The sequence below is a fragment of the Dyella sp. OK004 genome, assembly GCF_900114495.1.
Lineage (GTDB): Bacteria > Pseudomonadota > Gammaproteobacteria > Xanthomonadales > Rhodanobacteraceae > Dyella_D.
Genome location: NZ_FOZI01000002.1, coordinates 1,082,711 through 1,140,381, shown reverse-complemented (window position 1 = coordinate 1,140,381; position 57,671 = coordinate 1,082,711). Strand labels below are relative to the sequence as shown.

At 59.6% G+C, this 57,671-nt stretch carries 46 protein-coding genes (2 of these 46 running past the window's edge); 19 read left to right on the top strand and 27 right to left on the bottom strand.

Going from position 1 to position 57,671, the window contains the following annotated elements:
• Window positions 1-1,283: the 3' portion of a YjbH domain-containing protein gene (locus tag BM338_RS11695; RefSeq protein WP_343124157.1), read on the top strand. The gene continues 886 nt to the left of window position 1, outside the view; 1,283 of the gene's 2,169 nt are visible here — the last part of the coding sequence; its start codon lies off the left edge, out of view; it ends in the stop codon at window positions 1,281-1,283.
• A 62-nt stretch (window positions 1,284-1,345) separates the two neighbouring features.
• Window positions 1,346-1,846: a thiol peroxidase gene (gene tpx, locus BM338_RS11690; RefSeq protein ID WP_090451269.1), complete on the top strand. Its 501-nt coding sequence runs from the start codon at window positions 1,346-1,348 to the stop codon at window positions 1,844-1,846.
• Window positions 1,847-1,945: 99 nt separating this feature from the next.
• Here the strand turns inward: tpx and gap are convergent, their stop codons facing one another.
• Complete coding sequence (gene gap / locus BM338_RS11685) at window positions 1,946-2,959, bottom strand: type I glyceraldehyde-3-phosphate dehydrogenase (protein ID WP_090451036.1); 1,014 nt, start codon at window positions 2,957-2,959, stop codon at window positions 1,946-1,948.
• 172 nt (window positions 2,960-3,131) lie between these two features.
• Here gap and BM338_RS11680 point away from each other — a divergent pair, with 172 nt between their 5' ends.
• Window positions 3,132-3,602 carry an OsmC family protein gene (locus BM338_RS11680; protein ID WP_090451035.1) on the top strand — a complete coding sequence of 157 codons (471 nt, stop codon included), beginning with the start codon at window positions 3,132-3,134 and terminating at the stop codon, window positions 3,600-3,602.
• 53 nt (window positions 3,603-3,655) lie between these two features.
• Window positions 3,656-4,477, top strand: a complete 822-nt coding sequence (locus BM338_RS11675) for a S1/P1 nuclease (protein WP_255367278.1) — start codon at window positions 3,656-3,658, stop codon at window positions 4,475-4,477.
• A 39-nt stretch (window positions 4,478-4,516) separates the two neighbouring features.
• Here the strand turns inward: BM338_RS11675 and BM338_RS11670 are convergent, their stop codons facing one another.
• Window positions 4,517-6,523, bottom strand: coding sequence for an alpha/beta hydrolase family protein (locus BM338_RS11670; protein WP_090451033.1), 2,007 nt, complete (start codon window positions 6,521-6,523; stop codon window positions 4,517-4,519).
• Between the two features lie 461 nt (window positions 6,524-6,984).
• Here BM338_RS11670 and pyk point away from each other — a divergent pair, with 461 nt between their 5' ends.
• The 3 genes from pyk (at window position 6,985) to BM338_RS11655 (ending at window position 10,185) form a co-directional block, all read left to right on the top strand.
• Window positions 6,985-8,460 carry a pyruvate kinase gene (gene pyk / locus BM338_RS11665; RefSeq protein WP_090451268.1) on the top strand — a complete coding sequence of 492 codons (1,476 nt, stop codon included), beginning with the start codon at window positions 6,985-6,987 and terminating at the stop codon, window positions 8,458-8,460.
• Between the two features lie 119 nt (window positions 8,461-8,579).
• Window positions 8,580-9,029 (top strand): energy transducer TonB, encoded by a 450-nt coding sequence (locus BM338_RS11660; RefSeq protein ID WP_090451032.1) that lies wholly within the window; start codon window positions 8,580-8,582, stop codon window positions 9,027-9,029.
• A 151-nt stretch (window positions 9,030-9,180) separates the two neighbouring features.
• Window positions 9,181-10,185 (top strand): class I fructose-bisphosphate aldolase, encoded by a 1,005-nt coding sequence (locus BM338_RS11655; protein ID WP_090451031.1) that lies wholly within the window; start codon window positions 9,181-9,183, stop codon window positions 10,183-10,185.
• Between the two features lie 150 nt (window positions 10,186-10,335).
• Here BM338_RS11655 and BM338_RS11650 read toward each other — a convergent pair whose 3' ends face one another.
• Together BM338_RS11650 and BM338_RS11645 are read right to left on the bottom strand one after the other, a co-directional pair.
• Complete coding sequence (locus BM338_RS11650) at window positions 10,336-10,929, bottom strand: porin family protein (RefSeq protein ID WP_090451030.1); 594 nt, start codon at window positions 10,927-10,929, stop codon at window positions 10,336-10,338.
• A 240-nt stretch (window positions 10,930-11,169) separates the two neighbouring features.
• Entirely contained in the window at window positions 11,170-11,901 is a 732-nt protein-coding gene (locus tag BM338_RS11645) for an outer membrane protein (protein WP_090451029.1), read from the bottom strand.
• 238 nt (window positions 11,902-12,139) lie between these two features.
• On the opposite strand from BM338_RS11645, the gene tkt reads away from it, so the two are divergent.
• Window positions 12,140-14,149: a transketolase gene (gene tkt, locus BM338_RS11640; protein ID WP_090451028.1), complete on the top strand. Its 2,010-nt coding sequence runs from the start codon at window positions 12,140-12,142 to the stop codon at window positions 14,147-14,149.
• A gap of 96 nt (window positions 14,150-14,245) precedes the next feature.
• On the opposite strand, the gene BM338_RS11635 is transcribed toward tkt, so the two are convergent.
• Both BM338_RS11635 and BM338_RS11630 read right to left on the bottom strand, forming a co-directional pair.
• Entirely contained in the window at window positions 14,246-14,878 is a 633-nt protein-coding gene (locus tag BM338_RS11635) for an HAD hydrolase-like protein (protein ID WP_090451027.1), read from the bottom strand.
• 11 nt (window positions 14,879-14,889) lie between these two features.
• Window positions 14,890-16,068, bottom strand: coding sequence for a phosphoglycerate kinase (locus BM338_RS11630; protein ID WP_090451026.1), 1,179 nt, complete (start codon window positions 16,066-16,068; stop codon window positions 14,890-14,892).
• A 140-nt stretch (window positions 16,069-16,208) separates the two neighbouring features.
• Between BM338_RS11630 and maiA the strand changes: the two genes are divergently transcribed.
• Window positions 16,209-16,877 carry a maleylacetoacetate isomerase gene (maiA, locus tag BM338_RS11625; protein ID WP_090451025.1) on the top strand — a complete coding sequence of 223 codons (669 nt, stop codon included), beginning with the start codon at window positions 16,209-16,211 and terminating at the stop codon, window positions 16,875-16,877.
• 45 nt (window positions 16,878-16,922) lie between these two features.
• Here maiA and BM338_RS11620 read toward each other — a convergent pair whose 3' ends face one another.
• Complete coding sequence (locus BM338_RS11620; protein WP_177229304.1) at window positions 16,923-18,038, bottom strand: PilT/PilU family type 4a pilus ATPase; 1,116 nt, start codon at window positions 18,036-18,038, stop codon at window positions 16,923-16,925.
• A gap of 85 nt (window positions 18,039-18,123) precedes the next feature.
• Here BM338_RS11620 and BM338_RS11615 point away from each other — a divergent pair, with 85 nt between their 5' ends.
• The 5 genes from BM338_RS11615 (at window position 18,124) to glmS (ending at window position 23,538) form a co-directional block, all read left to right on the top strand.
• Complete coding sequence (locus BM338_RS11615) at window positions 18,124-18,702, top strand: DUF4398 domain-containing protein (protein WP_090451023.1); 579 nt, start codon at window positions 18,124-18,126, stop codon at window positions 18,700-18,702.
• Window positions 18,702-19,349: a hypothetical protein gene (locus tag BM338_RS11610; RefSeq protein WP_090451022.1), complete on the top strand. Its 648-nt coding sequence runs from the start codon at window positions 18,702-18,704 to the stop codon at window positions 19,347-19,349. Before BM338_RS11615 ends, BM338_RS11610 begins: the two co-directional genes overlap by 1 nt.
• A gap of 379 nt (window positions 19,350-19,728) precedes the next feature.
• Window positions 19,729-19,956 (top strand): HP1242/YdcH family protein, encoded by a 228-nt coding sequence (locus tag BM338_RS11605; protein WP_090451021.1) that lies wholly within the window; start codon window positions 19,729-19,731, stop codon window positions 19,954-19,956.
• Between the two features lie 174 nt (window positions 19,957-20,130).
• On the top strand, window positions 20,131-21,501 hold the full coding sequence (locus BM338_RS11600; protein ID WP_090451020.1) for a pyridoxal-phosphate dependent enzyme: 1,371 nt from the start codon (window positions 20,131-20,133) through the stop codon (window positions 21,499-21,501).
• A 207-nt stretch (window positions 21,502-21,708) separates the two neighbouring features.
• Entirely contained in the window at window positions 21,709-23,538 is a 1,830-nt protein-coding gene (glmS, locus tag BM338_RS11595; RefSeq protein ID WP_090451019.1) for a glutamine--fructose-6-phosphate transaminase (isomerizing), read from the top strand.
• Between the two features lie 64 nt (window positions 23,539-23,602).
• On the opposite strand, the gene BM338_RS11590 is transcribed toward glmS, so the two are convergent.
• The 5 genes from BM338_RS11590 to rfbB are packed head-to-tail and all read right to left on the bottom strand — an operon-like array spanning window position 23,603 to window position 28,448.
• On the bottom strand, window positions 23,603-25,015 hold the full coding sequence (locus tag BM338_RS11590) for a mannose-1-phosphate guanylyltransferase/mannose-6-phosphate isomerase (protein WP_090451018.1): 1,413 nt from the start codon (window positions 25,013-25,015) through the stop codon (window positions 23,603-23,605).
• A gap of 7 nt (window positions 25,016-25,022) precedes the next feature.
• On the bottom strand, window positions 25,023-25,958 hold the full coding sequence (gene rfbD / locus BM338_RS11585) for a dTDP-4-dehydrorhamnose reductase (protein ID WP_090451017.1): 936 nt from the start codon (window positions 25,956-25,958) through the stop codon (window positions 25,023-25,025).
• Window positions 25,955-26,512: a dTDP-4-dehydrorhamnose 3,5-epimerase gene (rfbC, locus tag BM338_RS11580; protein ID WP_090451016.1), complete on the bottom strand. Its 558-nt coding sequence runs from the start codon at window positions 26,510-26,512 to the stop codon at window positions 25,955-25,957. Before rfbC ends, rfbD begins: the two co-directional genes overlap by 4 nt.
• Window positions 26,509-27,402 carry a glucose-1-phosphate thymidylyltransferase RfbA gene (gene rfbA / locus BM338_RS11575; protein WP_090451015.1) on the bottom strand — a complete coding sequence of 298 codons (894 nt, stop codon included), beginning with the start codon at window positions 27,400-27,402 and terminating at the stop codon, window positions 26,509-26,511. The genes rfbC and rfbA overlap by 4 nt, the downstream gene beginning before the upstream one ends.
• Window positions 27,399-28,448, bottom strand: coding sequence for a dTDP-glucose 4,6-dehydratase (rfbB, locus tag BM338_RS11570; protein ID WP_090451014.1), 1,050 nt, complete (start codon window positions 28,446-28,448; stop codon window positions 27,399-27,401). The genes rfbA and rfbB overlap by 4 nt, the downstream gene beginning before the upstream one ends.
• A gap of 238 nt (window positions 28,449-28,686) precedes the next feature.
• Here rfbB and BM338_RS11565 point away from each other — a divergent pair, with 238 nt between their 5' ends.
• The 5 genes from BM338_RS11565 to BM338_RS11545 all read left to right on the top strand — a co-directional run bounded on the left by BM338_RS11565 (window position 28,687) and on the right by BM338_RS11545 (window position 35,238).
• Window positions 28,687-29,856 (top strand): trans-sulfuration enzyme family protein, encoded by a 1,170-nt coding sequence (locus BM338_RS11565; RefSeq protein ID WP_090451013.1) that lies wholly within the window; start codon window positions 28,687-28,689, stop codon window positions 29,854-29,856.
• A 120-nt stretch (window positions 29,857-29,976) separates the two neighbouring features.
• A complete protein-coding gene (locus tag BM338_RS11560) occupies window positions 29,977-30,729 on the top strand; it encodes an ABC transporter permease (protein ID WP_343124156.1) in 753 nt (250 codons plus the stop codon).
• Window positions 30,719-32,140 (top strand): ABC transporter ATP-binding protein, encoded by a 1,422-nt coding sequence (locus tag BM338_RS11555; protein ID WP_090451011.1) that lies wholly within the window; start codon window positions 30,719-30,721, stop codon window positions 32,138-32,140. Before BM338_RS11560 ends, BM338_RS11555 begins: the two co-directional genes overlap by 11 nt.
• Window positions 32,127-33,533 (top strand): sulfotransferase family protein, encoded by a 1,407-nt coding sequence (locus BM338_RS11550; protein WP_143109288.1) that lies wholly within the window; start codon window positions 32,127-32,129, stop codon window positions 33,531-33,533. Before BM338_RS11555 ends, BM338_RS11550 begins: the two co-directional genes overlap by 14 nt.
• A gap of 142 nt (window positions 33,534-33,675) precedes the next feature.
• Entirely contained in the window at window positions 33,676-35,238 is a 1,563-nt protein-coding gene (locus BM338_RS11545) for an acyltransferase family protein (protein ID WP_090451009.1), read from the top strand.
• A gap of 61 nt (window positions 35,239-35,299) precedes the next feature.
• On the opposite strand, the gene BM338_RS11540 is transcribed toward BM338_RS11545, so the two are convergent.
• From BM338_RS11540 to BM338_RS11470, 15 genes are all read right to left on the bottom strand, one after another.
• Window positions 35,300-36,352, bottom strand: coding sequence for an NAD-dependent epimerase/dehydratase family protein (locus tag BM338_RS11540; RefSeq protein WP_255367277.1), 1,053 nt, complete (start codon window positions 36,350-36,352; stop codon window positions 35,300-35,302).
• A 24-nt stretch (window positions 36,353-36,376) separates the two neighbouring features.
• Window positions 36,377-38,332, bottom strand: coding sequence for a rhamnan synthesis F family protein (locus BM338_RS11535; protein WP_255367276.1), 1,956 nt, complete (start codon window positions 38,330-38,332; stop codon window positions 36,377-36,379).
• 50 nt (window positions 38,333-38,382) lie between these two features.
• Window positions 38,383-40,335 (bottom strand): rhamnan synthesis F family protein, encoded by a 1,953-nt coding sequence (locus tag BM338_RS11530; protein ID WP_255367275.1) that lies wholly within the window; start codon window positions 40,333-40,335, stop codon window positions 38,383-38,385.
• Window positions 40,336-40,764: 429 nt separating this feature from the next.
• A complete protein-coding gene (locus tag BM338_RS11525) occupies window positions 40,765-41,157 on the bottom strand; it encodes a GtrA family protein (protein WP_090451007.1) in 393 nt (130 codons plus the stop codon).
• Between the two features lies 1 nt (window position 41,158).
• Window positions 41,159-42,460: an NAD(P)/FAD-dependent oxidoreductase gene (locus BM338_RS11520; protein WP_090451006.1), complete on the bottom strand. Its 1,302-nt coding sequence runs from the start codon at window positions 42,458-42,460 to the stop codon at window positions 41,159-41,161.
• A gap of 354 nt (window positions 42,461-42,814) precedes the next feature.
• The gene (locus BM338_RS11515) at window positions 42,815-45,193 is read right to left on the bottom strand and encodes a hypothetical protein (RefSeq protein ID WP_090451005.1); all 2,379 of its coding nucleotides are present in this window, start codon (window positions 45,191-45,193) and stop codon (window positions 42,815-42,817) included.
• A 434-nt stretch (window positions 45,194-45,627) separates the two neighbouring features.
• Window positions 45,628-46,578: an NAD-dependent epimerase/dehydratase family protein gene (locus BM338_RS11510; protein WP_090451004.1), complete on the bottom strand. Its 951-nt coding sequence runs from the start codon at window positions 46,576-46,578 to the stop codon at window positions 45,628-45,630.
• Between the two features lie 5 nt (window positions 46,579-46,583).
• Window positions 46,584-47,321 carry an SDR family oxidoreductase gene (locus BM338_RS11505; RefSeq protein ID WP_090451003.1) on the bottom strand — a complete coding sequence of 246 codons (738 nt, stop codon included), beginning with the start codon at window positions 47,319-47,321 and terminating at the stop codon, window positions 46,584-46,586.
• A 2-nt stretch (window positions 47,322-47,323) separates the two neighbouring features.
• Entirely contained in the window at window positions 47,324-48,628 is a 1,305-nt protein-coding gene (locus tag BM338_RS11500; protein ID WP_090451002.1) for an FAD-binding oxidoreductase, read from the bottom strand.
• Window positions 48,625-50,085: a UbiA family prenyltransferase gene (locus tag BM338_RS11495; protein ID WP_090451001.1), complete on the bottom strand. Its 1,461-nt coding sequence runs from the start codon at window positions 50,083-50,085 to the stop codon at window positions 48,625-48,627. Before BM338_RS11495 ends, BM338_RS11500 begins: the two co-directional genes overlap by 4 nt.
• A gap of 210 nt (window positions 50,086-50,295) precedes the next feature.
• Window positions 50,296-51,240: an electron transfer flavoprotein subunit alpha/FixB family protein gene (locus tag BM338_RS11490; protein WP_090451000.1), complete on the bottom strand. Its 945-nt coding sequence runs from the start codon at window positions 51,238-51,240 to the stop codon at window positions 50,296-50,298.
• A gap of 21 nt (window positions 51,241-51,261) precedes the next feature.
• Window positions 51,262-52,008: an electron transfer flavoprotein subunit beta/FixA family protein gene (locus BM338_RS11485; protein WP_090450999.1), complete on the bottom strand. Its 747-nt coding sequence runs from the start codon at window positions 52,006-52,008 to the stop codon at window positions 51,262-51,264.
• 106 nt (window positions 52,009-52,114) lie between these two features.
• The gene (locus BM338_RS11480) at window positions 52,115-54,172 is read right to left on the bottom strand and encodes a glycoside hydrolase family 99-like domain-containing protein (protein ID WP_090450998.1); all 2,058 of its coding nucleotides are present in this window, start codon (window positions 54,170-54,172) and stop codon (window positions 52,115-52,117) included.
• A 49-nt stretch (window positions 54,173-54,221) separates the two neighbouring features.
• Window positions 54,222-56,234: a glycosyltransferase gene (locus BM338_RS11475; protein ID WP_255367274.1), complete on the bottom strand. Its 2,013-nt coding sequence runs from the start codon at window positions 56,232-56,234 to the stop codon at window positions 54,222-54,224.
• Between the two features lie 84 nt (window positions 56,235-56,318).
• On the bottom strand, window positions 56,319-57,671 hold the 3' portion of the coding sequence (locus BM338_RS11470; RefSeq protein ID WP_090450997.1) for an electron transfer flavoprotein-ubiquinone oxidoreductase. Its footprint extends 249 nt past the window's final position; 1,353 of the gene's 1,602 nt are visible here — the last part of the coding sequence; its start codon lies off the right edge, out of view; it ends in the stop codon at window positions 56,319-56,321.

Sequence of the window (57,671 nt, the reverse complement as noted above, 5' to 3'; positions counted from 1 at the left end):
CACCGGAGCCGGTGCGTGACGTGGCGTCCACACCGGTACCGGCCGAAGGTCCGGCGGCGTTCCCGCGCAAAGCGCCGGGCGAGGTCGATTGGGATGAACTGAGCCGCGCGCTGGGCGACAACGCCGGCATCGATGTCAGCAGCATCGGGCGGCGGGGCTCCGAGCTGGTGATCCACGGCGAGCAGCGCAGCTACTTCTATCCGTCGCGTGGTCTGGGGCGCGCAGCGCGCGTGCTGGACAATCGCGTCGACAACAGCATCGACTGGTTCACGGTGTCGAGCGAGAACTATGGCTTGCCCGTGGTCGAGGACAGCGTGCACCGGCCGCGCTTTATCGATCTGCTCGATCATCGCATCGATATGCAAGAGATGCGTCGCAGCGTGGAGCAGAACCCGCCGGCGATCCAGCCCGAAGAGACGCTGTATACCAAACCGCCGAAGAAATTCGACGCGGGCGTGGCGCTGGGTTATCAGCAGAGCCTGGGCGGACCGAATGCGTTCGTGCTTTATCAGTTCACCGCCAATGGCAGTGCCACCTATCGCTTCAACCGCAACCTGTGGTGGGACGGACTGGTCAGCGTCAACCTGTTCAACAACTACGACAAGTTCACCTACACCGCGCCTAGCTTGCTACCGCGTGTGCGCACCAATATCCGCCAGTACCTGACCACCTCCGATGTGACCATGCCGAATTTCCAGATCACCGGCACGCATGTGCTGGCGCCGGATCTGTACGGTATGGCTTATGCGGGCATGCTGGAGTCGATGTATGCCGGCGCCGGCGGCGAAGTGCTGTATCGCCCCTATGGCGAGCGCTGGGCGCTGGGCGTGGACATGAACTGGGTGCGTCAGCGCGGTTTCCGCCAGGACTTTGCGTTGCAGGGCTATCACACCGTGGTGGGCAACGCGACGCTGTACGTGAATACCGGTTTCCATGACGTGACCCTGGCCATGAGCGTGGGTCGCTATCTGGCGAAGGACTACGGCGCTACCCTGGATATCTCGCGCGAGTTCAGCAACGGCGTGCGCATGGGTGCCTATGCGACGCTGACCAATAAATCGGGCAAGCAGACCGGCGAGGGCAGTTTCGACAAGGGCATCTACTTCTCGATTCCGTTCGACCTGCTGTTGCCGCGTTCGAGTACCAGTCGCGCCACCTTCATGTGGCAACCGCTGTTGCGCGATGGTGGCGCGCGTCTGAACCGGCGTTACAGCCTGTATGAAATGACGAGCGACCGCGATACCGATCTGTTCGAGAAGAACCTGGAAAAGATCGCCGAGTGAGGCCTGCCGGAAACGCGGTGGGCGTGTTCTACTTGGTGACCCATCCAGGCAAAGAGGCTCCCATGTCCACTGTCACCCTTAAAGGCAATCCCGTGCAGGTCGATGGTCATTTCCCGGCCAGCGGCGAAAAGGCTCCGGCGTTCTCGCTGGTCGCCAAGGATCTCTCCGATGTCTCGTTGGCCACGTTCGCCGGCAAGCGCAAGGTGCTGAACATCTTCCCCAGCGTCGACACGCCGACCTGCGCCACCTCGGTGCGCCGCTTCAACGAGAAGGCCAGTCAGCTCGATAACGCGGTGGTGCTGTGCATTTCCGCCGACTTGCCGTTTGCGCAGGCACGTTTCTGCGGCGCGGAAGGTCTGGACAATGTGGTGACCCTGTCCACCTTGCGTGGCCATGAGTTCCTGCAGAACTACGGTGTGGCGATTGCTTCCGGCCCGCTCGCCGGCCTGGCTGCGCGCGCGGTGGTGGTGCTGGACGCGAACGACCAGGTGGTGCATGCGGAAATGGTCGGCGAGATCGCCAATGAGCCGAACTACGATGCGGCGCTGAAGGCGCTGGGCTGATCCGCAGATCTAATGAAAGAGCGCACCCTGTGCGCTCTTTCAGGAAACAAAAAAGGCCGGGCAAACGCCCGGCCTTTTTTGTTGTGCGTGATGGAGGGCTTACTTCGCCGCCATCAGCGCCTTGGTGATGTCGAGCATGCGGTTGGAGAAACCCCACTCGTTGTCGTACCAGCTCAGCACCTTCACCAGCGTGCCGCCCATGACGCGGGTCTGGGTGGCGTCGTAGGTGGAGGAGGCCGGGTTGTGGTTGAAGTCGATCGACACCAGCGGCTTGGTGTTCACCGCGAGGATGCCCTTCAGCGCGCCGTTGGCGGCTTCGTTGATGGCGGCGTCGATTTCTTCCTTGGTGGTCGCACGGGCGGCGACGAAGGAGAGATCAACCACCGATACATTGATAGTCGGCACGCGCATGGAGAAACCGTCCAGCCTGCCATTGAGTTCCGGCAGCACCAGGCCCACCGCGGCGGCGGCACCGGTCTTGGTTGGGATCTGGCTCATGGTGGCCGAACGGGCGCGGCGCAGGTCGGGATGATAGACGTCCGTCAGCACCTGGTCGTTGGTGTAGGCGTGGATGGTGGTCATCAGGCCGTGCACGATGCCGATCTTCTCGTGCAGCACCTTGGCCAGCGGCGCGAGGCCGTTGGTGGTGCAGGAGGCGTTGGAGATCACTTGATGCGCGGCGGTGAGCTTGTCGTGGTTCACGCCGTAGACGAAGGTGCCGTCCACATCTTTGTCACCGGGGGCGGAGATCACCACCTTCTTGGCGCCGGCGGCGATGTGTGCGCTGGCCTTGGCCTTGGAGGTGAAGAAGCCGGTGCATTCCAGCACCACGTCCACACCCAGATCTTTCCACGGCAGCTTCGACGGGTCGCGCTCGGCGCAGACCTTGATGCGGTCGCCGTTGACGATCAGATCGCCGCCGTCCACCGACACGGTACCCGGGAATTTGCCGTGGGCGGTGTCGTACTGGGTGAGGTGGGCGTTGGTCTCGGCGTCGCCGAGGTCGTTGACCGCAACGATCTGGAACTCGTTGGTGCGGCCGGATTCGTACAGCGCGCGCAGAACATTGCGGCCGATGCGACCGTAACCATTGATGGCGACCTTGATGGCCATGAGACAGCGTCCTCCGGTGTGATGACGGGCAGCAGCAGCCGGGACCCGGCCGCCAAAGCGGGCATTTTAGCCGGAACACGGGGCCCATCTCATCCGGCACGGTTCATGGCGCCGACAGGTGGGGTAGGCTCGCCGGATACATACAGCAGCACCCTACCCGTGGAGCCAGGTCATGAGCGACGAGCAGCAGGTCATCGATATCACGCTGGAACAGGTGACGGACTATGAGTTCCGGGTCCGTTTCGACGACACCGCCATCCCCGACCTGCTCACCGACGAGACCCCGCCGCTGGGCCGCGAGGCTGGCCCCAACCCTTCGCGCATGCTGGCTGCTGCGGTGGCCAACTGCTTGTCGGCCAGCCTGTTGTTTGCCTTGCGCAAATACAAGAACCAGCCCGGCAGCCTGAGCGCGCATGCGCGGGCCACCCTGGAGCGCAATGAGAAAGGGCGCTGGCGGGTCGTGCGCATCGCGGTGGAGCTGAGCTTGTCGAATGTGGAGACCGACCTGTCCCATCTAGATCGCGCGCTGGCCCAGTTTGAGGATTTCTGCATCGTCACCGAAAGCGTGCGGCAGGGTGTGCCGGTGGATGTGAGTGTGCGCGACGGCACTGGGACCTTGCTGCACAAGGCGGCAACTGGCTGAGCGTGAACTGTCGTATGGCTGTGGCACACTCCACGGCCGTTTTTCCAGGACCCATGACGCCCATGTTCCCGACGCGACGCGTGCTTGCCAGCCTGCTGGTCACTTTGGTCATCGCCCCTTCCGTCCACGCCTGGGGGCGACAGGGTCACGCCATCATTGGCGAGCTGGCGCAGCGGCATCTGAGTCCTTCGGCCGAGGCCGAGGTCGAGCGGCTGCTGGCGCCGGAGCACACCAAGTCGCTGGCCGACATCGCCAGCTGGGCCGACGATGTGCGTAACGATCCGGCGCAGCAGGCGCTATGGGATCAGACGCGCGGGCTGCACTACATCAATTTCCGCAGCGAGGCCTGCGATTACACGCCGCCGCGTGATTGCCGCGATGGCATGTGCATCGTCGCGGGCCTCGACCATTACGTGCAGGTGCTGGAAGACCGCAGCCAGCCGGATGAAGCGCGCCTGCAGGCGTTGAAGTTCGTGGTGCATTTTGTGGGCGATGTGCACCAGCCGCTGCATGCCGGTTATCGCGACGACAAGGGTGGCAACGCCTATCAGGTGCAGTTCAACGGCAAGGGCACCAACCTGCATAGCGTGTGGGACTCGGGCCTACTCGGCACCAAGGGGCTGGAATGGCAGCCCTATGCGAAGGAGCTGGACGCGCGCGGCCCCGCGCCGCTGCCGCCGCCGATCGCACCGCTGGACAACAACTATGCGCAATGGGCCGAGGATTCCTGTGCCGCGACCCGCGACATCTATCCGGACGGGCACAAGATTGAACAGGCTTATGTGGACGAGGAATTGCCCGTGGCCGAACTGCGGCTGCGCGAAGCCGGGCGGCGCCTGGCCGAAGTGCTCAACCTGGCGTTGACTGGCAAATAAGTTGTGAAGGGCGTCGCGAAAGCGGCGCCGTTGCATGGCTCAACGGGCCGCAGCGTTGCCGATGTTCCGCTGCAGGAAGTCGAGCATCTTCTGATACGCCTCCTGCCGGTGCTCGGGCAGGAAGAAGCCGTGGCCTTCCAGTGGCTCGACCAGCTTGTCGTAGCGTTTGCCCTGACGGTCCAGTGCGGCAGTGAATTCCTGGAAATTCTTGAACGGCACGCGCTGGTCATCCTTGCCGTGCAGCAGGAGCAGGTCGGCCTTGATCCGCTCCGTGCCGCTCAGTGGCGAGCGCCGCAGCAGGTCGTCACGATCCTCGCCTAGCGCGACTTTCAGATACGCCGTGCCTCGGTCGGTGCGTTGTGTGTCGCTTTTGTCCAGCTGCACGCGCAGGTCGTAGACGCCGGCATAGCCGATGGCGCATTGGTAGAGGTCTGGCTCGCGTACGGCACCCTCGAGTGCGGCATAGCCGCCGTAGCTGGCGCCGTAGATGCAGATGCGCTTCGGATCGGCGTAGCCCTGCTTGATGGCCCAGTCGGTGGCGTCAGTCAGGTCGTCCTGCATGCTCAGGCCCCATTGCTTGTAGCCACTCTGCTGGAAGTACAGGCCGTAACCGCCGGAGCCGCGATAGTTGATCTGCAGCACCGAGTAGCCGCGGCTGGCGAACAGCTGCGCTTCGCGGTCATAACCCCAAGCGTCGGCGATGCCGTGCGGACCGCCATGCGGTAGCACGATCAGCGGATGCGACTGGCTGCCCGCAGGCTGGGTCAGGAAACCGTGCAGGACGAGGCCGTCGCGGGCTTTGAGTTCGATCGGCAGCATGGGCCGCATGTGTTGCGGGTCGATCCAGCGCTCGGCACTCACTAGGTAGTGCGCCTCGCGGCTATCCAGGTCGAACAGATAGAAGTCGCCGGGATTGCGGTCGCTGGTGACGTGGACGATGGCGTGCTTGCCGTCTTGGGTGAAGCTGGAGAAATACGCCAGCTGGTCGGGGAAGTTGACGGCGAGGGCCTTACTGAGGCGTGCTTCCTGGCTGCTTTCGTCGAAGTAGTGCAGTGCGCGTTTGCCATCCTGGCTGATGACGGCGTAGTAGTCCTTGCCGTCGGCGGTGGGCAGCAGCTTGCCCGGATCGGCGAATTGCCCCTGGAACAACGGTGTGCGCTGGCGGGTGGCTACATCCATCAGCTCGATCGCATCGGGACGGTCGCCCTGCGATACGTACACATAGAGTTTGCTGTTGTCGCGATTGAAGCCCACCGGATGGATGTCCACGCCGGATTTGACGGGCTCGTTGGCCAGCTCCCACGCAGCGTCATTGTTGGCGCGCAGCCACAGCGTTTCGCCGGTTGCATTGTTGTTGGCGTAGGCGGCACGCACCTGGCCCGCGTGATCGGCGACAAGGCTGGCGTTGCGCGCGGGCGAGACGCCCACGCGCGCGGTGCGCCCGGTGCGTACATTGAGGCGCTCGATCTCGGTGAAGTTGCCTTCGGCTGCGCGGGTGTAGTCGTTGACGGCGATCAGGATCTGGTTCTCGCCGACGGGTTCGCTGCCGATCGGCTCGGCAAAGGCGTAGCGGCTTTCCCGTGTGGCGATATGGGTGCCGGTGTTGTCGGTGCCGGCGCGATAGCCGAACAGATTGACCTGGTGTGTGCCGTCCGGATCGATGGCGAACAATTCCCCGGTCAACCAGGGCGTATCCAGGCCGTCGTGCTTCACGGCCATGGAAGCAACCAGACGGTTGTCGCCGACCCATTGATAGCTGTCGATCAAGGCTTCGCGGCCGGAGTGCAGCACGCGCACGATCTTTGCGGTCTTGCCGTCCAGCACGGCGAGCAGGTTCTCGTGCGGCTTGTCGCTCATCGGCACGATCGCCGCGAGGTACTTGCCGTCGGGCGATAGGGTGACGTCGGAGAAGTCAGCTGGCCGGATGAAGTCGGCGATGGGTGGTGGTGAAGATGTCCTGGCGGCGTTCGGCGCGGCCTGTGCATAGGCGCTGGTGCCGGCGAGCATGAGAAGCAGGGTGGCCGGTAGTCGTGCGGCGAGCGTCATGCGGTTTCCTTCCTTGGACGGGGCGTTCCGTTTGCCGGGCAGTATCCATGGGGTTGGCGGGGCAGCTCAATCCGTCGCTGTGGTGCTGATTCTTCGCATGATGCGTGGTGGGCGATCTGGGGAGTGGGCGTTTCGCGGCGGAATTTGGTGCAATGCAAAATTCTTTTGTTGGGTTATTTGCGGCCCTTCGCGATGGCTTTGAGAGTCTATGCACGGCTCCTGTCGACATCTTTGTCGAGGGTCTTTTGAGGGCATGGGAACGGCGTTCGCATTTGGCCATTTCGATGTCCATACGCCATACCAGTCTTCCCGTCCGGTGCTAATGCCATTGTCGACTGGTAATACCAGTTTGCTGAAGTGGTAGACGTATCGACATGGGTCGGAGGCGGGCCGCACGGGGACGAAAAAAAGCATGCGGAAACCCCTCTGGCGCAACCGGATAGTTCTGCTAGCCTCGAATGATGACTACTGAAAATCCGCTGCGCCGCACCAAGATTGTTGCCACCCTCGGCCCCGCCACCGATGTGCCGGGCATGCTCGAGAAAATCATCGCCGAAGGCGTGAATGTGGTTCGCCTCAACCTGTCGCATGGACAGCCGGACGACCATCGCGCCCGTGCCGCCGCCGTGCGCATCGCCGCCGAAAAAGCCGGTTGCGAAGTCGGCGTGCTCGCTGATCTGCAGGGGCCAAAGATCCGTGTGGAGAAATTCGCCAACGGACCGGTGGAGCTTCGCGTCGGCGACAGTTTTGTGCTCGATTGCAGCCCGAACGCACCCTTGGGTGACGCCACCCGTGTCGGTGTGAGCTATCACGACCTGCCGAAGGATGTGGCCGCAGGTGATGTGCTGCTGCTGGACGATGGTCTGGTCGCGCTCACCGTGGAAAGCGTGGTGGGAGCGGAAGTGCGTTGCCGTGTGCTGGTTGCCGGCAAGCTATCGGATCGCAAGGGTCTCAATCGCCAGGGCGGCGGTCTCTCGGTCTCGGCGCTGTCGGACAAGGACAAGGCGGATATCAAGCTGGCGGCAGAGATTGGGGCCGACTTTCTGGCGGTGTCGTTCGTGCGCTCCGCGGCCGATATGGATCAGGCGCGCCGCCTGCTGCATGAAGCCGGCGGTAATGCGGCGCTGGTCGCCAAGATCGAGCGCGCCGACGCGATTCCGGTGCTGGGGGAGATCATCGATGCCTCCGACGTGGTGATGGTGGCGCGCGGCGATCTGGGCGTGGAGATCGGCGATGCCGAGCTGCCGGGCCTGCAGAAAAAAATCATCCGCGAGTCGGTGCAGCGCAACCGCGCGGTGATCACCGCGACGCAGATGCTGCAGTCGATGGTGCGTTCGCCGATCCCGACCCGTGCGGAAGTGCTCGATGTCGCCAATGCGGTGATCGACGGCACGGATGCGGTGATGTTGTCGGAGGAGTCGGCGGCCGGTGCGCATCCGGACAAAGCGGTGGCGGCGTTGCGCCGCATCTGCCTGGGCGCCGAGCGGCAGTTCGAGCCGAAGGAAGATCTGGCGACGGCCGGTCATCGGCTGGACCGTACAGACCAGGCTATCGCCCTTGCTGCGATGTTGCTGGCGAGCCAGCTCGGTGTGCGGGCCATTATCGCGTTGACTGAATCCGGCGCCACGGCGCAGTGGTTGTCGCGCTATCGGAGTGCAGTGCCGATTTATGCGCTGTCGCCGTTCTCCGATGCGCGCCGCCGCATGTTGATGTTGCGCGATGTGCTGCCGGTGGAGTTCACCCACGCCAAAGACCTGACCCCGGCGGCATCGGCTCGCGAGGCGGTCCGTCTGCTGTTTAGCCAAGGTAAGTTGAGCGAAGGTGACCGGGTGGTAATGACCCATGGCGACCACATCGGCCGTGGCGGCGGCACCAACACGTTGAAGCTGCTCTCGGTGGGCGCGGACGGCGTGGTGGAGAGCTTGCAGGACCTGTGATCGGTGACCGCAACGCCGGCTGACGAGCCTCGTTATGCCGGCATGCCGCGATGCGCCGCTGGTGCGTCTCAGGGATAAACTGCCATCGCGTCCCCACCTGCCCGCAAAGGAGTTTGCCCATGAACCTGTTTCTTCGTCCCGTGATTCAAGGTCTTTGCCTGGCGCTGGTCACGGCGGTAGCCATGCCCGTACTGGCGCAGTCGCAGGCGCGCATGGTGGGGCCGGAACACCTGTCATCCTATTGGATCCTGCTCAACACCAAGGTCGACGCGGACATTCCCAATAGCGGCAACAACCTGGACAAGCCGGGGTGTGTGGCGGTCAGCTACATGATCGGCAGCGACGGGAAGACCCAGGATGTCGCGGTGCGCAAAGTGGCTCCCCAAAGCGACCTCGGTCCGGTTGCCCAGGGCATCGTCAGCCGTTTCCAGTACGGCCAGTCGCTGACCAACAAGAACAAGGAACCGGTCGCGACCTACTACGTGGTGCCCTTCAATATGCCGGCGGATGCGGCGGAAAAAGCCAAGCTGATCGCCGCCTGCCAGCTGCCGGGCTATAGCCAGGGCTGAATCGTCTCCCGAGGGGGCCGGACCGGGCGGCGGGACAACCCCGCCGCCGTCCCGGCTATAATCGCGCTCTTTGAACCTGCCAGACCCGGCAACGGGGAGGCTTCCACATAGCGCGCGGCAGCCGCCGCCCCCTCAGTTTTACGGAGTCGTCATGAGCATCGAAGATCTCGAAAGCATCGCCCTGGCGATGGTCGCACCTGGCAAGGGCATCATTGCCATCGACGAGTCGACCAACACCATCAAGAAGCGTTTCGAGGCCGTCGGCATCGAAAACACCGAAGAGAACCGCCGCGCCTACCGTGAGCTGCTGCTCACCACGCCGGGCCTCAACGATCACATCTCCGGTGCCATCCTCTATGACGAAACCATCCGCCAGTCCACCAAGGACGGCGTGCCCTTCACCCAGCTGATGAAGAAGCTCGGCATCATCCCGGGCATCAAGGTCGACAAGGGTCCGCAGCCGCTCGCCGGCTTCCCGGGCGACGTGGTCACCGAGGGCCTGGACGGCCTGCGTGAGCGCCTGCAGGAATACGCCAAGCTCGGCGCACAGTTCGCCAAGTGGCGCGCAGTGATCAACATCAGCGAAGACAACCCGAGCTCCACCGCCATCGAGGCCAATTGCCACGCGCTGGCCCGTTACGCCGCGCTGTGCCAGGAAGCCGGCCTGGTGCCGATGGTCGAGCCGGAAGTGATCATGGACGGTGACCACAGCATCGAAGTCAGCTACGAAGTGCACGAGGCTGTGCTGCGTAGCCTGTTCAATGCGCTGTACGAGCAGAACGTGATGCTGGAAGGCACCATCCTGAAGGTCAGCATGGTCATTCCGGGCAAGGATGCTGAAGAGCAGGCCGAGGTCGAGGAAGTCGCCGACGCCACCGTGCGCGTGCTGAAGACCACCGTGCCGGCGACCCTGCCGGGCATCGTGTTCCTCTCCGGTGGCCAGACCGACGAGCAGTCCACAGCCCACCTCAACGCCATGAACCGCATGGGCCCGCATCCGTGGCCGCTGTCGTTCTCCTACGGCCGCGCCATGCAGCAGGCCGCGCTGAAGCTGTGGGCCAAGGATATGAAGGCGAACTACTCGGACGCCCAGAAGACCGTTGCCGCGCGCGCCAAGGACAATGGCCTGGCTGCGCTGGGTCAGTGGAACGGCTGATCCGGCCGCTTCACTCGATCGTTGCAAGAAAAAGGCGCCATAACGGCGCCTTTTTCTTTTGACCGAATCAAAAAGAGGGCGCCTTGCGGCGCCCTCTCGCTCCTACACTCGACTGCTTGCGGGTTCACAAGCGCGAGCGACTTGCCTTACTCAGAAGCGGTATTCCGCGCTGACCGACACCATGTCGGTGCTCAGATCCACCTTGTCCTTCTTGGCGTCAAAGTAGTCGTAGTTCAGACCGACGCTGACGTTGTTGCTGAAGTTGTAGCCGAAGCCCGCGCCGGCGTACCAGCTGGTGTCGTCCAGGCTCTTGCGGACCGGGTTGACGTCATTGCTCAAGCCGTGACCCTTCCAGCTGTACACGCCGCCGCGACCGCTGATGTACCAGTTCTGGTCGATGTTGAAGCGAGCGTTGGCGCCGGCGGTCCAGCCGTGCAGCTGGCTCTTGCCGCGATCGACCACCGGGTTGCTGTTGAAGAGGTTCTTCGGATGGATGTTGCCCAGATCGTTGTAGCCCACCTCGGCACCCAGCGCGAAGTTCGGCGCCAGCGACCAGCGATAGCCGCCGTTGAGGGCGTAGCCGGTGTCATGGTCGTCGTACGGACCCTTGTTGATCGAGGTGCGACCGACGTTGCCATTGATGAAAAAGCCGCCGTTGTCGCTGGGGGCGTTCTGCGCGAAGGCGGCAGGGACAGCCATCAGGCCGGCAGTAGCGAAAGCGAGGGCGAGTAGTGTCTTCTTCATGGAGAGTCTCCTGTTTTTGACTTGGGTCGGTCGCCGGCCGTTGGGGAAAGGGCTCGACGCCGCGTGCGCCAATGGGGCTATGGGCTGCACAAAACGTTAGATAGGGGCCACACAAGAAGATTCAATACTGATTAGTACAGAATTAAGTTGGTATTAAGTTTTATGGCAGGTTTATGATTCCAAAAGAAAACGGGCGCCTGGGCGCCCGTTTCCATGGCATGGCTAGCTACCGCTGAAGGATCAGAAACGGTACTCGCCGCTCAGCGACACGATGCCGGTGGAGCGCTTCAGATCGCTGGTTTCAACGCCGGTGGCGTTGTCCTTGATCTTGCCGGTGCTGACCTTGAAGTAGTCGTAATGCACACCGACGCCGAAGTGCTCGTTGATGTCCCAGCCGGTGCCGATGCCGGCATACCAGCCGCCGCGGCCTGAGTTGCCGCCGCTGCTCAGGCCCAGATTCTGGCCCAGGCTGTTGTTGTAGTTGTTGTGGTTGTCATTGCCGTGGAAGTAACCGCCACGCGCGCCGAGGTACCACTGCGGCATCAGATTGATGCGGCCATTCACGCCGACCAGCCAGCCGCGCAGGGCATTGGTGGTGGTGCGCTGGTTCACATCCTGCGAATTGAAGGCGTTCTTGACGCGGAAGTTGCCCAGGTCGGTGTAACCCATTTCCACACCCAGACCCAGATCCTGGCCGACCTTCCAGCGGTAACCGCCAGTCAGGCCGTAACCGGTGCGACGGCCTTTTTCGCCGTGCAGAAAGTTGAAGCTGCCGCCGTTGCTGCCAAAACCGCTGTTGCCGTTACCGTTGGTGCGGCCGACGTTGAGATCGACAAACCAGTTACCGCTGCCCACCGGCTGGCTGGGCAGATAGTTGCCGCTGGCCGGAGCGGCCGAGCCGTCCTGGGCGAAAGCGGGCAATGCCACCAAGGCGGTGGCGGACAAAGCTAGGGCAAGTAGAGACTTCTTCACGGGAATACTCCTCTTTGATTTGGGGGCGAACCGCGTGCCAAGGGAAGGGGAGAGAGGCATCGCGGTCGGTATGGCCATCCCAGCCATACGGGAATTAGAACGATGCAGGCCTGAAGGGTTTCAGTACTCGGGGGTGAAGTATTAAGGCCGAGTTAAGTTCGTTTCTTCGGGCGACAGCGCGTGGTAGATCGGCGACAATGCCCGTTTTTCGCCGCCGCCCGCCCCGGAGAACCCCCTGATGACCACCCGCCGCGTCCTTGCCAACGCCGTCCGCGCCCTTGCCATGGACGCCGTTGAGGCGGCCAAGTCCGGCCATCCCGGCATGCCCATGGGCATGGCCGATATCGCCGAAGTGCTGTGGAACGATTTTCTCCGCCACAACCCGGCGAACCCGAAGTGGTTCAACCGCGACCGTTTTGTGCTGTCGAATGGCCACGGTTCGATGCTGCAGTACGCTTTGCTGCATCTGACCGGCTACGACCTGCCGATGGACCAGCTGAAGCGCTTCCGCCAGCTGCACTCCAAGACCGCCGGTCATCCGGAAGCCAGCGAAACCCCTGGCGTGGAAACCACCACTGGTCCGCTGGGCCAGGGTCTCGCCAATGCGGTCGGTTTCGCGCTGGCCGAGAAGGTACTTGCCGCCCACTTCAACCGTCCGGGCCACACGATCGTCGACCACAACACGTATGTGTTCCTGGGCGACGGCTGCCTGATGGAAGGCATCTCGCATGAAGTCGCTTCGCTGGCCGGCACCTGGGGCCTCGGCAAGCTGGTCGCGATTTACGACGACAACGGCATTTCGATCGACGGCGAGGTGCATGGCTGGTTCACCGACAACACCCCGGAACGTTTCGAAGCCTATGGCTGGAACGTGATTCGTGGCGTGGACGGCCACGATGCCGAGGCCATCAAAAAGGCCATTGCGCAAGCGACTGCGCAGTCCGCCAAGCCCACGCTGATCTGCGCCAAGACCATCATCGGCTTTGGTGCGCCTCACAAGCAGGGCAAGGAGGAGAGCCACGGCGCGCCGCTGGGCAAGGACGAGATCGCCGCTGCCCGCGACGAGCTGGACTGGCGTTACGCGCCGTTCGAGATTCCGGCCGAGATCTATGCGGGCTGGGATCACAAGGCCGCTGGCGTCAAGCGCGAGCAGGATTGGAATGCCGTTTTCGCCGCTTACGCGGCCGCGAATCCGGAGCTGGCGGCTGAGTTCAAGCGCCGTCTCGCCGGTGAGCTGCCCGCCGATTGGGCCGCCAAGTCGCAGGCCTATGTGGCGAAGCTGCAGGCGGAAGGCCCGGATGTCGCCACCCGCAAGGCCTCGCAGATGACGCTTGATGCGTTTGGCCCGCTGCTGCCGGAACTGATCGGTGGTTCGGCCGACCTTGCTGGCTCCAACCTCACCAAGTGGAAGGGCAGCCTAGACGCCGCCAACGGCAACAGCGCCGATGGCAAGGGCAACTACGTCTACTACGGCGTGCGCGAGTTCGGCATGAGTGCGATCGCCAATGGCGTGGCGCTGCATGGCGGCTTCATTCCGTACGACGCCACCTTCCTGGTGTTTTCCGATTACGCCCGCAACGCAGTGCGCATGAGCGCGCTGATTCCGGCGCATGTGATCCACGTTTACACCCACGACTCGATTGGCCTGGGCGAAGACGGCCCGACCCATCAGCCGGTGGAGCACCTCGCCAGCCTGCGTTACATCCCGAACAACCAGGTGTGGCGTCCATGTGACGCGGTGGAATCGGCGATGTCGTGGAAGCTTGCTATCGAGCGCAAGGGTGCGCCGGCCTGTCTGGTGTTCTCGCGCCAGAACCTCAGGCATCAGCACCGCACTGAGCAGCAGGTTGCCGACATCGCGCGCGGCGCTTACGTGCTGTCCGATCCGCAGGACACCAAGTTCAAGGCCATCCTGATCGCCACTGGCTCCGAAGTGGAGCTCGCGATGGAGGCGGCCCGCACGCTGGCGCAGCAGAATGTGCCAGTGCGCGTGGTGTCGATGCCGTGCACCGAGGTGTTCGATGCGCAGCCGCTGGAATATCGCGAAGGCGTGCTGCCGGGCTGGTGCCGTGCACGTGTGGCGGTGGAAGCAGCCACGGCTGACTTCTGGAGCAAATACGTCGGCCTGGACGGCGAAGTGGTCGGCATGACCACCTTCGGTGCTTCCGCGCCGGCGCCGCAGCTGTTCGAGCACTTCGGTTTCACCGTGGCCCACGTGGTGGATGCCGTAAAGCGCACGATTCGCTAATTGCTGCAGTTTCGAAACAAAAAAACGCCGCGAGTAATCGCGGCGTTTTTTGTTGTAGGAGCGCACCCTGTGTGCAATCCGCGCTACGCCAACCCGCTAAGCCAACAGCAAGTCACCCAAATGCTCGGGATCGCTCGCCAGCGCATGCGCACCGGCCTGCTCCAGTTCCTCGCGACTGCCGAATCCCCATAACACACCGAAACCGCGCACACGGTTGGCCACCGCGCCATCGATATCGAAATGCCGGTCGCCAATCATCACGGCGCTCTCGGGGACCGTGCCGAAGTCGGCCAGCGCGGCGGCAATCATCGATGCCTTCTCGCTGTGCGGGCTGCTCGGGTCGGGGCCGTACAAGCGGGTGAAAGCCGAGCCGAACGGAAGCTCGTCGATAATGGGTGCTGCATGCCGATGCGGCTTGCTGGTCACCACCGCCAGCTCGTGACCGGCCTCGTGAAGTCGGTTAATCATGGCCTCGATGCCCGGGTACACCGTGTGTTCGCGCCAGCCGATGGCGTGGAAGCGCTGGTGGTAGTGCTCCACCGCCGCCTCGACGCGTACGGGATCGTGATCCAGCAGGGGAGCGAAGCTGTGGCGCAGCGGCGGGCCGATCCAGTGACGCAGTTCGGCCGGTGCAGGTACGCCCAGTTGTGCAAAGGCATGTCGCACGCAGGCGACGATGCCTTCCTCGGAGTCGATCAGGGTGCCGTCGAGATCAAACAGACAGAGCATCGACACCCGACTCACTTCGCCGCGCGGGCTTTGAGCGCGGTGACAGCTGGCAGCTCCTTGCCCTCGAGGAACTCAAGAAAGGCACCGCCGCCGGTGGAAATGTAGGAGACGTCTTTCTCGATGCCGTATTTCTCCACGGCCGCCAGCGTGTCGCCACCGCCGGCGATGGAGAACGCGCTGGATGCGGCGACGGCGCGGGCCAGGGTTTCTGTGCCCTTGCCGAAGGCATCGAACTCGAACACGCCGACCGGGCCGTTCCACACGACGGTGCCGGCCTTGGCGATCAGCTCGGCGTAAAGCGTCGCGGTCGCAGGGCCGATGTCGAGAATCATCTCGCCGTCCTTGACCTGGTCTACCGGCTTCACCGTGGCAGGCGCGTGCGCGGAGAACTCCGGGGCCACCACGACGTCGATCGGCATCGGCACCTCGGCGCCGCGGCGCTTGGCGTCGGCGATCACTTTCTTGGCGGCGTCGAGCAGGTCCGGCTCGTACAACGAATTGCCGACCGAGTGGCCGGCCGCGGCGATAAAGGTGTTGGCGATGCCGCCGCCCACAATCAGCTGATCCACCTTGCCGATCAGGTTTTCCAGCAGGGTCAGCTTGGTCGACACCTTGGAGCCGGCCACGATCGCCAGCAACGGATGCGCGGGATGCTCCAGCGCCTTGCCCAGTGCGTCGAGCTCGGCCGAGAGCAGCGGGCCGGCAGCGGCGATCGGGGCGAACTTGATCACGCCATGGGTCGACGCCTGTGCGCGGTGCGCAGTGCCGAAGGCGTCCATCACGAAGATGTCGCACAGCGCGGCGTACTTCTTCGACAGGGCCTCGTCATCCTTGCCCTCGCCGATATTCATGCGGCAGTTCTCCAGCACCACCACCTCACCCTCGGCGACGTCGACGCCATCGAGGTAGTCGGCGATCAGCCGCACCGGCTTGCCCAGCTTGTCGCCGAGCCACTGAGCTACCGGCGCCAGCGAAGCCTCGGCATCGAACTGGCCCTCCTTCGGGCGGCCCAGGTGCGACAGCACCGTGACCCTGGCGCCGGCGTCGCGAGCGGCCTTGATGGTGGGCAGGGCGGCATCGAGGCGCTGGGTGGAGGTGATTCGGCCGTTCTCGATCGGCACGTTCAGGTCTTCGCGGATCAACACGCGCTTGCCGCGCAGATCAAGATCGCTCATGCGGATGACGGACACGGCAGAACTCCTGTTGGTATTTCGGAAGGGCGGCCTTAAGCCGCGAACCGCCTATTTTCCCGCCCGCCTGCCGGCGATGCAAACCGGGTGGCGGGTATGCTTGGCAGCTGCTCGTATTCGTTATCGCAGAGGACAAGGTGATGGCCCAGGATCTGGTGTTGTACGGCTATTGGCGCTCCAGCGCCGCCTACCGCGTGCGTATTACCTTGAATCTGAAGGGGTTAGCTTATGAGTCCCGCCCGATCCACCTGGTTCGCGATGGTGGCGAGCAGCACGCGCCGGACTACCAGGCGTTGAATCCGCAGGAGCTGGTGCCCTGCCTGGTCGATGGCGGGCAGGTGTTCACCCAGTCCATGGCGATCATCGAGTACCTGGACGAGACCCGGCCTACGCCACCGTTGTTGCCTGCGGATGCCGTGGGGCGCGCCCGCGTCCGAGCACTGGCGCAACTGCTGGCCTGCGACGTCCATCCGCTTGGAAATTTGCGTGTGCTGCAGTATCTGGGAACGCAATTTCAAGCCGATGACGCGCTCAAGGGCACATGGTCGCGGCACTGGATTGCCGAGGGTTTCAAAGCGCTGGAGATGATGTTGGCCGGACATGTAGCCACCGGCCGCTTCTGCCATGGCGATACGCCAACCCTCGCCGACGCGTGCCTGATCCCGCAGTTCTACAACGCGGTGCGCTGGAAGTTGCCGCTGGATGATTACCCGACCATCCGGCGCATACACGAAGCCTGCAGTGAGCTGGAGGCCTTCTGTCGTGCCGCGCCTGAAGCGCAGGCGGATGCGCCCGCACCCGCTGCATAATCTGCAAATGGGGCGCGAGGCAGGATGCGCTCCGCGCCAGATGATTCAGAAGCCGAGGCCGTAGGGGTCGTTGCCGACCAGCTCGGTATTGTCGGCACCGCCGCCTTCGGATAAGCGCACTTTGAGTGCCAGGCCGTCGCGCGAATCGGCCTTGTTGAGCGCTTCTTCCAGCTCGATGCGGCCTTCCTTGTAGAGACGATACAGCGACTGGTCGAAGGTCTGCATGCCCTCCTGCAGGCTGCGATCCATCGCTTCCTTCACCTCGTGGATCTGGCCGCGGCGAATCATGTCGCGGATAAACGGCGTGTTGAGCAGCACCTCGGTCGCCGGCAGGCGGCGACCATCCTTGCCGATCACCAGGCGCTGGCTGATCACTGCGCGCAGGTTGAGCGCCAGGTTCATCAGCACATTCTTGTGCGCCGACTCCGGGAAAAAATTGAGGATGCGCTCCAGCGTCTGATCGGCGTTGTTGGAGTGCAGCGTGGCCAGACACAAGTGGCCGGTTTCGGAGAAGGAGATGGCGGCCTCCATCGTGTCGGTGTCACGGATCTCGCCGATCATGATCACGTCCGGCGCCTCGCGCATCGCGTTCTTCAGCGCCTCGTGATAGCTGTGCGTGTCCAGGCCGACTTCGCGCTGGTTCACGATCGACTTCTTGTGGCGGTGCAGGTACTCGATCGGATCCTCGATGGTAAGGATATGGCCGGACGAGTTCTGGTTGCGCTGGTCGATCATCGCCGCCAGGGTGGTGGACTTGCCCGAGCCAGTGGCGCCGACCACTAGGATGAGGCCACGCGGCTCCATGATCAGCTCGCGGAAAATGCTCGGTAGCTGCAGCTGGTCGATACTGGGGATTTCGCTCTTGATGGCGCGGATCACCATGCCCACTTCGCCGCGCTGCTTGAACACGTTGATGCGGAAACGGCCGGCTTCCTTCACGGCCAGCGCCATATTGAGCTCCAGGTCGCGCTCGAACTGCGGTACCTGGCCCTCATCCATCAACGAATAGGCGATTTTCTTCACCATGCCGCCCGGCAGACCGGTGTTGCCCAGCGGATACAGCTTGCCCTCCACCTTGATGTTCACGGGGGCGCCGGTCGTCAGGAACATATCCGACGCGCCCTTGTCCACCATAAGCTTGAGGAAGTAACCAATGTCCACTCGTGTCCCCTGAAATTTTGTGCGCGTTGCAATAGTGGATTATGCCCGCCCACAATACGCTGCGACACTCTTAGAGGAATGAGTGATGGTCCACATCTTTTCCCCGCTGAACGGGCGCTCCAAGGGCGTTCGGAAGGCGGTTTCGACCCTGATTCTTGGCTTGGTCCTGGCCTCGCTTGGCGGTTGCGCCAGCGTGCCACCACCTGATGGCGCCATGAACCAGGCCCAGACCCAGCTGCGTGCCGCCCGGGACGCTGGCGCGGCCGATTACGCGCCCGTTGACCTGGACTTTGCGCAAAACAAGTTCCAGCAGGCCCAGTCGGCCATGGCCAGCCGCAAGTACGAAGACGCGGCTGTCCTGGCAGAAGAGGCGCAGGCGGATGCCGAGCTGGCGCGTGCCAAGGCCCGCCTGGGCGCGGCGCGTGCGCAGATTCAGAACAAGAGCCAGGCTAACCGCGACCTGCGTGAGCAGATCGATCAGGCGCTTGCCAGCCATGAGGCCCAGCAACAGCAGCTGCAACAACAGCAGCAGAGCCAGGACGGCCTGCCGGCGCAGCAGCCCACGACCGACATGCCGGCCCCGTCGTCCTCCATGTTGCAGCCCGCTCCGCAGGACGGGGGCTTCCAGACCCTGCCGCAGACGAACGATCAGGGAGGCCACTGATGAAAATTCTCAATTCCGCCCTGACCGCCCTGGTGCTGTCGCTTGCAGTCGCAGGCGTCGCTCATGCGGCCAAGGACGACCTGGATATCGCCCGTCTCAACAACAGCCTTGACCAGCTGTCCCGCGACCCTACGCTAGGGAGCTATGCGCAGAGTGAGCAGGCGCGCGCCCGTGATGCCATTGCGCGACTGGCCCAGGCGCGATCGCGCGATCGCGCTCATGCCCTGTACTTGGCTGAGCGTCGGGTCGATCTGGCCAAGGCCACGGCGCAGCTGCAGGACGCCCAGCTGAAGATCACCCAGCTCGATCGCGAGCACGACCAGATCCAGCTCGATGGCAGCCGCCGCGAAGCCGAGCAGGCTCGTCGCGAGCTGGAACGCCAGCGCCTCCAGTACCAGATGGCCCAGGAAGAAGCGGCTCGTCTGCAGGAGGAGGGTGCCGCAGCCACGGCTCAGGCGCAGCAGGCCCAGGCCCAGGCCGAACAGGCCAAGAAGGTGGCTGCAGCTCAGGCCAAGGTGGCCAACGCCGCTCGCAAAGAGGCTGACCTGGCGACGCAGGCGGCTCGCGCCATGCGCACGCAGATGCAGGGGGGCGATAGCTCTTCGGATACACCGCCCCCGCCGAAAAAAGGGCAGGGCAAGAAGTAGTCGCGCCACCAGTCGATTGGACTTACTGCTATCAGGCGCCCGGCATGGCTGAGTCCATGCCGGGCGTTTCTTTTTAGCGGTGCGGTCGCACTGTGGGTGCACGAAAAAAGACTGTTCTGACAGATGTTTAACGCGACAAGTCGCGCCACGCCGCGGTTTGTCGCCTCTGCTTGCACACCTCTTTTTCGGAGAGTAGGGTCAGATACCCATGGGGCATCTTCGCTCCATGGGTCACTGACCTGAATCATGCGCATACCCATTCTTCCCTCGACAGCCCGCTTCCGGTACGCCGGTGTGGGGCGTGGGTGTGTGCGTGCTTCCCCACCGTTTGCGGGCGCACCGATCCCGCGCCCGCGGTCACTCGCGAGGAGGTCGGATCATGTTTGAAAACCAGCAGCGTGATGATGTCGAAGCCTTGATGAAAGCCGATGCGGAATTCCGCCGGCTCTACCAACACCACAAGGAACTCGACAGTAAGGTGCACGACGCCGAGATCGGCGTACTTCCCATCGACGACATGACCCTGTCGGGCATGAAGAAGGAAAAGCTCCATGCCAAGGAGCGGTTGCAACGTATGTGGGACGCCCGCAAGCACCTCATAAACTGAGCCTGCGCGTTTTCGCATGACACGCGGCCCCGGAGCCACCCGCCAAGGGTAGGCCACCGGGGCCGATCCGTTTCTGAAGACGGGCGACGCGAAGGGGATTCACACGCTCGGTTATCATGAACTCCTTGCGGGCCGTCGTGACGACGTGACCCGAACCAACGCAGCGGAGTCCTCATGACGGTCCACCAGAGTGTCCTAGAACTGATCGGTCGCACCCCGATGGTGCGCGCGCAGCGCCTGGATGCCGGCCCTTGTGAGTTATTCCTCAAGCTGGAGAACACCAACCCCGGCGGGTCGATCAAGGACCGCATTGGCCTGTCGATGATCGAAGGCGCGGAGAAGGCAGGGAAGATCAAGCCCGGCGCCACCCTGGTCGAAGGCACCGCCGGCAATACCGGTCTGGGTTTGGCACTGGTGGCGCAGCAGAAGGGCTACCGCCTGATCCTGGTTGTGCCGGACAAGATGAGCCGCGAGAAGATTTTCAATCTCAAGGCCATGGGTGCCGAGGTAGTACTCACACGCTCCGACGTCGCCAAGGGGCATCCGGAGTACTACCAGGACATGGCCGAGCGCATCGCGCGGGAAACGCCCGGCGCCTACTTCATCAACCAGTTTGGCAACCCGGACAACCCGGCGGCGCACATTGCCACCACCGGCCCCGAAATCCTCGAGCAGCTGGACGGCAAGGTCGACGCCATTGTGGTGGGGTGCGGCTCCTCTGGCACGCTGAGCGGGCTTTCCAAGTTCTTCGCCGAAGCATCGCCGAACACCGAGTTCGTGCTGGCCGATCCGGTGGGTTCGATCCTTGCCCAGTACATCAACGAAGGCGTGCTCTCAACGAAGTCCGGCAGCTGGATGGTGGAAGGCATCGGCGAAGATTTCCTGCCGTCCATCAGTGACTTCACCCGAGTGAAGAAGGCCTACGCGATTTCGGACAAAGAGAGCTTCCTGGCTGCGCGCGAACTACTGGCGAAAGAAGGCGTTCTCGGTGGTTCATCCACCGGCACCCTGCTGGCCGCTGCGCTCAAATATTGCCGTGAACAGACCACGCCGAAACGCGTAGTGACCTTAGTCTGCGACACCGGCAACAAGTACCTGTCGAAGATGTACAACGATTACTGGATGCTCGACAACGGCTTCATCGAACGCGAGCGGCATGGTGATCTGCGCGACCTGCTGCTGCGCCCGTTCGCCCAGCGCGACACTGTGATAGTTGGGCCCAACGAGCTCTTGATGACGGCGTATACGCGCATGAAGCTCTACGACGTCTCGCAGCTGCCGGTGATGGACGGCGACAAGCTGGTGGGCATCCTCGACGAGTCAGATGTGCTGATGCATGTGCATGCGGACGAAGCGCGTTTCCGTGATGCGGTGTCCACCGCCATGATCAGCAATCTGCAGATGCTTGACGTACGTTCGCCGATCGAAGCACTGCTGCCGGTATTCGAGCGTGGCCACGTAGCCATCGTGGTCGACGGCGAGCAGTTTCTTGGCCTCATCACTCGCATCGATCTGCTGAATTATCTACGCCGTAAGGTGCACTAGGCACGTAAGTGTGAATGGGTCGATCCTTTACCGTGAACGATTGCGACAAAGGGCAGTCATACCGCCTCGATGCCGTCGATGACGATGGCATCCGCCGTTGCTGTCGCCGGGGCGCCACGAAAGTTTGCTGAAATGGCTTCCCGACAAAGTTGCGGACTGCTGCGGCGATAGCTGCGCCCTTGTCCCCTTTAGAAAGGATGGTTGCCTATGTGCGGAATCGTTGCTGCCACTGCCCAGCGTGACGTCGCGCCCCTGCTGATTGCCGGCCTGAAAGCGTTGGAATATCGTGGCTACGATTCGGCCGGTCTGGCTGTGCTGCAGAGCGGCGAGATTCGCCGCGTTCGTGAAAAGGGCAAAGTGCGCGAGATGGAAGCACTCTATCTCGCCGACCCGTTCCCCGGTGGCACCGGTATCGCCCATACGCGTTGGGCTACCCATGGCGTACCCAATAAGGTGAACGCGCATCCGCATGTGGCCGGGCGTGTGGCGCTGGTGCATAACGGCATCATTGAGAACTACGCGGCGTTACGTACCGAGCTGGAATCGCACGGCCACAGCTTCACCTCCGAAACGGACACCGAAGTCATGGCGGCTTTGATTAGCGAGCGCATGACCGGTGGCAAGTCCTTGCTCGATGCCGTTTCCTCGGTCGTGCACGAATTGGAAGGTGCTTACGCTATTGCGGTGATCAGCGATGCCGAGCCTGGCCGCGTCGTGGGAGCGCGCCGCGGTGCGCCGCTGCTGGTTGGCGTCGGTATTGGGGAAAATTTCCTTGGCTCCGATGCACAGGCGCTGATTCAGGTTACGAACAAGATCATCTATCTCGAAGAGCATGATGTCGTCGAGATCAGTCGAGATCAGGTGCGTATCTTTGATCGTGCCGGCAAAGCCGTGCAGCGAGCGCTGCACGAAAGTGAGCTGTCTGCCGACGCCGTCGAGCGTGGTGAATATCGCCATTACATGCAGAAGGAAATTTTCGAACAGCCTCGCGCAGTCGCGGATACGCTCGAAGCGCGCATCGGTCCCAATGGCGTTTTGCCCAACATCTTCGGCGTGGGCGGCGACGAGCTGCTGGCCAAGGCTAAGGGCATTCATATTATTGCCTGTGGCACCAGCTACCACGCTGGTTTGGTAGCCAAGTATTGGATTGAAGATTACGCGCGCCTGCCGGTGAACGTAGAAGTCGCCAGCGAATATCGTTACCGAGAAGCTGTAGTTCCGGAGGGTACGTTATTCGTGGCGATCTCCCAGTCCGGCGAAACCGCAGACACGCTCGCCGCCATGCGTGAATCGCGTCGGCGTGGCTACCTTGGAACTCTTGCCATCTGCAACGTGCCGGAATCCTCAGTGGTGCGAGAGGCTGACCTCAAGCTCATGACGCGTGCCGGCCCGGAGATCGGTGTGGCCTCCACCAAGGCTTTCACCACTCAGCTTGCAGCTCTGGGCTTGCTCACCCTTCAATTGGCCCGTCATCGTGGTCTAGATGATGCTCGCTACGCAGACCTCACCGCCCAACTGCAGCACATGCCGCAAATGATCGAGAAGGCCCTGCAGCTCGAGCCCCAGATTATCGAACTGGCAGAGCATTTGATTCACCGACAGCACGCGTTGTTCCTTGGACGTGGATCTCAGTATCCGGTGGCGATGGAGGGGGCGCTCAAGCTCAAGGAAATTTCATACATCCACGCTGAAGCCTATGCGGCTGGTGAGCTCAAGCATGGCCCGCTGGCCTTGGTGGATGAGGATATGCCGGTAATCGCTGTAGCGCCGAATGGGCCGTTGCTGGATAAGCTCAAGTCAAATCTTCAGGAAGTGCGTGCGCGTGGTGGAGAGTTGCTGGTCTTCGCGGATGGTGCTGCTAGCATGGATGGGAATACATCGAGGGGTGCGATTTTGCGCATAGATGGTGGAGGTGACTTCATCGCTCCCGCTGTTTTCACTGTTCCTTTGCAGCTTCTGGCTTATCACGTGGCCGTGTTGCGCGGCACCGATGTAGACCAACCACGTAATCTCGCCAAGTCAGTAACAGTGGAATAATTTCGCTGAGGGCAAAAAAAGCCGCGCAGTGCGCGGCTTTTTTTGTGGCCGAAGAAGAGAATATTCAAGAACGTCCGTAAACATCTTCAAGGCGCACGATGTCGTCCTCGCCGAGGTAGCTTCCGGATTGTACCTCGATGATTTCGAGCGGCATCTTCCCTGGGTTTCTGAGGCGGTGCACGCTGCCGAGGGGGATGTATGTACTTTGGTTCTCGCTGAGCGTGAATACCTTGTCGTCGCAAGTGACCTCAGCCGTACCCGATACGACGATCCAGTGCTCGGCACGATGATGGTGCTTCTGGAGGCTAAGAGCGGCGCCTGGCTTTACCACGATGCGCTTGACTTGGAAGCGTTCACCCGCCTCAAGCGAGTCGTAACTTCCCCATGGGCGTCGCACGATGCGATGTAGTGAGTGCTCTGTTCGGCCAGCAGTCTTGAGCTCATCAACTACTCGTTTTACGTCCTGTGCAGCATTGCGATGAGCGACTAACGTGGCATCGGGCGTGGTAACGACGATTAGGTCATTCACGCCAACCGTCGCAAGTAGGTGGCGATCATGAGAGCGCAGCAATGAATTGGCTGTATTTACAGCAATCGTGTCACCCTCTCGCAGGTTGCCGTCAGCATCGCGTAGACCTGCCAACCACAGGGCCGACCATGAGCCTATATCGCTCCAATCGCAGGTCACCGGAATGACAGCTGCACGCCTGCATTTTTCCATTACGGCATAGTCGATCGAGTTGTCTGGGACTTTCGAGAAGGCGCTTTCGTCAATTCGCACGAAATCGAGATCTGACTTCGCCGTGGCGTAGGCGACGCGCACTGCCCCAAGTATCTCCGGCGCATGTTCAGCCAGTTCTTCCAGGTAGCTCGATGCTTTGAACAGGAACATGCCAGAGTTCCAGTCGTAACCGCCGTCGGCGAGATAGGACTCAGCCTTGACCAAGTTGGGCTTTTCGACAAACTGTTCCACGCGATAAGCGTTTTTGTCGATCACCTCGGCTCGACGGATATAGCCGAATCCTGTTTCGGGGCGGTCGGGTCGAATGCCAAAAGTAACTAGCCATCCGGCTTCTGCCGTAGGCAGCGCAAGCTGGACCGCCTCGACGAAGCTCCGCTCATCACCAATAAGGTGGTCCGCAGGAAGGACCAAAAGAATGGCTTCGGGATCCGTTGCCAGTGCGTGTAATGCTCCGAGTGCGATAGCGGGGGCTGTATTGCGCGCCACCGGCTCCAGCATGATGGATGCCTCCTTGATGCCGAGCTCCAGTAGTTGCTCAGCGGCAAGGAACCGATGGTCCTCGCTGGCAACGATTATCGGAGCAGCCACCCTCGATAGCATACGCGTGCGGGTCACGGTTTGCTGAAACAATGTACCTGCCCCGGTGAGGGACAGGAATTGCTTGGGAAGATTTTTGCGAGACACTGGCCAGAGGCGTGTGCCGCTGCCGCCGCTCAATATCAGTGGAATCAGCATGGCTGTGTCAATTGGGTGAGTTGTTGAGTTCGCCAATGACTTCGCTCAAGCCATGGCGCCAATCGGGTAATAGGCAGCCGAAGTGTTGCACAAAGCCCTGGTTGTCCAGCACCGAGTAAGCGGGACGCTTGGCCGGGGTGGGGAATTCGGTGGTGGAAATGGGATGGACGACGGGCTTGCGAGATATCAAGCCAGATTCCAGGGCGCTATCGAAAATGGCGGATGCGAAGCCATGCCACGTCGTTGCTCCGCTTGCGACCAGATGATGGACTCCAACCAACTGCCTGCGCTCTTCAGTCGACGCATGGAGCCAGCGATCCAATGCAGCGAGGCTTGCGTTTACGATGAGATTGGTACTCGTTGGTGCGCCATGCTGATCAGCAACTACGCGAAGTTCGTCGCGTTCTGCGCCAAGGCGAAGCATAGTGCGAAGGAAATTGCTCCCGTGCGAAGCGTAGACCCAGGCTGTGCGGAAGATGAGGTGATCGGAGCCACTGGCGTGCAGTGCCCGTTCGCCAGCGAGCTTGCTTCGACCATAAGCGCCAAGAGGATCTGTCGCCGCATTCACCGGATATGGATTGGGGTCTTGGCCGTCAAAGACATAGTCGGTGGAGTAGTGAATAACCAGTGAGTTGTGTGCTGCTGCCCACTCGCCTAGCACGCCAGTGGCCGTGCCATTGACTAGCGTGGCCAATGTCTCTTCCTGCTCCGCGCGATCTACAGCGGTATAGGCTGCAGCATTGATGATGACATTGGGCATCACCCGGTCGAGCAACTGGATAAGAGTATCTGGTTGGGCTAGGTTTCCCACTTCCCCGCGGCCGCCATCCGACAGGTTCCCGTCGCGACTGGCTACAACAAGGGTGCCTCTCAGGGCCAATGTCCCGTCCCTAATGAACGTGCGCCCCAGCTGACCATTAGCGCCGAGAAGCAGGGCCTTCAACGCAATAGCTCCGGCAGGCGATGTGAAGGAACCTCCTTGAGTAGAGGTGCTTTCTCATCTTTTCCAGAGAGCAATGGGTTGGTCAGGGGCCAGTCGATGCCTATATCGGCATCGTTCCAGCGCACCCCTGCATCAGCTGCCTGATCGTAGAGGGCGGTGCATTGGTAGGCGAAAGTGGCGAAGTCGGAGACAACGCAGAAGCCATGCGCGAAGCCTTCTGGAATCCAAAAGTGGCGTTTATTCTCGGCGCTAAGCATCACGCCGGCCCATTGTCCAAACGTTGGTGAGTTGCGACGTACGTCCACTGCCACGTCAAAAACTTCGCCTTCGAGCACGCTTACTAGCTTGCCTTGGGGGTTGGGCCATTGATAGTGAAGGCCCCGCAGCACACCTTTGGCCGAGCGAGACACATTGGACTGAACAAACTCTGCAGTAATGCCTGCTTCGCGATATTTGGCTTTGTTGTAGCTCTCATAGAAGTAGCCGCGTGCATCACCAAATACCTGTGGTTCGATTACCGCCACGCCAGGCAGCGAGGTTTCTATGACTTTCATTGCACGTAGCCCTGCTTGGTCAAGTTGCGCAAATACTGACCGTAGCCGGTCTTGGAGAGTGGTTGCGCCAGGCGAAGCAGTTGCTCTGCGTCGATCCAGCCGCTGAGGTAGGCGATCTCCTCTGGGCAGCAGATTTTCAGTCCCTGGCGATGCTCAATGGTCTGGATGTAGTTGCCGGCTTCCATCAAAGATTCATGCGTGCCCGTATCGAGCCATGCATAGCCACGGCCAAGCTGCTCCAGGTGCAATGTCTCATCCTGCAAATAGCACCGATTGAGATCCGTGATTTCCAGCTCGCCACGCGGTGAGGGTTTAAGGGAGGCGGCGTAGTCGCAAGCGCGCCCATCATAGAAATACAGGCCGGTTACCGCGTAATTGGACTTGGGTAGGGCAGGTTTTTCTTCCAGGCCGATTACCTTCCCCTGCGCATCAAATTCGGCCACGCCGTAGCGCTCCGGGTCGCTCACCCAGTAGCCGAACACGGTGGCGCCGTGTTGGCGCGCAACGGCCCGTCGCATGCGTTCGGTCAAGCCAACGCCGTAGAAGATGTTGTCGCCAAGTACGAGACAACTTGGATCATTGCCGACAAAGTCGCGCCCAATGATGAAAGCCTGAGCTAGGCCGTCCGGCGACGGCTGCACGGCATAAGTAATATCGATGCCCCATTGCGAGCCATCGCCAAGCAGCCGCTGGAACAATGCTTGCTCGTGTGGTGTGTTGATCATCAGGATCTGGCGAATACCTGCCAGCATTAACGTGGCAAGCGGGTAGTACACCATCGGCTTGTCATAGACAGGTAGCAGCTGCTTGCTGACCGCCTGGGTGATCGGGTAAAGCCGCGTGCCGGATCCGCCGGCAAGGATAATGCCCTTATGTGCGGTCATGGTCATGTGCCGAGTCGCTCCATGCGATAGCTGCCGTCGAGGACGCGACTGGCCCACGCCATGTTGGTCAGATACCAATCAATGGTGTGTTCAATACCTGTTTCGAATGTTTGCGATGGCCGCCAGTCGAGTTCGTTTTGCAACTTGTTCGAATCGATCGCATAGCGACGGTCGTGGCCCGGGCGATCCTTGACGTATGTGATCAGCGACTCGCGCTTACGGCCATCAGCAAGTGGTCGACGGTTATCCAGAAGCGCGCAGATGGTCTTGACCACTACGACGTTTTCACGCTCGGCATTGCCACCGACGTTGTAGGTTTCTCCGACGCGTCCCGCTTCGAGCACGCGTTGGATCGCTGTGCAATGGTCGCCTACATACAGCCAATCACGGATGTTGCGACCGTCGCCGTAAACTGGCAGTGACTCGCCCGCCAGGGCTTTCAGAATAACCAGTGGGATCAGTTTTTCCGGAAATTGGTACGGACCGTAGTTGTTTGAACAATTCGTGGTCAGTGTCGGCAAACCGTAGGTGTGATGGAACGCACGAACTAGATGGTCCGAGGCTGCTTTGGACGCGGAATAAGGCGAATTCGGCGCATACGGCGTTGTTTCCTTGAATTGCCCTTCGTCTCCCAGCGAACCGTAGACTTCGTCCGTCGATACATGCAGGAAACGGAAATCCTTCTGCGCATTTTTGTCGAGAGAGCGCCAGTAATCGCGGCTGCTCTCGAGCAGTCCCAGTGTGCCGACTACGTTGGTCTCGACAAATGCCGCAGGGCCGTCGATTGAGCGGTCGACGTGCGACTCGGCGGCGAAATTTACAACGGCGTCCACCTGATGGATATTCAGCAAGCTGGAAACGAGATCGCGGTCCCCAATGTCACCCTGCACGAATGCATGTCGTTCGTTGCCTTCCAGGGAAGACAGTGTGTCAAGGTTGCCGGCGTACGTCAGCTTGTCCAGGTTCACGATCCTATGCCCTTGGGCAACGGCCTGGAGTACGAAATTGGCACCAATGAAGCCGGCTCCGCCGGTAACTAGCAGTGTCGTCATAAGTCCTGACTGGGCGAAATTATGTCGAGCCATTCTGTCATGCTTTGGGGAGCGAGCAAACTCGCTCTGACGTAGCCAAATGCCTTACAAGACGCCGTCTTATGCGGGTCAGTTATGACGCCGTTCATCTGGCTCCACCTGTTGCCTTCGGGTTTCCCGGTTAAGATAGCCCGGTAATCCGTATCTTTTCAGAATAATAAACTGACCGGGCCAGTGGCTTGGTTCCGACGTGGTGGCTATGGCGACGAAGAAGAAAGACCTCCAACTTGGGCTCGGTACGCGGGCTATCCACGCGGGGCAGCAGCCCGATCCGGCCACCGGCGCGATCATGACGCCGATTTACGCTACCTCCACGTATGTCCAGAGTAGTCCGGGCGTCCATAAGGGCTACGAGTACTCGCGTACCCAGAATCCGACTCGCATGGCTTACGAGCGCTGCGTGGCAGATCTGGAGGGGGGCAAGGCGGGCTATGCGTTCGGCTCTGGACTAGCTGCGGCGAGCACGGTCCTCGATCTGCTAGACAGCGGTAGCCACGTCATCGCCATGGATGACTTGTACGGCGGCACGTATCGGCTGTTCGAACGGGTCCGGCGCCGTTCGGCGGGGCTTGACTTCACTTTCATCGACCTCAATGACGCCAAGGCGCTGAACGCCGCAATCAAGCGCAATACCCGGATGATCTGGGCCGAAACGCCCACTAATCCGATGCTCAAGTTGGTGGATCTGGCCAAGCTCGGCCAGTTTGCTCACAAGCATGGGCTGATTCTGGTCGTCGACAACACGTTCTGTTCGCCCATGCTGCAGCGCCCGCTGGAATTCGGTGCTCATCTCGTACTGCATTCGGCGACGAAGTACTTGAATGGCCATTCCGATATGGTCGGCGGCATCGTGGTCGCTGGCAGCGATGCCGGCCTGGCCGAGCAAATGGCATTCCTGCAGAACTCGGTCGGTGCGATAGCTGGCCCATTCGATGCTTTCCTCGCCATGCGTGGACTCAAGACCCTGCATTTGCGGATGCGCGCGCATTGCGCAGGGGCCATGGAGTTGGCCCAGTGGCTGGAAAAACACCCTGCCATCGACAAAGTGATCTACCCAGGTCTTAAAAGCCATCCGCAGCACGCGCTGGCAAGAAAACAGATGGATGGCTATGGCGGCATCATCAGCGTTGAAATGAAGGGCGGCTTGAAGAAGGCGCGCCGTATGCTGGAGCGTTGCCACCTGTTTGCACTTGCTGAATCACTGGGCGGCGTAGAGAGTCTAATTGAGCACCCAGCGATCATGACCCATGCGTCTGTCCCCGTGGCCAATCGCAAGCGACTCGGTATCAGCGACGGTCTCATTCGTCTTTCTGTTGGCGTCGAAGACATCGCCGATCTCAAGGCTGAACTCGCGTCGGCTCTGGATTGATCCAGGTTTAGCCTTGTGGCGTGAGCCTGATCGAGAGGATTTATGCACTCAGTCCCAACACGCTCGCTGACGTTCGTGGGCAGCCCGCTTTCCGCACTTGCTCGGCACGGTTCGTTGACCGTGGAGTTGACCAAGCGTGAAATCCTGGGTCGCTATCGTGGTGCGAGTTTCGGCTTGCTCTGGTCACTGATCAGCCCCTTCTTGATGCTAGCTGTCTATTCCTTTGCCTTTGGCGGGATACTCAAAAGCCGCTGGCCTCAAGCTAACAATGAGCATGGCAGCTTTGCACTCATTCTGTTTCTTGGACTGATCACGCACGCGTTCTTCGCAGAATGCATCAATCGCTCACCGACATTGATTGTCGGCAATGTGAACTATGTAAAGCGGGTGATCTTTCCACTCGAGATTCTTCCGTGGCCGATGGCGTTTTCAGCACTGTTCCACCTGTTCACCAATCTGCTTGCGTTCATCGTGCTCCAGTTTGCGCTGACCGGACAGTTAAGCTGGACGATAGTGCTATTCCCGCTGGTGATTGCGCCACTCTTCTGTCTCGCCTTAGGCATAGCGTGGGGGCTGGCAGCACTAGGCGTCTATTTCCGCGACATTAGTCAAGTGACAGGGGTCCTCACGACGGCATTGTTGTTCACGTCATCCGCCATTGTTCCAGTATCCGCCGTCGCACCGGAAGTGCGTTGGATCTTCGAAATCAATCCGTTGACCTTTATTATTGACCAGGTCCGGGCAGTTGCATTGTGGGGACAGCTTCCGGACTGGTCCGGCCTTGGGTTGTATGCCGTTGCCGCGGTGATCGTCGCATATATGGGATTTAGCGCTTTTGCCTCCACTCGACGAGGATTTGCTGATGTCCTCTGAATTCTCCATTCGAGTAAACGGCCTTAGCAAAAACTTTCCTGTCTACTCCAAACCACATCACCGGTTATTCCAGATGTTCTCGCCAACATCGGCCAAGAGCCGCTGGTTCCGCGAGTTCCGTGCATTGACGGGCGTCGATTTCGAGATCCATCGCGGTGAAACGGTGGCGATCGTTGGTCGTAACGGATCGGGAAAGTCGACTCTGCTGCAAATCATTTGCGGCACCTTGGCGCCATCGACCGGTTCCGTGGAGGTCAATGGCCGTATCGCGGCCTTGCTCGAACTTGGTGCGGGCTTCAATCCCGAGTTCACCGGGCGAGAGAATGTGTATCTCAACGGTACCGTTCTGGGCCTTACACGAGCGGAGATCGATGCTCGCTTCGATGAGATTGTGGCCTTCGCGGATATCGGCGAGTTCATCGAGCAGCCCGTGAGGAGCTATTCCAGTGGCATGTACGTGCGCTTGGCTTTTGCCGTGGCGATTCATGTCATGCCGGATATTCTCGTGGTGGACGAAGCGCTTTCCGTTGGCGACGAGGCATTTCAGCGCAAGTGCTTCGCACGGATCGAGAAGATCCGAGATGCCGGTGCCACGGTACTGTTCGTCTCTCATGCGCCCAGCACGGTGCTGGAGTTATGTAATCGGGCCATCCTGCTGGATCGTGGCGAATTGTTAGCGGTGGGAACACCCAAACGCGTCATCTCGCGTTACCAGAAGATGCTCTATGCACCGTCGAATATGGTTGCGTCCATTCGCGCCAGAATGCAGCAGGAGATGGCCGCCTCACGACATGACGGTGGCATGGAGGGCGTAGCCGGAAAGCCTGAATTGGCGCATGTCCTGGAAGTGGAGAACTCACAGCAGTTAGAGCAGATCGAAGACACCGCTGAAGATTCCTATTTCGACCCTGGCCTGATTTCCCAGAGCATGCTGCGCTTCGAGACGCACGGCGCAGTAATTGAGGATCCCCACATTCAAACCCCTGCCGGGTTGCGCGTAAACGTACTCAAACCAGGTGGGGAGTTCTTCTATACGTATACCGTGCGATTCGACCGTGCGGCAGTCGCGGTGACGTTCGGTATGCTCATCAAGACCATTTCAGGTGTGGAATTAGGAGGGGCTACATCTGCCACCCCGGTCGACGCGATCGACGTGGTGGAGTCGGGCGCGGCTGTACACGTGAAATTTAAGTTCCGTTGTCTACTTGCGCCCGGCACTTACTTCTTGAACGCCGGCGTTCGTGGACGGGTCGACAATGAGGAAACCTTCCTCGATCGCATCATCGATGCCGCACTCTTCCGGGTTCCTCCGGATTCGGGGCGATTGGCTACTGGGTTTGTCGACTTTCACGTCCGCCCAGACGTTGAGATGGTGGACAACGAGCCGGAGCTGAGCCATGAGTTCAAGTAATGCAGCATTGATGACTGGATCTACTGCGATTTTGGTGCTGGGCATGCATCGTAGCGGCACGTCTGCGACTACCCGTGTGCTCAATCTCCTGGGCGCCGAGCTAGGCGCGAACTTGCTTGAGGCCCAAGCAGACAATGCCAAGGGTTTTTGGGAACACGTGGAAGCTGTGGAGATTCACGACGAGCTTCTGGCGGCATTCGGACGTACCTGGCACGACGTACGGGAGATGCCTGAAGATTGGCTTGAGCAACCAGCCAGCTATGCCGCCATCGACAAGATCGTAAGGCTTATCCGCAGGGACTTTGCGGATAACGGCCTTTGGGCGGTCAAGGATCCGCGCATGTGTCGTCTCGTACCGCTTTGGCAGCGGGCACTCGAGCGTCTGGGCATTCGGACGACCGCATTGATTGTGGTGCGTGAGCCCGGTGAAGTGGCTGGGTCACTGCATGCACGAGAAGGCTGGAGCGCGGCGCATTCGGACCTGATGTGGACGCAACACTCGCTGGATGCCATTCGCTACACGCATGGCATGCCTCGGTCGATCCTGAGCTATGGCGATCTGATGACCGATTGGCGTGGGTCTATTCGCCGTATTGGCGAGCAGCTGGGGATCGAGTGGCCGAATCAGGCAGAGGAGACATTTCGGAACATTGACGCTTTCCTATGTCCTGAGGATCAGCATCATCGTTCTGGTAATCCCACGGAAGGTGCTGCTGATGCCGTGTCCACGTTCACCGTGCCGCAGCAGCTTTACGCAATGTCGCTTAATGTCGCCGCGGGTCGAGCCGACTGGTCGCAGGTGTCTCAGCTCGATGTTCGATACCTTGAAATGGCCAGCCTTTTTCGCGAGGTTACGCAGCAGAAGTACGACCTGGACGATCTGGCGCTGGAGAGGATTAACCATATCCACCTGATCGAGCGCGAGTTCGAATCTGCGGGCGGGGAGCTCAATCATTTCCGCGGTCTGGCCGCCGAGCGAGCGAGCCACATTGAGCTGCTTGCCGCGCGACACCAGGGGCTCGTTGACGCGTTGGCGCAACGTCAAGAACACATCGATAACCTTGAACGCCACGGCGTGGAGCGCGAGCTTGCGTTGCAGTCGCTGGGGGGGGAGCTACAGGCCACCAAGGCCACGCTGGTCGACTTGTCGACGAAGCAAGGACAACTGATCCAGACCAACGAGGCTCTGTCGCGGCGTTGCCTCGAGCTCGATGAGGCGTTACGTCAGGGGCAGGAACAGGAATCTACTGCGTTCGCGGAGATTAGTAAGCTGCGAGAGCGATGTGAAAACCTTTCGCAGGCATTTGAACTGACCTTCAGTCGTAAATGGCTGATGCGTCGTTTGTGGGACGTGACGGTTAAAGGTTTCGCTGCAAAGGATCCAGGTGCCTGACGCCAAGAGTGGGATCGAGTGAGAGGTTCCTTGCTCGGGATGGGAATGCCGGAGACGGACGTGTTACTTTTTAAAACTTGTGTGTTGGTGGGGATGACCCGAGTAGGCACGTTCGTCTGCACTTCCATGGCGCCGATCCGTTATGAATGACAGTACTCTGAAGATGTCCCTGCCTGCTGATCCGCACGACGCGGTGGTGAAGCGTCCCAGACCCATAACGATCTATCCCTTACAGTATTTGCGTGCCTTTGCGGCATTCTGCGTCGTGCTCTGTCACGCTTCGTATTACGTCATGCAGTCGCGTGGCGACGACGCGATGTGGCAAATCTTTGCCCGAGCTGGGACATTCGGTGTAGTTCTGTTCTTCGCTATTTCCGGCTTCTTGATGGCTGAATTGGCGACCAATACGCCGCCGCTGAAGTTTCTCGCCCATCGCCTGATTCGCATCTACCCGATCTACTGGCTATGCGTGTTTTCAGTGGTGGCATTCAGTCACCTTGGCGGTTCGCCGATTCTTCCGGATCTGCTGTCGTTGCTCCTTGTGCCAGGAGGAACCCAGGCCTATGTGCTCGGGGTCGAATGGACGCTGCCGTTCGAGCTGACGTTCTATTTGATCGTGTTCGCCATCATCACCATGCGGTTACGACGGCTGTTACCGATCATCGCCATCGCTTGGGTGGCGCTGATCGAGATATTCTTGTGGACGAAGCCGGGGTTGCAGCAAGGGCAGTTCCCATTTCTGTTGAATCTGCCGTTGTCGCAGTTCAGCTTGGCATTTGCTGCAGGCTTGCTGGTTCCGTTCATGGTGGGGCGTGGTTTGATCGGTCCTGCAACGCCACTGATCGCTTTGGCCATGCTCGGTTGCAGCGAGGCGATGAATGGCATTAGCTCGATCCTATCTTCGGTGTTGATGGGGTTGGGGTGCGTACTGTTTGTGGCCACTGCCGTAAATGCAGGCAGGGAAGGGACGCTGCATCCCAGGCGTTCGCTGGCAGCTTTGGGCGACTGGAGTTATGCGCTCTATCTGGTACACGTGCCGGTGATCAGGGCATTGTGCAGCATCATCCCGACCTCGATTCCGATTATGACGCTATGGTTTGCAGCTATTAGCGTTCCCATTGCAGTGGCCGTGCTGTTCGGAAAGATTGACCTGTGGATGTACAAGGCTCTCAAGTCGCGCGTCGACCGTTCGGGTCATGCTCTGCACTTTGGTCTTGCCATGTGCTTCCTGTTGACTGTCGCAGGCGTTGCCGCTTACAGCTACATCAATGTTTTCAGGGCCAAGGCTGCGGCGGCCGATGTGGCTCCCATGGCTAGACGAATAGATGCAGTCATGAAGGGGGATTTATCCAGGTTATCGGAGGCCGCCAATGCCGCTGGTCTGAGATTTGACGACACGATCAAGGGTTACTTTGATAATGCCTACCTGACGCAGGGAGGCATCCATACTGAGGGCTGGGCGGCCGATACCACGCCGGCAAGAAGAGAATTGCATGTTCTCTTCTTCTACTGTGGGCGCTATGCGGGCGCTAGCCTGACGCCGGAACGGCGGCCCGACGTCGCTTCGGTCGTGCATTCTGAGAACAGCAATCTCGGATTTAGCATTACCCTGCCTTTTGCAAGGCGATGCGATGCGCACGACGCGAAAGCGTTGCTTGTTGCTGGCGACGGTAGCTACGCAGTTATCGAGACCGAGATGCACTGAAGTTTGACTGCAATGCCGCCGGTAGCATCCACGTAAGCGATGCCGCCGGCGATGGTCGGGATCACAGCTGGCGGTCTATCCAATTGCACAAGGTCATCACGCCACGGCGCACGTCCCACTCAGGCATCCAGCCCAGATCTGTGTGGGTTCGGGAAATGTCGGCCGCCGCCGCGCGTACGTCGCCGTTCCGGTAAGCACCATTCACAATAGGCATCGGTGCCTCATAAATTGAGGCGATGATCTCGGCGAGCTGCCGGATAGTCGTGCCACTCCCACAGCCGATATCATAGGCCTCTGAGGAGGGGATGGTTCCCGTTGTGATGCGAAAGATAGCGTTGGCGACATCCTCGATGAACACGAAGTCGCGAATGATTTCGCCATCTTCATATAGCGGGATGACCTTGCCTGCCTTCGCCAGCTGCGCAAACAGAGAAACGATACCGGTATAGGGGTTGCTGAGCGACTGTCCCGGTCCGTAGACGTTCTGCAGGCGCAACAGGCCGATCTCGACATCGAAAGACAAAGCCCATGCTTTCAGGATCATTTCCTGCGCGTACTTGGTGGACCCATAGATGCTGGTTGGGCGCGGTTCGGTGCGCGTGGCTTCAAAGGGAAGACAGGTGAGGCCGGGGAAGTCCCACTGTTTGGCCTCGAGTTGGGCACGTGAACGCTGGCCGGGATAGCTGATCTGACCCTTGGCGTCCTGCCAGGCGCCTTCGCCGTACACGGCGCGACTGGAGGTAAGTACTACGCGTTTGGGGATAGCATTGTGTCGGACGAAAGCGTCGAGCATCTGCGTCGTACCGACCACGTTGACATTGGCGTGGCGTGAGCCTTCCGTGAGCGACTGGCCCGTGCCCGTTTCGGCGGCCAGATGGATCACCACATCAGGCTTCATGTTTGGGAGCAGGGTTTCCCATGTTTCGTGCTGAGACACATCACCTACGATCAGCTCTACTTTCTCGTGCAGTGCTGCGGGTCGTTCGAACGTGGCATGGATCTGTGGGTGCATGTTGTCAACGGCCACGATGCGATCGAAATGCTTCGCGAGCAGCGGAGAGATCGCGCAACCGATGAAGCCGGCGCCGCCGGTGACGAGACAGGTTTTAGGCACGTGCATTACTCCAGATGAAGGTCTTCATTGCGCACCGCTAGATTTGCTGGGCGCGGTGCGCTTTAGCAATTGCAGAACACGAGTGAGGCGAGGAGCCCGATGGGCCAACGAACGTTTAATGGCAAGGGACAGCTCGCCGACCGCTTGGTGGAAGGAGAGTGGCTGCCTGGCGGAGTCAGACATATCTGTTGCACGGTATCCGGTACGTTTCCACTCATCCAAGATATGCGTCTGGTAATTGAAGTCGCCGCTGGGCATGGCGGCCGAAAGGCGCTGAAGCTTGTATTCAAGCATGGTGTAGTTCACACCGGCGAGATGGGAGCTGATGATCTGCTGCGTCGTGTATCGCGCATCCTGGGCCACGTAGGTGATCAGGCGCTCCAATGCATGGCCAAGGCTGCCGTCGAGCGGATACGGTTCCGGATCGAAATCAGTCCACTTCCATGAGTGCAGGAATAGCTTGCGCAACGCCTTGGGTCGGAACCAATACATGCCTCCGAATGCCCCGACGGGCGTATCGGGATCAAGGCGGACGTTCAATTTCAGTTGCCGCGCTAGCTCCTCGGCGCGCCCTTTGTTTGCATACCAGGCATGTCCGAGCGTGCCATACGAAATATGGATGATCGGGGGCACTGCGACACCGATCCACGGCTTGTCCTGGAACATGTCGAGCACGTTGGCCGTGTAGCCCTTGCTGTTAAGCAGGTTTTCGAACATGTGCCTCTTGAAGCCACCCGCTCGACTAGAAGCTAGGTGCGGAGTCTTCTTTGTGTGCAAACGGCAGACAAGATCGTAATGATCTTCGAGGAAGAGATCGCGGCATGTGATGAGTAGGGACGACATATCGCGTCCACGGTTCTGCTCGACCACTCGTACGATGACGTTGGCAACGTTACTGCGTTGGCGCGCCGCCGCCTCGATGATCAACTTGCTGTCCTCGCTTGCCGTGGTGGCGACGAAGTCGTATTTCCCAGGCACGGTATCGCCAAGCGCCAAAATTTCTTCCAGCATGTCCGTGTAGAACATGTGCACACAGAGTGCGACCCGCAGCGAGGGCTGAGATGCATCCTGTTTCAGCCTGACATCAGGGAGGACGCTGGTGAGGGCCGCGTTAGTGTTGAGCGTGCGCAGTTCGGCGGAGCGGGTGATGTTCTGCCAAATCATCGAACGATCGTAATCGGACGTCTGCTCAATGATGTCGAGCGCGCGCGGCAGATCCACACAGTAGTGCTCCAGGAAGCGCGGGTCGTGGAAGAATGCGCGCCGCTTCAGCAATGGGCTGCGATCCACCATCGTTTCATCGATATCGATGAACGCGGGGTAGTGTGAGCCGTACCTCGCGCAGTCGAGGTAACACTCGCAGACATAGCCAAGCTTGGTGAAGTGTTGCGTAAAGACGGTCTCGTGGCTCTGTACCGCTGTTTCATACGTCAAGCTGCCACTGATCTTTCCCCAATAGTTGCGAAACGACTGCGAACACAGCATGTCCTTGCGGACCACTATGAAATTGGAGTTGAGATGATAGGGGAGAGTGCCGGTGCCGGTGAACGGGTTAGGCGTCATCTCCATGTGCGCGGTGACGCCCCAGAAATCACACCGGCGTTGCGACATGGCCGAGAATAGCTCTTCGAACGGAAAGATGGGGCCATAGCAGGTATGGTTGACCATCAATACTTCGTCGTAGAGCCTTTCCTTGTTGAAATCGATGTATTCCAGGCCTTCCTTGTAGGCAAGCACGTCGAAGCCCACGTTGGGACGCAGGATTACCTTATGCACCAAGTCATGCAAGGCGACTTCTGCTTGACGCGTCAAGGGGCCGTTGGAATAGAACAGAATTCGCTCGACGTGCCGGCCCATTTCCTTGAGGAAATGGATGACATAGTCATCAACGACACCATCGGCGTCGTAGAAGGAAAAGATGCAAAGTCGGCGCATGATCGACTCCATCGGAATCGGTCTCTCTTCGTTATTGCTGGACATCGGATATCAACTCGTCGACAAGCAGCGTAAAGGGCTGCAGGCTCAGCACCCTACTTTTTTCCAACGATGCTTCGGTAGACCGGGCGCAACAGATTAGTGGCACCGGGCGAACGATGGGCAATCGAGCGCTTTATGGCCAGCATCACCTCGCCCCATGCCTGCCTGATTGTGGGTTGCTGAAGGCCTGCCGCAGCAACCTGTTCGGCAACTTGAGAGGTGTCAGGCTTGTTGCGATAGCCCGCAAGTTTCCACTCATCGAGGATCTGTACGCCGTAATTGAAATCGCCATTGGGAAGAGATGCGGATAAGCGCTGAAGCTTGTATTCGAGCATTGCGTAGTTCCGTCCCGCGAGATGCGAGCTGATGATCTGCTGTGTTGTGTAACGCGCATCCTGTGCCACGTAACAGATAAGTCGTTCCAGGACGTGAGCTAGACCGCCGTCCACGTGGTGAGGCTCGGCATTGAAGTCCGTCCACTTCCACGGATGAGTAAAGAGTTTCCTTAGCGCCTTGGGTCGAAACCAGAACATGGTTCCGAAGGCGCCTACAGGCGTATCGGAGTCCATGGGCACCTTGAGATCCAATACTGTGGCCAACTCAGCTGCGCGCGGCAGATTGTTGAACCAGACATGTCCCATGGTGGGATAGCCGATGTGGACAAGGGGAGGAACTGCGATGCCAATCCACGGATTGTCGTGGAACATGTCCAACACATTGGCTGTATAGCCTGGGCTGTTCAGGAGGTTTTCGAACATGTGCCGCTTGAAACCATTGGCGCGTCCCGCTGCCACCTGCGGGGATTTTTTTGTATGCAGGCGGCACACCACGTCGTAGCGGTCTTCCAGGAAGAGGTCGCGGCAGGTGATGAACAGCGATGACATGTCACGCCCACGGTTCTGCTCGACAACACGCACGATCACATTGGCAACATTCTTGCGGCCGCGAACTTTGTCCTCAATCGCCTGTTTCTTCTCCGGTGTTTCGGTGGTGGCAATGAAATCATATGCACACGGTATGGTGTCCGTTAGCGCAAGGAGTTCATCGAGCATGTCGGTGTAGTACACGTGGGCGCAAACGGCGACACATTCGCGATCCCGTGGATACTCGCCCTCCTTGAGCCGCACGTCGGGAAATACGCTGGTAAGGGCTGCGTTGGTGTTCAGTGTGCGCAGATCGGCCGAGCGCACAATGTTCTTCCAGATCATCGAGCGGTCGTAATCGGAGGTATCTTCGATGACGCGCAGTGCGCGGGGAAGGTCTACGGCGTTGTGTTCGAGCGTTCGCGGATCACTGAACAAGGCGTGGCGTTTCAGGATGGGATTGCGATCAATGATGGTCTCGTCGATATCGTCGATCGCGGGGTGGAGCGTGCCGTATTTTGTGCAATCGAGATAACTTTCGCAGACGTACCCGAGCTTGGTGAAGTATTTGGTGAAGACTGCCTCGTGGCTCTGGGTTGCGGCTTCATGCGTTGTGCTTTCTTCTATGGCTTCCCAATATTTTCGAAATGCCTGCGAACGCAGCAAATCCTTGCGAACAGCAATGAAGTTGGAGTCGAGCTGGTAGAGCGTGGTGCCAGTAGACGGATTGGGGGGCATTTCAAAGTGCGCAGTGATACCCCAAAAATCGCACCGGCGTTGTGACATGGCAGAGAACAGCTCTTCAACCGGAAAGATGGGGCCATAGCAGGTATGGTTGACCATCAGCACTTCGTCGTACCGACCGTCTTTGTCGAAATCGATATGATGTAGGCCTTCTTTGTAGGCTAGGACGTCAAAGCCCACGTTGGAGCGCTGGATCACCTCATAGCCGAGACCACGCAGAGTGATTTCCGCGTCCCGCCCCAATGGGCCGTTAGAGTAAAATAGAATGCGCTCGACGTACCGACTCATTTCCTTGAGGAAATAGGTGACGTACTCGTCGACAACCCCATTGCTGTCGTAAAAAGAAAAAACACAAAGTCGGCGCATGGTTAACGACGAATCGGCTTTGCTTTCAGCCATATCTATTCCTCAAGATCGATGCTGTAGAACCCCGGTCCCTTCTGCCCTCGGCAAGAGGCGGTCAGAGACAGCCCCAAGGTCGCCATCGGGAAGCGATTGATTGTAATGCCCTTGTCTCGGAAAATCAGAAGAAATCAGCCGAATACGGACAGTGTTTAAGATCTGGCATGACAAGACACTCACCGTGACGCCTTGGCGAGCAAAGGGGCTGAGTCCAGGGCCGGCCTATGAGTGTGCGGGTCACGTTGCTTGCCTGATAGTCCCCTGCGCCTTGTATTTCAAAGCCTGTATAGAGTGCGGCGGCAAGGTCGTGGTCCCCGGGCCCCCAACAGGGCGCCAGTCAACATGGCGCCGCTCCGGCTAGAGCGGCCGCTACCAATGGCGGCTGGAACACTGCCGTAATAGCACCTGTTCTGGTTGGAAAAGAGCTCAAGCGCTTTTAAATGACAGATACTTGTGGCCCACAAAGCTGGTCACCACGGGCACCGCTACCCCGAAGGCATGTGCGATCGTCTCTGTGTGCCTAACAAAGCCAAAGTGCGGAAATAGCCAGTCGGCCAAGAGCAGGCTGATCGCAAGAGTCTGCAGCACGGCGGCAAGGTTAACCACTGTGAACCAGAAAACCTGATGGCGCATGGAGTGGCTTACCTGCTTGAAAACGAGCAAACGATTGAGCGCGAACGCCGTGATCATGCCCAGCAAGTAGGCAACGATAATGGCGACGCTGTAGGCCAGCCAGTGGCTTAGAAGCATGCGCGAAAAGAAATTCACGCATGCTGCGACGCCACCCGCCATAACAAACAGCACGAACTGCCTGTTCATGTCAGAGGGTCGTCTCGCTGAGAGCAGTCTTCACGAGGGTCCTGGCGACCTCGATGCTTTCGTTGATCGAGCGATCTTCGGGATAGTAGTAACCCGTGTCTGCCATGTAGAGGCCGCCCACGGGCGTCTTCATGCTGGGAAGCATGTCGTAGAATCCCGGGGGGCAGATGGTCTGGGCGAACTCATAACGATGACAGTGCTTCGCCAGCACCCAGTCGGCGCGGAAGCTCGGGTTCAACTTCTGCAGATATCCAATCACTTCGTCGATAAGTGAATCATTGCTGTGATTCCACTTCGGATGCGTCTTGGGCATGTAGAACGGCGCGTATAAGATCGACGGCGACATCTTGTTGAGATTCGAGTATTCGATGACACCTGGGATCCCGATCGACGGATCGTTGATGTTCATCCAGAAGTTCTCACTTAACGGCTGTTTGAGCTTCAAGATGACGCACGCGACCGGGATGTTCCTAATCGCCTCGATGCGCTTTACGAAGTCGGCTGGCAGATCGGGCACCAAGCGCGGTACGTATTGGATGGGGGCTGTGGAGATGACACTGTCGCAGGCGATGGATTCACCGTTTACGACAATGCCGGCGACCTTGCCATCACGCACATCCACCCGGTCGATCCCGGATTTCAGGTGGATGCGGCCACCGTGCTCGAGAATGAACTTCTCCATCTTCTGAAGCAGTGCTCCGGAGCCACCTTCAAGGTAGCCCATGGTCTCTTGCATCAAGCTGCGGCGAGACAGGGCGACCCGCTTGATGCGGGTGCCGATCCAGGCAGCTGAAATGTTCTCGCTGTATTCGAACAGCTTGAGTTCAAACAGGCTCTTCCACAGCACGTTATAGGCCCGCTCGCCGATCCATTTGCGCAACCACGCGGTGGCGTTCATGCGGTCATACGGGCGCCAATCCTTGATGCCTTTGGTGTACATGGCGTGCAAGCCGTAACGGAATTTACCGATCCAGCCCAATCCGTCAAAGGCCAGCAGGGCTGTCGGGGTGCCCCATTTGTACAGCTTGCCGTTGTAGTAGAAGCCCATCTTAGTGTCTGTCCAGCGAAGCTTGTCGGACAGCTTGAGCTCATCAAGTAGCTCGAATAGCGGAAAGTCGGTCTTGCAGATGAAGTGGTAGTAGCGCTCGATGTCGAGGCCATCGAAATGGAAGCTTGCCGACATGCCGCCGATGCGATCGTCGCGCTCGTAGATATCGACTTCATGGCCGCGTTTTAGTAGTTCCATCGCTGCCATCAGGCCCATGGGGCCGGCGCCGAGGACGACGATTCGTTGACTCTTCATGGATGTTCTCTTCTGAAACGCGTGAAAAATTATATGACTGCTGCTTCAAGCTACGACTACCGGTTCTTCTGCAGTGCACACCAAACCGTGCTCTGGCTCTCCGTGGTCATGGTGCGGTAAACCTGTTCGCCGATCGTAACCACAAGTGATAACAGCACACTCCCGCGAGCCACGATGAAATGACTCTTGCTTCGTGGCTCGCCGCGGACGATGAGAATGGCTTATTTCCTGTCGTTCAACATTTGAGAGGGGCTTACGTCTTTGTGATGCATGCTGGTGAAAGCGAAGTGATTCGCTAGCATGCGCCGGTTTTGTACTGCTGCATCGCTCATTCTGGCTAGGTGCACTGAACTGTTAATTGCTTTTAGTCGCTCTCAACGTAATTGGATAGTGATATTGCCTGCAAGCTACCCATTCGCCCGACTTTTTCCTTGCGAGCCCGACACTGATTGTATCGTCGAGCTTACTTACATCAATAAAAGACTGGTAGCCTGAATCTTCTAGGGCTTCGGATTTGAAGTAGGAGGCAACGTCGGGGCGTTTGTATCGAACGATGGGTGCGGCATATGTTGTGCCAGTTTCAGTGGTAAGGGTGGCCGCAAAACTCTTATCACCAGGATCATTTTGAGTCTCTGCCACCCATCCTTGAATAGACAGCATTGTTGAATAAGAGGTCGTATGCTGCGCAGGTGACGACCCGTTAATGTAATCGATTGAGCCAAAGCAGTCGGCGTCCTTCAATGGCTGTCCATTGCTTATAATTTCTGCTGGCGTAACCATCTTCACAATCGAATTGATGGCTACGTGTTCCTGATTCGTCAATTCGTTCAAAGTTAATTGATATCCACTCCAGCTGGATAACTGCTTCGATTGCGCCCAGATCTTTATAGAAGTAACCCTTTTGTTGTCCAGGTATTGCCACGACCCATATGATAAAAGGAAGTCGGAGGTGTTCTCGACTAGCGGCGATAGAAGAAAGCCTGCCTCTCCCATGCCGGGTATGAAACGGTAATCATGAGAAGAGCCATCTAGGAGATTTACCGTGATGCGCAGCGGTGCCGGCTTGAAAAGAATGCTCTCCATTCGCCCAAGGAAGGTTCTCTTCATGTGAATCTGAGCAAATATCGGGCGCGGGGTGTTGGGGAGCGCGACGATCTCGGCCATTTCGTGATCTTGTTCCAGAAGAGGCCTCGTGTCGGGGACGTGCGCATTAGCCCCGCGCTTTTCTAGATAAATAAACCCATTTTCGTAGCGGGCTGGTTTGTACAGACCCATAAGGGCCGGCCAGCTGGGGCCGTCATCCAAAGTGGGCAGTCTCTCGTCAATGGGCTGCAGCGAGAAAACGATATTATCCGGCGATGTTGGCCCCAGGAGATGGAGTCGATTCGCCTCAGCGAGCTTTGGCGTATAAGCGGAATAGCTTTGAAAAACTGGGCGTGGAGACCATGTATTGTTGGAGGCAAGTAGATATGACTGATCGAATGGATAAATATCGGAGCTGCCCCGTAGCGCTGGTATGGGGTGCTCACGGTTCATGCGGCCACGCGCCTCCTCAAAATCCGTCTTCGATGTTCGCGTTCCTCGTATCGATGACAATAGGCCGTCACCTAGGCGGGCATAAGTATTGCGTGCTTGCGTAACCATGCTGGATGTGGAGATGGGGTAATAAGCATTGAAGATGGAAAACCATGCCAAGGTACACAGTGCTAGCGCAGGCCATTGCCAATAACTTCTTAGTACTAAACATATCGCTAAACCCGCCAAAAAAATCCCGCTTGCAGCGATGGTGGCGTGAGCGTCATGTCTGACAAAGCCCGCTTTGAAAGCCATAAATAGAAATAATCCGAACACCGCCAACAAGTAAAATCTATTTCGCCAAATGAGCGTCCGTTGCATAATGATGGTCGCCGTTAAAAAGATCCACGGTATCAAATAAATACTGATTTGCGAGGTCTTCCCTTTTGTGCTCATCGCCTCGGTGTAGCCCGAGATGATGGGAAGCATATTCATAAAATAATAGGGGAGTCCGCTGATAGGTTGATTGGCTAATAGCCAGAATAGGAGTAACGAGACGGCGGCTGCGACCACGGAAACTACAGTCATTCGCCAGTTGCTGGCTATATAAAACCTTGCCGCACACAAACCACCGATCGCGAAGGCTAAGATCAGTAGAGAGCCTTTTATCAGGGGGATGAGGCCTAGGACCCCAAAGAGTAGGGCAATAATCAGGTATTTGACGGCGCCTTCGCCGATGTTGAGGCTTTCCAAGTCATCACTGGGAAGGGTAAGTCGATAGACAAATAGTGATAAGAGTAGAGGGTATAGCAGCAATGTGGCATCCGGCGCTCCTCCGTTACAAGACAGAAAAAAAATCGCTAATAAGCTTAAAAGTAGTGATCGCCGTGCAAGCAAGTAGAGGAGCAGGATGGCAAAACTCAATGCCAAGTAGACACTGCCCAATAGTGAAAAATAGTAAGTTGCAGGATTGTAGGATGACGTGTATATCGACGCGTAAGGCCCAAAGGTGAATATTAGGTCCTTGCCTAAGACTAGCTTATTTTTTACTGCTTCGCCCATTCCATAGCCCCAAGAGCCATCTAGCCCGGACGTTGGCATTCCGGGGCTAATGGGCACAATCGCGGCAGCCAGGGCAATAATTAAGAGAATGCGTACTGGCCATTGGGCTAGGCGCGTCATTTTCTCTAAGTATTCTTTGATGCTTTTTGTCGTCATGGTCAGCTTCCTGCGCTCAGGCGATTGACTGTCTCTGGTAACCCGGGCATTTATTTAAAATGAGAATTGCTAATGTAGCCATATGCTGAGAAGGCTGGATCTTATTGTCTCGCTCATGACAAGAAGGGGGATTTGTAGCGATTTGTGGTTGGTGTTTGAGCCATTAATATCCACTTTTGAGCTGTGGCCGAGGTAGATGCCTCCTCTGGGTAAATCGCCAAGAGGCGCAGAGCGGTAATCCTTAGGTGTCGCATATCAGCGTCTCTCGAAGAGGATTAACTGCGATAATTCGGCTTTGGTATTGGATGGCAGCGATATCGCGATGCACCGGACGTGATGGGCGCGACATGAGGGCGCACTGGCATCGACGAAATCATGATTTGCATTCTTTGCTCATCGGCTATTTCAAGGCAATTCAAGTTTTCGCCACGCCGCTATCGTTTGAGAACGATTTCGCTATAGCGCGGATCGCAATAACTCTCTTTGATTGCATCTGCAAACGGCGTCTGTCGAAAGCCGAACACCTTCTCTGTGTCGATGCCGTGGAACTCGTCTCCTGCGGTCAAAGCCTTCAACTGATCGGCAGTGAAGGGTGGCTTGCCACTGAATACGGCGTATAGACGCAGCAAGAAGTGGAACAGGCCGTAGGGGATATGCACTATCGCAGTGTGTAGCTGCTTGGCTTGCTTGATAGTTTTGATGATGTCCACGTAATCAATGCGGGTATCGCCCACTATGTCGTAGATATCGCCATCAGGCTGCGTTTCGATGCAGCGCACGATGCAGCGGCAGAAATCGCGCTCGTAGAGCGGCTGACGCATGTAGCGACCATCGCCGGGGATCGGGAATACGGGTGTCTTTGCCATGAAGCGCGACAGCCAGCCCAGATGCTTGGGGTCGAACCAGCCGAACATCAGCGTCGGTCGCAATACGCAATGCTTGACACTGCTTTCGACGACCAGCTTCTCCTGTGCCTTCTTTGTATTGGTGTAGTCGTCATCAGCGACCGATACCACCACCGACGAACTGATATGCACGAGGTAGGGAATGTGGTGTCGATGCGCGGCATCGAGCACGCGTTTGGTTGCATCAATATTGTTTCGAGTGAAAAGCTCGGTGTACTTGCCAGTGATTTGTGCATGCAACTGAACCACGCAGGCGGCGCCGGCGACCGCTTCGGTCCAGTTGCCATCGTTGGCGAGGTCGGCGTGAATCACCTGGACATCCGGATGCAGCTGGCGAAGGATGCCGAGGTTGTATTCGTGCTTGTCGATAGCAACCAGGTTGGAATAGCCCTGGGCCTTCAGTTCGACGATGAGATTCTGTCCGACTAGGCCAGCGGCGCCGGTCAACACGAGCTTGGAGTGCTTGTCGATCTTGTTCATGGGCGTTAGAGCTTGATGCGCTTGAAGACGAATTCGGGGATGTGCTGGATGATCAGCATGATCGGTAACCAGAACCAGGGCAGGTAGACCACGCTCCGGCCCCGATCTGCGGCACGCACGATGCCATGAGCGATGCCATCGGGCTTGGCCCAGAGCGCGCCTTTTTTGAAGTCGCGTGTCATCGGCGTGTCCACGAACCCTGGCTTGATAGTCAGCACGTTGACGCCGACCTTGGACAGACGTTGGCGCAGGCCGCTGGCGAATGCGCTGACCGCTGCTTTGGCGGAGCCGTAAAGGTAGTTGCTCTGGCGACCACGATCACCGGCGACAGAGGAAATAATGGCGATCACGCCTTTGCGCTGTGCCTCAAACCGTGATGCCATGGCCGTCAGCAAGGCGATCGTCGAAGTGCCGTTGGTTGCGAATTCCTTCATCGCTACGTCTACCGACGTTTCGCACTGCACCTGGTCAGGCAGGGTTCCATGGGCGAGCAACGCGACGTCGACATGCCCTAGCGTCGTCCAGATCTGATTGATCACGCGGGCGTGCTCATGCAGGTCATTCACGTCGAGCGAGGCGTGAAAGACGTCCTGTGATCCGCGCACGCGAAGGTCAGCGCTAATGTCGTCGAGGCGTGCGGCATTGCGTGCCACCAGGAATAATTGGGCTCCGCGCGCTGCGTAGAGGCGTGCCGTGGCTTCGGCAATAGCGGATGTGGCGCCGATGATGACGACCTTTTGCATGCTTACTCCGTGACCCTGCGCCAGAAGCTGGAAGAGAACTTCGGGTCGATGTAGTGGCTGAAGGATTCCCACGCGGGGAAATATTGTTTGAAGTAGGTGGCGGACATGCGCGCGTCCTTGGCCGGGTAGACCGCGCCTCCTGCCGCCGCGACGATGTCGTCCAACCGGTTGAGCAGTGCGAGAGTGCTGCCGCCACGGTTGGGAAAGTCCAGCGCCAACGTGGTGCCCGGACGCGGGAACGACAGCATGCCCGGCGAAGGGACGTCACCGAACTGCTTCAGTACGGCGAGGAACGAGCCCTGGCCCGAAGCGGCGATGGTTCTTACTAACGACTCCATGCATCCAAGCGACTCACTGGGTGGCACGACGCACTGGTACTGCATGAATCCGCTCGGTCCATAGATTCGGTTCCAGTCGCCTATACCGTCGAGCGGATAGAAATGCGGTTCGTAGTGCATCGTGATGTGACTGACGCTCTCCCGCTGCCTGTGGTAGTACAGCGCATTGAAGGCTCTCAGACTGAGCGGGTTGATCAGCGAAACAGGTGGCGTCAGCGGTACGCGCAAGCGGCGCGATGGCGCGTTTGGACGGCCATCCGGATGAGACGGTGCATGATTGGCTCGAGTGAAGATGCCGCGTCCGAGCGCCTTGCCCTGGCTCACGCAGTCGATCCACGCCACCGTATATTCGTAATCGCGGTCGGACTCCTGCGATAAGCGGAAGAAGCCAGGCAGGTCTGCGAAGCGATAGACTTCGCCGCTCATCCACGGACCGGCTACGCGGCGAAGCTGGATTTTTGCGCGTGTGATCAGTCCTGTGAGTCCAAGGCCGCCGATGGTCGCCGCGAACCACTCCGGATGCTGCTCCGGGCTGCAAAGGCGACGACTACCGTCGGAGCGCAGCAGCTCGAACTCCACCACATAGCGTCCGAAAGTACCTGCCTTGTGGTGATTCTTGCCATGCACGTCGTTGGCAATGGCGCCACCGACGGTCACGAACTTGGTGCCGGGCGTGACGGGCAGGAACCAGCCCTGCGGTACTACGAGATCCAGGATGTCGGAAAAGAGCACACCTGCTTCGCATTCCAGTACGCCCATTTGCGCGTCGAACGCTATGAAACGATCCATGGGACGGGCATGCAGCAGCATGCCGCCGTCATTGAGGCAGCTGTCGCCGTAGCTACGGCCATTGCCGTGCGGCAACATTAAGTCTGGCAGCGTGGGCAGCGTCGCGTGCCGGTCCGCGAGTGCGACGACGGTCTGGTTCGCTTGTGGGTAGCGCCCCCAGGATTGCCCGACCTTGCTCATTGGATAGCAAAAAGGATGACGAGCGCGGCCATCACCAGCAATACGCGGCTCAGTCTGTCGGTGACTGCGAAGACCACTGGGTCGTCATGCATGATGCCGCGATGCGCAATAGCCCATGTGCGGCTGATCCAGTAAAGAAGAACCGGGCACAGGAGCCATAGATAATGCGGGTGGTGATAGAGGATCCGGCTGTCAGGGCTGTCGATATATAGCGCAAGCACCAGCACCGAGAGATAGCCGCTCGCGGCGCCCAGCGATTGGATGAGCGGGATGTCGCCGATGTCATAGCCGCGGCCACTCGCGTTGATCTTGCCTGCCTTCTGTGCGGACAGCAGCTCAATGTAGCGCTTCACCATGGCCAGACTGAGGAACAGGAACATCGAGAATGCCAGTAGCCAGAACGACGGCTTTGTATGGATGGCTGCGGTACCGGCAATGATGCGGCTTGTATAAAGCGTGGCGAGGACCACGACGTCGAGCATGACGACGCGCTTGAAGCGGAACGAGTAGGCGCTCGTCAGGACGTAGTAGCCGGCGAGGACGCCCACGAAGATTTCATGCAGCAGGGTGGCCAGGCCAAAACTGATGATCAGCAGACCCAGGGCAACGATAGGTCCCGCAACCAACGGTAGATGGCCGGCCGCGAAGGGCCGATTCTTCTTGCGATGGTGCTGGCGGTCGGATCCGAGATCCAACAGGTCGTTTGTGATGTAAACACTGGATGCGCACAGGCTGAAGCAGACGAACGCGAGGACGGTTGCAAGCACCGCATCGACTTCAAAAAGGCGGTGGGCGGCGAGCAGCGGTAGGAAGACCAGCGCGTTCTTTATCCATTGGTGCACACGAAGCGCTTTCACCCAGTGGCGCAAGCCCGCGACGGGAAGCTCAAAGCGCTTTTCCACCGTCGTAAGGCGAGCCGCCGCCTGGCTTAGCGAAGTGCCTGATTCCACTGTAACTGCCGCATGGGCGTACTTCCACACCTTGAGGTCGACACTGGCGTTGCCAACGTAGTCGAAGCCGCCTTCACCGTACTGCTCCACCAGCACCTGGGCTTTATTGCTGCCGGAGAGATTGCGCTGTCCATCGCTGGCCAGGACTGCGTCGAAGCCTCCCACGTGGGTGGCGACGGCCTCTGCCAGTTCAGCATCGGAGGCGGTGCAGAGTACGACGGAGCGTACGGCTTGTTGTTCCCTGACCCAGGCGAGGACATCGGTGTTGTAGGGGAGATGGGTCGGGTCCAGGCTGACCCGGCTCGCGATCTCTCGCTTCAAATGGGCCTTGCCGCGCAGCAGCCAGCCCAACATGGGGAAAATGGACAGGGGATTGTGCGACAGCAAGGCCAGCGCGGACTCGACCAATAAGTCCGAGCGGATCAGGGTGCCGTCGAGGTCGACACAAAGCGGCACGCACTCTGGTGGGGGGCGATCCGCCCTAGCTTTGACAGATAAGCTTTCCATGATGCCCCTAGATTCGATCCATGCCGGGACCCTCGATTCAGCCCCCGGCATGGGCGCACGAAAATGCGCGCGGGCATGTTACTACGACAGGGTTGGAACACGCCCTACCGGGCTGAATGCCGGCAGCTCGCCTGGTTACGTTGGGTCGCAGTGGGCGCCACTTGCAGGAAAAAATGATGACGGCGGCCAAGGCCGCCGTCATGCAAGGGGTCAGCCCAGGGCTTGTGCCAGATCGGGAATAATCTTGAACAGGTCCCCGACTAGGCCAATATCGGCGATTTCAAAGATTGGTGCCTCGCCGTCCTTGTTGATGGCGACGATGGTGCCAGCGTCCTTGATACCGGTGAGATGCTGGATGGCGCCGGAAATACCAATGGCCATATACAGCTCCGGCGCGATGATCTTGCCGGTCTGACCCACCTGCAGATCGCTCGGCACGTAGCCCGCGTCGACGGCTGCACGTGAGGCTCCTACAGCAGCGCCAATCTTGTCGGCGAACTTGTAGATAATCTCGAAGTTTTCCTTCGAACCCACACCGCGGCCACCGGAGACGACCTTGCTGGCACTTTGTAGGTCCGGGCGATCACTCTTGCCCGACTGCAGTTCAACGAAGCGCGTGTGTGAGGGCAGGGCGACATCGATATTCAGGCTCTGAACCGGTGCGCTGTTCGCGCTACTCGCCGCAGCAGCCCACGAAGCTGTGCGGATGGTCGCGACGACGGTACTGCCCGCGTCGGCCTCTACCGTAACGATGGCATTACCGGCGTAGATCGGACGCTTAAAGGTGTGGCTGCCCTCCACGTTCATCACGTCACTCACCTGGGCGACGCCGAGCAGGGCGGCCACGCGCGGCAGCACGTCTTTGCCGAACGTGGTGGACGGCGCGAATACGTGGCTGTAACCCGCTGCCGCCTTGGCGATCTGCGGTGCCAGCACGGCGGCGAGCGGATGTGCGTTTTCGGCGCGGGCGATGGTGAGCACGCGGCTCACGCCCTCGATTCTGGCCGCATCGGCGGCGATGGCATCGGCGTTGTCGGCCAGCACCAGCACGTCGATGGCTTCCGGTTTGATGGCCGCCGCGGCACTCACAGCGCGTGCGGTGGAGGAATTCAGCTTACCGCCCAAGTGCTCGGCGATGACGAGGATCTTGCTCATGTCATGTCTCCGTTAGGCTGCTCAGAGCAGACCCTTCTGCTTCAACGCCGCGACCAGTTCGGCCGCATCCTTCACCAGCACGCCCTTGCTGCGCTTGGCCGGCGCGGCGTAATGCGTGGTCTTCAGGTGGTCGTTGGCTTCCACGCCCAGTGAGGCGAACTCGATGGTGTCGATCGGCTTGGACTTGGCCTTCATGATGTCCGGCAGCTTGATAAAGCGTGGTTCGTTGAGGCGCAGATCAGTGGTGATCACGGCGGGCAGTTCGGCTTCGATCACTTCGAGGCCGGCGTCCACTTCACGGGTCACCTTGACTTTGCCGTCAGCCATCTCGACCTTGCTGGCGAAAGTGGCCTGCGGACGGTCCCACAGCGCGGCCAACATCTGGCCAGTCTGGTTGGCATCGTCATCGATAGCCTGCTTGCCGAGGATGACCAGACCGGGCTGTTCCTTCTCGATCAGCTTCTGGAACACACGGGCGGCGGTGAGCGGCTGCACGGCATCGGTGGTGACCACATGGATGGCGCGATTGGCCCCCATGGCCAGGCCGTTGCGCAGGTGGGCCGTGAGATCGGCTGGGCCGATGCCCACTACGACCACTTCCTCGGCTACGCCCTTTTCACGCAGGCGCAGTGCTTCCTCAAGCGCGATGTCATCGAAAGGATTGGCGGAAAGCTTCACGCCATCCGTTACCACGCCTGTGCCATCGGGCTTCACCTGGATGCGGACGTTGTAGTCCACGACACGCTTGTAACCGACAAGAATCTTCATCTAAGGATCCTTCACCATAAGCCGCCGAACAGGCGGAAAAAGACCATTCTACCCAGCTTCAAACATATGTATGAATGCGCGCACCAAGTTCTTACAAGCCAATCACTTAGACGGATCGGCGCGCGTATGGATATGGCCCCTGGGGGCCATCGGAGGGGAGCCCGCATACGCGGGCAGCGTCCACGGACTCGAAGCCGGCCGCTGATGTTGCCAGACTGAAGGCGCGTTCCACAGCATGTGCCGTGGTGCCATCGATCTGTCCGGTTTCAGCGTCGAACTCCCAAGGTTCGAGGTGCGCATCAAGCAAGGGGCGAAGGGCGGACAGGCGCACCCAAAACATGCTTCCCGCGACGAACTCGGCGCCTGGCGCCGGCTGCGGAATACCTAGACGGACACATAGCGCGCGGATGTTGGATTCGTTGGCCCCCCAGAAGTGATCGAGCGGCTGCGAGTGCCCCTCAGGCGCCACTAGGCCGAGGCGCGGGTTTGCGGCGAAGGCATCCATAATCCTGGGCACCCGATCTGGGGCAGCTAGGGCATGGAGCAACTCGTTGCGCCATTGCGAACCATCGCCACGATGTACCGATTGCTTCGTGTGCAGTTTCAAGACGATATCGACGCCTTCGTTGAGTAAGCGGTCGGCCACATGCAGGAACGGAAGCACGTCGCGCCCGCGATTCTCGAAAACATCCAGCTCTGCATCGAGGTTCAGCGCATTCAGTCGCTCCCTGACCTGGCTCTCCAGACCGGTAGCGGTGGTGAGGATGATGCGCCAGCTCACAGGTGTGCTGCGCAGCTGCGCGGCGATGTCGTTCAGCACATTCACGTACCACACATGCACGACGACGCAAGGGCGCGGGTCTATGTTTCTGCGTGGTTCCAGTAGAGCGGCGCGTGTAGCTTCCAGCCACGCGTATCCAAGGCGCGTGTCAGGTTCAAGCACAGCGCCTTCCGCCCATTCGTTCCACGCATTGATGAAGACCATGGGCGCGCGCGGCGCGCGCGCGTTGGCTACATCGACGGCATGGCGCAGCCAGTCGCGATACCCACGCGGAGAAGCATGGGCTAGCACGCGTCCTCGCCCACTGCGCCGCGGCTCATTGTCCCAGCTCGGATTGACGCCCGGATACAGCGGATAGGTAGGTGTGGATGTACGCATGGCACTGTTGGCGAGTTCCCGCCAGTCCAGCACCTCGCCTGCGAAGGCCGGATTGATCAACTGTTGTGTCGCGGTGATGGAAGGAAGGCTGACATTGTTTGGCGGAAACTCAACGGCGGCGTCGAATCCGATGTTGCTCGGATCGACGCGGTCGAAGCTCTGTACGTAGGCAAGATGGATGTCACCGATGCCATTCTCTTTGCACCAAGTGCGCCAACGTGCGGCGGTGTCCTTTGGCGAGGGAAGCAAGCCGGGACGGTAGACCAGCAGCATGGGCTTGCCGTCGACACGAAGGTAGCGGGGATCCCTCAGATATGCCGCGACGTGGCTGATGAAGGCGATGTCATCTTCAGCGCTGTGCTGTTGTCCGATGAGCACGTCGTCTGCGCGTCCGTCCCACCGCCGCGACCAGTTTTCGTTGGCCCAGCATAGGCAGATAGGCAGGTCGAGCTCGGCGTACGACAGCCAGTGACGCAGCGGTGTTTCCAGCAATGTCTTGCCGGCGAACCAGTAGAAATAGGTGCAGAACGCGCCGACGCCGTATTCTCTGGCCAGCTCCATTTGACGTCGCATCACGGCGGGCTGCCGCAGATCGTAAAAACCCAGCTCACCGGGCAAGCGTGGTTGCGCATGACCCTCGAACTGAGGCAACGCGCGCGTCACATTGCGCCACTCAGTGAAGCCGGCACCCCACCAAGCGTCGTTTTCCGGAATGGGATGGAATTGTGGCAAGTAGAACGCGACCAGTGTGGCTGGTAGCTGCGGGGGAAGCATTCCCTTGCGATAGGGAATGTAGCCGACCGCATGGCCGGCCGCTCGCTGAAGCGGACGACGAGCACCGCCGATGGGTGCTCGTCCGAGTGGGGGCGCGGGTACCAGACCCGCATAGCGGTCAAGGAAGCGTTGCCGCCAGCGATCGCGAGTCGCCACCGGCATGGGCACTAGCCGGAAGCCCACGCGTAGCAGCTGGAACACTTGGCGTTTCGCGAAATCGAAGAGCGGCATGGACGTTATCCAGGTGGTGCAGGAATGGTCCCGATTGCGGCGGAACGGATCAATCCAGCACGCGACGTAACGTGGCGCTGGCGGCCTGTGGCGAAAAATGACGATCGACGTTGTCCAAGCCATACCGGGACATCGTCGACCACAGCGCTTCGTCAGAGGATAGGCGTACCACGGCGTCGGCAAAGCTGACAGCGTTTTCCGCCACCAGTACGTCGATGCCAGGGCGCAGCTGCATGCCCTCGACGGCGGTTGCGGTAGCAATCACAGGCACGCCATGGCTCATTGCCATGTTGATCTTGCCTTTGACGCCTGCGCCGAATCGTAGCGGCGCCAGTGAGGCCAACGCACCCGCCAGCCAGGGCGCGAGGTCCGGGACGCGCCCATGCAGCTCTAGGCCTGGGGTGCTCAGCTCGCTGCGCGCCATATCAGGTATGTCGCCGATCACATGCACGGTGATATCCGGCAGCCGGGTGCGCAGGGCTGGAAGGATGTCCGACGCAATCCAGCGTATGGCGTCGACATTGGGTGGGTGCCCAAAACCGCCGATGAAGACGAGGTCCTTCCGTCCCTGGAAGGGACGAAGGCAACCATGCACCTCATGGATGTTTGACAGCAGCTCGACCTTTGCATGAGGTAGTTCGGCGGCAAGGAGGGCCTGCTCATGCGGACTCACTACGAAGGTCACGTCGCATTGTTCGATCAGTGCAAGCTCGCTCTTGCGCGAAGCTTGCGCCTGGCGGGCCATCGTAGCGCTGCCGCTCAATTCGGCGGCGCGTCGTTCGCGAAGAAAGTGCAGGTCTACGGTGTCGAATAGCAAGCGTGCCTTGGGCGCCAGTTTGCGTACCAGCGACATATACTGGCCGGCAACGGTGTGGCGACAAAGCATCACAGCACGAAGTTCGTGGCCGTGCGCGCGCAACCAGTGCGGTAGATCGGAAACCCACGGGCGACACAGGACTTCGACTCCCAGCGCACCGAGCGTGCGGATTTCCTCGTCAGTTGCGCGTCCGTCATCCGGAAGGAACGATACGGCCCAGCCCTGTTCGTCGAGCAGCCGGAGGATCGCGCTCAGCCGCAAGGATCCTGAGTCACGCGTGGGTTCGGGCGTCATGCTGTCCACAACAAGAATGCGGCCGCGGCGACGCCAGTTCAGCGCGTGCATCACCGAAGTGCCTACCGGTGGTTGAATACTTAGCGCCTTTTCCCATTTGGCGGAGAACGTCGCCTGGTTCGTCACCTGATGTCGCTTCATGCCGGCATGCAGGTCGGTGCCAGCACTGATGCCTTCGCAGTGGATCACAGTGCTCGAAGGCTCGTAATACACCTTCAGCCCGAGCTCCCGCACAGCAAAAGCGAGATCGGTGTCCTCGTAGTAGGCGGGTGCATAGCGTATGTCGAAACCGCCCACGTGCTCGAACACGGCGCGACGGATCATCAAGGATGCACCGCTGACGTAATTCACCTCGCGGCGACTGCGCCAGGCGGGCGCATCGCGTTGTTCGAATCGGCCCACGTTCCAGCAGCTGCCATCGGCGAACACCAGTCCGCCAGCTTCCTGAAGTCGTCCATCGGGATACACAAGCCGACCACCCGCAATGCCGCAGTCGTCGCGATCGCCGAAGCATCCCAGCAGGCCGTCCAGCCAGTTATGCGTGACCTGCGTGTCGTTGTTGAGGAACAACAGGGATTCGCCGCGTGCAGCGTTGGCACCAGCATTGCAGCTACCGACAAAGCCGAGATTGTGCTCATTGCGTAGCAAGCGCAGGCCGCTGATCTGGCCGAGTCGTTCGGCGGTGTCGTCAGGCGACGCGTCGTCGACGACGATCACTTCGAACGGAACATTCGGCGTATGTCGCACGATCGATCGCAGACAGGCCAGCGTGTACGCCACCTTGCCATGGACGGGAATGATCACCGAAACCAGTGGCTGTTCCGACGTGGGTAACGCGAACGGCTCGAACGGAACTTCAAGAGGCTCGATGTGCAGTGAGTCGTCGAGTGTCGGGCGACGCTCGAATTCCTGCCGCACACGGGCAAACGTGCCGCGCCAGCCGCGCAGCACCACGCTACCGCGGAAGCGCTGCAGCGCATAATTCAGGCGTTTGAAGCGCCAAGTAAGTCGGGCGGACAGCGCAATGCCCTCTAGTCAGAGGTTCTGATAATTCGGCCCCGATCCACCCTCTGGCGTTACCCAGTTGATGATCTGGTACGGGTCTTTGATATCGCAGGTCTTGCAATGCACGCAGTTTGCGGCATTGATCTGCAAGCGTTTACCGGCTTCATCCTGCACGATCTCGTAGACGTTGGCCGGGCAGAAGCGCTGGCAGGGATTGCCGTACTCTTCGGCGCATTTGGTGACGCAGATGGAGGTGTCGGCGACGTGCAGATGGATCGGCTGGTCTTCGTCGTGCTCGGTGGCGGCGAAGTACACACCGGCCAAGCGGTCGCGCGGCGCCAGATCGCGCTGCACGTAGTCGCGCTCGGGTTCTTCCTGCTGACCAAGCTTGTGCAGCGAGGACCAGTCGGCCTTGTTCTTCAACGTCCACGGCGAGGCGCCACCGGTGGCGGTTTCCCAGGCGGCGTTGAGCATGCCGAACCACAGGCCCTTTTTGAAAGCGGGCTTGATGTTACGCACTTTCTTGAGTTCGGCCATCACGTCGGAGCCGCGCAGTTTGGCATCGAAGCCAGCAGGGTCGAGTCCGTTGGCGGCGAGATGCTCTGCGGCCAGCATGCCGCTCTTGATGGCCTGGTGGGTGCCCTTGATCTTGGGCACGTTGAGCAGGCCGGCGGTGTCGCCGATCAGCAGGGCGCCGGGCATCTCCACCTTCGGTAGCGACTGGTAGCCACCGGTGACGATGGCACGGGCGCCGGCAGAGAGGATGGTGCCGCCGTCCAGCAAGGCTTTGACCGAAGGATGGTTCTTCCACTGCTGGAAGGCTTCCCACGGCTGGTAGTTCGGGTCGCTGTAGTCGAGGCCGCTGACGTAGCCAAGGGCGATGCGGTCCTTGTCCAGGTGATACAGGAAGCTGCCGCCATAGGTATGGTTGTCAGCCGGCCAGCCGAAGCTGTGCACGATCTTGCCTGGCGTCACGCGCCCGGCCGGCACCTGCCACAGTTCCTTGATGCCGATGGAATAGCCCTGCGGGTCGCTGTCCTTGTCCAGCGCGAAGCGCTTGATCAGCTGTTTGGTGAGGCTGCCGCGCGCGCCTTCGGCCAATACGGTGACCTTGGCCTTGATGTCGATGCCCTGGGTGTAGCTGGGCTTGTGCGAGCCGTCCTTTGCTACGCCCATGTCGCCGATGCGCACGCCGGCGACGGAACCATCCTCGTTATAGACGGTGTCGGCGGCGGCGAAACCGGGGAATACGTCGACACCGAGCGCTTCCGCCTGGGGCGCCAGCCAGGCGCACATGGCGCCGAGCGAAACGATGAAGTTGCCGCGGTTGTGCATGCCCGGGGGCACCGGCAGCTTGCGTCCGCCGGTTTTGCTGAGTAGCCA

What these genes read in the sequence shown, in the direction of transcription:
- tpx (WP_090451269.1), top strand. Translation starts at nt 1,346, where the DNA reads ATGTCCACTGTCACCCTTAAAGGCAATCCCGTGCAGGTCGATGGTCAT.
- gap (WP_090451036.1), bottom strand. Translation starts at nt 2,959, where the DNA reads ATGGCCATCAAGGTCGCCATCAATGGTTACGGTCGCATCGGCCGCAAT.
- BM338_RS11680 (WP_090451035.1), top strand. Translation starts at nt 3,132, where the DNA reads ATGAGCGACGAGCAGCAGGTCATCGATATCACGCTGGAACAGGTGACG.
- BM338_RS11675 (WP_255367278.1), top strand. Translation starts at nt 3,656, where the DNA reads ATGACGCCCATGTTCCCGACGCGACGCGTGCTTGCCAGCCTGCTGGTC.
- BM338_RS11670 (WP_090451033.1), bottom strand. Translation starts at nt 6,523, where the DNA reads ATGACGCTCGCCGCACGACTACCGGCCACCCTGCTTCTCATGCTCGCC.
- pyk (WP_090451268.1), top strand. Translation starts at nt 6,985, where the DNA reads ATGACTACTGAAAATCCGCTGCGCCGCACCAAGATTGTTGCCACCCTC.
- BM338_RS11660 (WP_090451032.1), top strand. Translation starts at nt 8,580, where the DNA reads ATGAACCTGTTTCTTCGTCCCGTGATTCAAGGTCTTTGCCTGGCGCTG.
- BM338_RS11655 (WP_090451031.1), top strand. Translation starts at nt 9,181, where the DNA reads ATGAGCATCGAAGATCTCGAAAGCATCGCCCTGGCGATGGTCGCACCT.
- BM338_RS11650 (WP_090451030.1), bottom strand. Translation starts at nt 10,929, where the DNA reads ATGAAGAAGACACTACTCGCCCTCGCTTTCGCTACTGCCGGCCTGATG.
- tkt (WP_090451028.1), top strand. Translation starts at nt 12,140, where the DNA reads ATGACCACCCGCCGCGTCCTTGCCAACGCCGTCCGCGCCCTTGCCATG.
- BM338_RS11635 (WP_090451027.1), bottom strand. Translation starts at nt 14,878, where the DNA reads ATGCTCTGTCTGTTTGATCTCGACGGCACCCTGATCGACTCCGAGGAA.
- maiA (WP_090451025.1), top strand. Translation starts at nt 16,209, where the DNA reads ATGGCCCAGGATCTGGTGTTGTACGGCTATTGGCGCTCCAGCGCCGCC.
- BM338_RS11615 (WP_090451023.1), top strand. Translation starts at nt 18,124, where the DNA reads ATGGTCCACATCTTTTCCCCGCTGAACGGGCGCTCCAAGGGCGTTCGG.
- BM338_RS11610 (WP_090451022.1), top strand. Translation starts at nt 18,702, where the DNA reads ATGAAAATTCTCAATTCCGCCCTGACCGCCCTGGTGCTGTCGCTTGCA.
- BM338_RS11605 (WP_090451021.1), top strand. Translation starts at nt 19,729, where the DNA reads ATGTTTGAAAACCAGCAGCGTGATGATGTCGAAGCCTTGATGAAAGCC.
- BM338_RS11600 (WP_090451020.1), top strand. Translation starts at nt 20,131, where the DNA reads ATGACGGTCCACCAGAGTGTCCTAGAACTGATCGGTCGCACCCCGATG.
- glmS (WP_090451019.1), top strand. Translation starts at nt 21,709, where the DNA reads ATGTGCGGAATCGTTGCTGCCACTGCCCAGCGTGACGTCGCGCCCCTG.
- BM338_RS11590 (WP_090451018.1), bottom strand. Translation starts at nt 25,015, where the DNA reads ATGCTGATTCCACTGATATTGAGCGGCGGCAGCGGCACACGCCTCTGG.
- rfbC (WP_090451016.1), bottom strand. Translation starts at nt 26,512, where the DNA reads ATGAAAGTCATAGAAACCTCGCTGCCTGGCGTGGCGGTAATCGAACCA.
- rfbA (WP_090451015.1), bottom strand. Translation starts at nt 27,402, where the DNA reads ATGACCATGACCGCACATAAGGGCATTATCCTTGCCGGCGGATCCGGC.
- rfbB (WP_090451014.1), bottom strand. Translation starts at nt 28,448, where the DNA reads ATGACGACACTGCTAGTTACCGGCGGAGCCGGCTTCATTGGTGCCAAT.
- BM338_RS11565 (WP_090451013.1), top strand. Translation starts at nt 28,687, where the DNA reads ATGGCGACGAAGAAGAAAGACCTCCAACTTGGGCTCGGTACGCGGGCT.
- BM338_RS11555 (WP_090451011.1), top strand. Translation starts at nt 30,719, where the DNA reads ATGTCCTCTGAATTCTCCATTCGAGTAAACGGCCTTAGCAAAAACTTT.
- BM338_RS11550 (WP_143109288.1), top strand. Translation starts at nt 32,127, where the DNA reads ATGAGTTCAAGTAATGCAGCATTGATGACTGGATCTACTGCGATTTTG.
- BM338_RS11545 (WP_090451009.1), top strand. Translation starts at nt 33,676, where the DNA reads ATGAATGACAGTACTCTGAAGATGTCCCTGCCTGCTGATCCGCACGAC.
- BM338_RS11535 (WP_255367276.1), bottom strand. Translation starts at nt 38,332, where the DNA reads ATGTCCAGCAATAACGAAGAGAGACCGATTCCGATGGAGTCGATCATG.
- BM338_RS11530 (WP_255367275.1), bottom strand. Translation starts at nt 40,335, where the DNA reads ATGGCTGAAAGCAAAGCCGATTCGTCGTTAACCATGCGCCGACTTTGT.
- BM338_RS11525 (WP_090451007.1), bottom strand. Translation starts at nt 41,157, where the DNA reads ATGAACAGGCAGTTCGTGCTGTTTGTTATGGCGGGTGGCGTCGCAGCA.
- BM338_RS11520 (WP_090451006.1), bottom strand. Translation starts at nt 42,460, where the DNA reads ATGAAGAGTCAACGAATCGTCGTCCTCGGCGCCGGCCCCATGGGCCTG.
- BM338_RS11515 (WP_090451005.1), bottom strand. Translation starts at nt 45,193, where the DNA reads ATGACGACAAAAAGCATCAAAGAATACTTAGAGAAAATGACGCGCCTA.
- BM338_RS11510 (WP_090451004.1), bottom strand. Translation starts at nt 46,578, where the DNA reads ATGAACAAGATCGACAAGCACTCCAAGCTCGTGTTGACCGGCGCCGCT.
- BM338_RS11505 (WP_090451003.1), bottom strand. Translation starts at nt 47,321, where the DNA reads ATGCAAAAGGTCGTCATCATCGGCGCCACATCCGCTATTGCCGAAGCC.
- BM338_RS11500 (WP_090451002.1), bottom strand. Translation starts at nt 48,628, where the DNA reads ATGAGCAAGGTCGGGCAATCCTGGGGGCGCTACCCACAAGCGAACCAG.
- BM338_RS11495 (WP_090451001.1), bottom strand. Translation starts at nt 50,085, where the DNA reads ATGGAAAGCTTATCTGTCAAAGCTAGGGCGGATCGCCCCCCACCAGAG.
- BM338_RS11490 (WP_090451000.1), bottom strand. Translation starts at nt 51,240, where the DNA reads ATGAGCAAGATCCTCGTCATCGCCGAGCACTTGGGCGGTAAGCTGAAT.
- BM338_RS11485 (WP_090450999.1), bottom strand. Translation starts at nt 52,008, where the DNA reads ATGAAGATTCTTGTCGGTTACAAGCGTGTCGTGGACTACAACGTCCGC.
- BM338_RS11480 (WP_090450998.1), bottom strand. Translation starts at nt 54,172, where the DNA reads ATGCCGCTCTTCGATTTCGCGAAACGCCAAGTGTTCCAGCTGCTACGC.